This window comes from Thermoflexus hugenholtzii JAD2 (assembly GCF_900187885.1).
GTDB classification, from domain to species: Bacteria; Chloroflexota; Anaerolineae; order Thermoflexales; family Thermoflexaceae; genus Thermoflexus; species Thermoflexus hugenholtzii.
Genome location: NZ_FYEK01000027.1, coordinates 316,728 through 374,398 on the forward strand (window position 1 = coordinate 316,728; position 57,671 = coordinate 374,398).

A 57,671-nucleotide genomic window follows, 5' to 3' on the forward strand; every position below is an offset into this window, starting at 1 on the left:
GAGGTCGCATGGCCCGCATCCTCTGGGTGATGGGCTGGTTCCCCCTGCCGCCGGATAAGGGGGTGCGGATCCGGCTGTCGCAGCTGCTCGACACGCTGGCGGCGCATCACCGATTGACCCTGGTGGTGCTGGCTGATCCTGAGGCGGAGGTGGAGCGCTACCAGGGGGATCTGGCGGCCCGTTGTGAGGCCCTCTTCGTGTTCCGTCGCCCCGAGTTCCGGCCGACCCGATGGCGGGCGATCCGCGGCTTCTTCTCTCCCACCCCCCGCTGGCTGGTGGACGTGGAGCAGCCCGAGGTCCACGCCCGGGTGCGTCAGCTCTGTCAGGAGCGGACCTTCGATCTGATCCTGGCCTCCCAGCTGCCTTCGGCCATGTATGTCCGCGCGCTGGAAGGCGTCCCCAAGATCCTCGATGAGGTGGAGAGCGGGCTCTTCCTGGACCAAGTGCGCATGGCCTCGGATCTGATTCGGCGGGCACGGCGGGCGATGATGTGGTGGAAGTATGCGCGCTTCATGAGGGGCCTGCTGGCCGCTTTCGATGCCTGCACGGTGGTTTCCGAGGAGGAGGCGCAGATCCTCCAACGGATCGCCCCATGGGCGCGGGTGGCCGTGATCCCTAATGGGATCGATCTGGAGCGCTACGCGGGGGTGGAGGAGATCCCGGAGCCGGACACACTGATCTTCACCGGGGCGCCGACTTATTGGGCGAACCGGGACGCCCTGGTGTTCTTCGCGGAGGCGATGTGGCCGGAGATCCGCCGGCGGCGCCCGGGCGTGCGTTTCTTCATCACCGGCCGGACCCCGGAGGGGGTAGCCCTTCCCCGACCGCCTGGGTGGGTCTACACCGGCTACGTGGAGGATGTGCGGCCCTGGGTGGCCCGGGCCTGGGCACTGGTCGTGCCGTTGCGGTTCGGCGGGGGGACGCGGGTGAAGATCCTGGAGGCGATGGCCCTGGGGACGCCCGTGGTTTCCACCCGCAAAGGAGCCGAAGGGCTTGAGTTTCCGCATCCAGAAGCCCTCATCGTTGCGGACACGCCGAATGGATTCGTCCGGGAGGTCTTGGCCTTGCTGGAGGATCCGGAGCGGCGGGCGCGACAGAGTCGCCTGGTTCGGGAGGCCGTCCGTGCCTATGACTGGCGGTCCCTCGGGGATCGTTACCTGCAGCTAGTGGAGGACGTGATCGGTGAACGGGCTGGCCTTGTTGCGCGCCATTGAGAATCCGCTGCGGCACCTGCGGTCTATCCCCCCTGCGGGGTGGGCGGTGGGGCTGGGGCTGTTGCTCGCCCCGCTGATGGGGGCCTTGGCCCTTACGGCGCGGGGCCGATGGCTGGCCCTGGGGGGGCTGAGCCTTCTGGCCTTCCCCGCCTTGCTTTTCCTTAGCCACTATTCGGTGGAGTTGATCGTTTTCGCTTCGCTGTTCATCCCCTTCACCCTCTCCACCGGATCCCAGAGCCCGCTGGTGGCCAGCCTGCTTCTCACGGCTCTGTTCGGGGGGATCTGGCTGCTCCGCTTAGTCTTCGAACGGGAACGGGAGCGCTGGCCGAAGACCGCTGCCACTGTGCCTGTTCTCGGGTTCATGGTGGTCTCGTTGGTTTCGTTTTTCTGGGGTGAGATCTGGCGGGATCCCATGATCCCCTCGTGGTTTCTGTTCCGGGCCCGCCTGGGCGGGTTGGGGGTGATGTGGCTCTCCCCCCTGGCGTTCTGGCTGGCCGCCGCTCATCTGCGTCATCCCCGGCAGGTGGACCGGCTGGTCGGGATGTTCCTGATCGCCGGCGTCCTGGGGGCGGTTCAGATCGTGGCCGGACGGCCGCTTTTCCCGTTTCTCAACACCGGCGGCCTGTTCCCGCTCTGGCTGTTCAGTTTCGGGGCGGCCCTCCTTCTGTTCCGCCCGATGCCCTGGGGGCTCCGCATCGGCCTGGGCCTTCTCCTGGGGATCTGGGGATGGTATGTCCTGGTCCCGGGGATTTCCTGGATCAGCGGATGGCTCCCGCCCATCGCCGCCCTTCTGGTCGTAGCCTGGCTGCGTTCCCGCAAGCTCTTCGCGCTTCTTGCGGCGCTCCTGCTGATCCTGGGGCTGCTTTACTGGGCGCCGCTCCGCTTCTGGGTGTTCGATTACAACTACGAGACCAGTGGGACCACCCGGCTTCAGGCGTGGGCGCGCAACTGGCAGGTCACGCGGGAGCACTTGCTGTTCGGGACGGGGCCGGCCGGATACGCGGCATATTACATGACTTACTTCCCGGATCAAGCGATGGCCACTCATAACAACTATCTCGATGTGCTCTCCCAGACCGGCTTGATCGGCATGGCCTTCTTCCTTTGGTTCCTCGTCGCCCTGGGGCGGGAGATCTATCGCATCTGGCGCTGGGCCGGGGTCTCCGACGCGCAGGCCCGCGTCCTGGCGGCGGGGCTGATCGGCGGGTTCACCGGCCTGCTGCTGGCCATGGGTTTAGGGGACTGGTTCCTTCCCTTCCCCTACACTCAGACGATCGCCGGCTATCGCTACACCGTGTGGGGCTGGATCTTCGCCGGGGCGGCCGTGGCCATGGGCCACTACTACCGGAGCCTCCGGCTGCAACGGTTGCACGCCACCCGCATGCGGAGCTTTCGATCATGAGGCCGACGGTCTCCGTGATCCTGGCCACCTATAACACGCGGGATCTCCTGGCCCGTTGCCTGGAGGCCCTCCCGGCGGCGCTGGAGGGCGTGGACTACGAGATATGGGTAGTGGACAACGGCTCCCAGGATGGCACGGCGGAGTGGCTGCGAACCGCGCATCCGGAGGTCCGGCTGATCCGCAACCCGGACAACCGAGGGTTCGCGGCGGCAAACAACCAAGCCATGGCGCAGGCTCGGGGACGCTATTTCCTGCTGCTGAACACAGACACGATCCCCCTTCCGGGCTCCCTCACGGCCTTGGTGGATTACCTGGAGGGACACCCCGAGGTCGGGATGGCGGGAGGGAACCTCCTGAACCCGGACGGCAGCCCTCAGGGGTGCGCCGCGGATTTCCCCACCCTGTGGACGGAGTTGCTCCTGCTGACGGGCCCTCTGGGGCGCTGGCTCCTCGGTTCTTCGTTCCCCTTCCATCCTCCGGCGGAATCCCCGATGCCGGTGGACTGGGTTTCCGGGGCGTGCCTCCTGGTCCGCCGGGAGGTCGTGGAGGCTATCGGAGGCCTTGATGAGGGCTATTTCATGTATTCCGAAGAGGTGGACTGGTGCTGGCGGGCCCGACGGGCGGGATGGGAGGTTGTGGTCGTCCCTCCGGCTCGGGTGATCCATCTGGGCAGCGCTACAGCACGGCGAATGGACGGCTGGCGTCGGCGCTGGCTGTATGCCAGCAAGGCCCGCTTCCTCCGCCGAGCATATGGACCGATCCCGGCGGCCTGCTATGAGGCCGCAGTGTGGCTCACTACGCTTCTCAAATGGCTGGGGATGAGGCTGATGGGGCGTCCGGCGCAGGCCAAAGCCTACGGAGCGGTGATCTTCCCCGAAGGAGGGCTGCGCTGGGCCCGGACCTTCCTCACCCCCACCGGCGGGTTTCTCGCCCTCCTCCTCTTCCTCAGCGCGATCTACACGTTCCCCCGGTGGGCGGACTGGAACCAGAACTCCCGTCTGGATCTGGTGCTGGCCCTGGTGGAGCAGGGGACGTTCCGCATCGATGCGTTTGTGGAGAACACGGGGGATTACGCCCTCGTGGACGGGCACTATTACAGCGACAAGGCGCCGGGCCTGGCCTTCGCGGCCGTTCCCATCTATGCGCTCCTGCACCGAGTGCTGGTCCACCCCCTGGCCGAACCCCTCGCCCGGTATCTGGAGGGATCCCCGGCTTTCCGGGCCACGCTGAACCCGGCCGGCACCGGGGTTTCGCCCTGGAAGGTCCGTTTCGCCATCGCCCTGGTGATCCTGAGCGCGCTGGTGGTGGCGCTGCCCTCGGCGACGATCGCTCTCTGGCTTCATGGGCTGCTGCGCCAGCGGTGGGGGACGCATCCGGCCACATGGATCGTCCCCCTGGCTTACGGTCTGGGCACGCCGGCTTTCGCATACGCCAACCTCTTCGTAGCCCACCAGTTCGTCGCCGCGCTGCTGATGGCCGCCTTCGCCCTGGCCTGGGGGATCCGGAGGGGCCTGCTCGGGGATGGCGGGCGGATCCTCCTGGGCTTCCTGCTGGCCTACGCCGGGATCTCGGAGTATCCGGCCATCCTCATCGCTGCGGGGATCGCCGTGTATAGCATCGGGGGATGGGGTGGATCTCCTCGCCATCTGGCGCGACAAGCGCTGATGCTTACTTTGGGAGGGCTCCCGCCGGTCCTCCTTGCTGCCTGGCATAACGCCGTGGTGTTCGGATCCCCCTTCCAGCTCGGCTACGCTTACTCTGCTCTCTGGCAGGATGTCCATCGGCGGGGGTTTTTCAGCCTGCGCGGGCCTTCCTTGGGGGCGCTGTGGGGGATCACCTTCAGCCCGTATCGCGGACTGTTCTTCCGCTCTCCTTTCCTGCTCTTAGGCCTCCCCGGGATCTGGCGGATGATCCGGGATCCGGGGTGGCGGGCGGAGGGATGGCTGGCCGCGTGGGCGGTCCTCAGTTTCATCGCCTTTAACGCTTCCTCGGTGATGTGGGATGGGGGCTACGCGGTGGGGCCTCGTTATCTGCTCCCAATGGTGCCGTTCCTGGCCCTGGGGGTGGGCTGGATCGCGCCGTCCTGGATGCGGAGCCGCGTCGGTGGCGGGCTGTTCTTGTTCTCCGTGCTCTGGAGCATGGGGATGGTGATGCTGGAGAGCCTGGCCGGCCAGCAATTCCCCCAGTATCAGCGGTTCCCGCTGGTGGACTACGTCTGGCCCCGCTGGCGGGAGGGAGACTTGGCGCGGAACTGGGGGGTGCTGCTCGGCCTGCGGGGCCTTCCCAGCCTGATCCCGTTGTTCCTCCTCTGGGGGTTCGGCCTCTGGCGGCTGATCCGTCCCACCGGGCCCGTGCTTCGGAGGATGGCGCCGGGGATCCCGGGAGGCTCTCGATGAGCTTCACAGCGGCGATGGTTCAGAGAGTGTTTCAGCGGTGGCGCGCGGTGGCCCTCCGGGGGATCAGATGGCCAGAGGGGTGGCTGATCCTCTTGGCGGTGGCCAGCCGGTGGCCGCTGCGGGGCCGCTGGCTGTATCACTGGGACTCGGTCAATTTCGCCCTCGCTTTGGATCACTTTGACGTGGCCCGGGGGCAACCGCACATCCCCGGCTATCCCCTGTATGTGGGTTTGGGACGGATCAGCCGCTGGATCTTCGGGGACCCCCAGACGGCTCTGGTCGCCCTCAGCGTCGCGGGCACCGCCATGGCCGCGGTCCTGCTCTACCGGCTGGGGGAGGAGTGGATCGGGCCTGAGGCCGGGAAGTGGGCCGCCCTCTTCTGGCTGAGCAGCCCGCTGGTCTGGTTCTATGGGGAGATCGCGCTCCCCCACGCCCTGGACGCCGGATTCGTGCTGCTGGTGGTGTGGCTGGCGGGGCGGTGTGCCCGAGGGGAGCGGTGGCATCTCCCCCTCGCCGTGGCCCTGGCTGCCTCCTCAGGGCTTCGACCGCAGAACCTGCTTTTCCTCGGGCCGATCTTCCTCTGGGGGCTCCATGGCCAGCGATGGCGGGCGCGGGCGGAGGCGCTGATCGGCCTGGGCGGGTTGACCTTGCTGTGGTTGATCCCTCTGCTGGCCCTCAGCGGAGGGCCCGGGCGTTACCTGGAGATCACTCAGGCCTATAATGCGCATTTCTTGCCTTCCACCCTGGTCTTCGGGCCTGGAGGTCTTTCTGCGCTTCAGCGGAACCTGGGCAAGCTGGGGGCTTACACCGCCTATGGAGTCGCCGGCGCCGGGTTGCTCCTGATCGAGGGACTTCATGCCCTCCCTGTCCTTTTCCGAGGCCTTCCCGATCGATGGCGGACGGCGATGGGGTGGGGGCTCTGGGTGACGCCCGCCCTGATGTTTTACACGCTCATCCATATGGGGCAACAGGGGCTGGTGCTGGTGTTCCTCCCCGCGCTGCTCCTTCTGGCTGCGGCCCGCGCCGCGTGGGACAGGCGAAGGGGATGGGGGCTGGGCCTCGCTGGCCTGGCCCTGAACGTCGTCCTGTTCCTGGCCACCCCTGAGCGCCCCCTGGGCCCGGAGGGGATCCGATTGCTCAACCTCTCCACGCTGCGCCACCACGATGCGACCATGGCAGGCCGGTTCGCCCTCCTGCGCGCGGAGTTCCCACCGGACCGAACCCGGATCGTGGCCTCCCAGTGGCGGTTCTTCGACTTCTATGCGCCGGAATATCCGGTGCTCCCCTTCGGGCTGGAGGATCCGGCTGAGCGCCCCCGGGAGGAGCGCGTCTGGGTGCGGTTGGAATCCGAGGGGACAGGGTTCATCGTCCTCTTCGAGCCGGAGCTGACGCGCTGGGTCCTTCCGGGATCCCAGCCCTGGCGGTGGTGGACGTATGACGGTGTGAAGCTGCCGGGCTGGGCGTGGGCTCCGGGGGATCGCTGGGTCTACGGATCCGGGGGGTTCGGGCTGTTCCGGGGACCATGAGGAGATCTCATCGGATCGGATGGAGACGCAAATGATCGATGGAATTCGATGGTTGGGCAGGAAGCATCGATGGGGGCTGGAGCTGGGGCTGTGGGCGGTTGGGATCGGTCTGGTCTCCAGCCTCCCTTACGTCGTCGGCTACCTCGCCATCGGCCCGGAGCGTCGCTTTATGGGGTTCGCCTTTAACGTGAGCGATCACGTGCAGTATTTCGCGTGGTGGCGGGCCTTTCAGCAGGGTTTCCTGGCGCCCAACCTGCTGACCCCCGAGCCCACGCCGGCGACCTATTTCAATCTGCTCTGGTGGCTCCTGGCCCAGGTCTCCCGGATCGCCGGGCTGGGCTACGAGGCCACGTATCAGGTGTTGCGCGTCCTCTCCATCCTGATAACGGTGGCCGTCCTGGGCCTTCTCTATCGCCGGGTGGCCCCCTCGGTTTCACAGGCCCGGGCGATGCTGGCCATGGCCCTGCTGGGGAGCGGCTTCGCCTGGTTGCATCCGGTGGTGAAACGTCTGCAGGGATGGCTTCCATTCCCCTCCCTGATGGCCCCTTATGTTCCTTCCATCGCGGAGCCCAACACCTTCTTTTCGGCCATCGCCTATCCCCATTTCCTGATCGCCCTGGCCTCCATCACAGCCATTCTCTGGCTGGCCTATGAAGGGATAGAGTGCGGCCGCTGGCGGGCCAGCCTGGGAGCTGGCCTGCTCGCCCTCTCCCTCAGCCTGCATCACACCTATGACCTGCTCACCATTGGGGCGGTCCTCGGGGGATGGATCCTGTGGCGGATGATGACGCGCCGCTCCGTCCCATGGGCGGAGGGCGCTCACGCGGCGCTGGTGCTGGGGATGGCGGCTCCGGGGGCGCTCTACATGGCTTGGCTAACCCGCCAGGATCCCACGTGGCGGGAGGTGCTGGCCCAATTCGTCAACGCCGGGGTGTTCACGCCGCCCCCGCTGCAGCTCCTCCTGCTCCTGGGCCTTCCCTTCCTTCTGGCCCTCGTCGGCCTGGGGGATCCCCGGCGCTGGCGGGCCTGGACGCCTGTGGAGGCGTGGATGGGGGTGTGGTTCCTGGCCCATCCCCCCTTGGCGTATCTGCCCCTGAGCTTTCAGATCCATCTGCTGAACGGCTGGCAGGTTCCCATCGCCTACTGGGCCGTGCGCGGCGTGGAGCGCATCGTCCAGCGGCGGCCCGCACTGACTTTCTCCCGGGGGATGCGATGGGCGTTGATCCTCTCTCTTCCGGCGAACCTCTATCTGCTGGGATGGCGCATCCTGGACTTGAGCCGGGGGCAGCCTCCTTACAGCCTGCATCGGGATGAAGTGGCCGCGCTGGATTGGGTGGCCGCGCATGGCTGTGCGGACGGGGTGGTCATGGCCCCCGAGCCGGTGGGGGCTTTCGTCCCCATGTGGACTGGCTGCCGGGCCTTTCTCGCTCACTGGACCGGGACGCTGCGGTTTTTCGAGCGCCGGGAGCAGGTTCGCACTTTCTACAGCCCGGCGATGGGAGAGCCCGCGCGCCGGGCGCTGATCGAGCGCTATGGGATCACTCGGGTGATCGTAGGGGCGGATGGAGCTTCGCTGGAGGGGATCCCGTGGCTGATCCCCGTGTTCCAGCGCCCGCGTGCCGCAGTCTTTGTGGTTCAGATGGCCCGTGAAGGCGCAAGCCCGGGAGGAGCGCCATGAGCCGGCTCGCGCGTGTGCTCCTGGTGGTCATGGGCGGGATCGGGTTAAGTGCCCTGGCCTTCTATCGGTTAGCGCTCTATCCTCCGACCTGGTTCGACGAGGGCTCTCACCTGCATGTGCCCAAAGCGCTGGTCCGCTGGGGGGTATACGCCGATTACAGCAGCGAGGGCTTCCGGTTCTCGGGGCCGATCCTGGGGGTCGGGCCCACCGTGCTGTTGCCGATCGCAGGCGCCTTCCAAGTGTTTGGGGTGGATCTGTGGCCGGCGCGCTGGGTGATGGCCGGTTACCTGCTGCTCACGGCCAGCCTGTTCTTCGCCATGGCGCGCCGCTGGGTTCCGGGATCCGGAGCGGCCTTCGCAACCCTCTGGTTCGTGTTCACGCGGAGCCTGGACACCGTGGCCTACGGGCGTCAGGTGCTGGGGGAGGTCCCGGCGATGGCCTTCCTGGCCCTGGGGCTGATCGGCTGGGCGCGGATGGCCCGGGATCGGTGGGGTGGGATCCTCATGGCGGGAGTCGGGTTCGGGCTGGCCCTGATCACCAAGAACCAGTGGGGCATCTTCCTCATTCCCGGCCTGCTGGCGATGGCGATCTTGGGGAAGGCGTTCTACCGGGAGCGGGCCTGGGCGGGGAACCTGGCGATCGCGGGGGTGGCCCTGGGGTTCTGGGGGGTCTGGCAGGGGATCCTGTGGGGCCTCCTGAACCCGGATCCGGTGCGGAGCCTGACGGAGCTGCGGGCCATCGCCGGTGGGAGCGTGATGGTGTTCCCCTCGCCGCGCATGGGAGCGACCGCCCGCAGCCTGCTCACCGTCTTCGACGGAGCCTTCCTCCCCTTCCTCCTGTATGTGGCGGCGCGGAGCGCCCAGCGGACGCCGGAGGGGTATCGCTGGGGGATGATCGGGGTCTTGGCCGCCTTCAACATCGGATGGCTGGTGACCGCTTCGAACGGCTGGCTGCGCTACGCTTACCCGGGCCTGGCGCTCCTGAGCCTGGGAGCTGGTGGGATGCTGGAGGACCTCCGGAGGCAGGCAAAGAAGTCGTGGGGCCTTTCCGCGGCCCTGACCGCCTGGCTGGCGGTTCTGCTGCTCGGCTCCGCCGGGGTGGTGGCGGCGCGGATCGCCCGAGGCGGTGACGGCTCGGCCTTCGCGATGGCGCGCTATCTACGCGCCCATATCCCGGAGGCGGCGCGGATCGAGACGTGGGAGCCGGAGATGATGGTCCTCACGGATCATCGCTACCATCAGCCCCCTCAGCCCCTGCTGGATGTCGCCTCCCGCTTTATCTGGTTCGGTGGCCCGCCGCCCTCGGCCGTCTATCGCTGGGAGGCCAGCGATCCGGACTACGTGCTGGTGGGGGCGTTCGGGCGATGGGTGCAGCTGTATCGGGAGGTGGAGGAAAGCTGTCCGCCGATCGCCTCCTTCGGCCCTTATCGCCTGTATGCGCCCCGGGAGTGCACGATGCTTCGATCCGGAGATAGGAGCGTGCAGCCATGATGAGCTGGAAGCTTCGATCCGGGTGGATCGCCCTGCTTGCCGGGCTGTTCCTGGCTCTGGGGACCGGAAGGTTCGCTCCCGCCTTCGGGCAGGGCGAGGCCGTCCGGTGGGAGAAGCCGGTGCGGCTTTCGGATCCGAACCGGATGGCTTGGTTCCCTGATGTGATTGCAGATGATGCAGGGAATGTGGTGGTGATCTGGTCTGGAGGCATTCGCAGGGGGAAGTCCGCCTTCGATGCCTTGATGCTCGCTCGGTTTCATAAAGAAAACTGGTCTAACCCTGTGGATATTCAGGCTATGCCTGCATTCGAGGACGTGGGGGTTGCAGTTCGCAACTCCATCGCCTTGGATCGCTATGGGGACGTGGTGGTGACTTTTCGAATGCCTCTGAGTCTCTATTTCTCGAAGGCTCCTATGCAATCGGTGGACTCCGCTCAGTCCTGGACACCGCCCCGTCGGCTTAGCGGATCCAATGTGGCCTATTACAACGAGTTGGGGGTAGATCGGGAAGGCCGGATCCATGTGGTCTGGTCGGAGATCGTAACCAACCCTTCATGCGAGCAGTGTGCGGATATCTTTTATCGCTTCTCCGATGATGATGGAGAAACCTGGTCTCCGCCGGTCAACCTCTCCCGAACCCCTGGGGATGATTCCTTGAAGCCTCACCTCTGGATCGGCGAAGGGGGCTGGCTGTATGTGACCTGGCAGGAAAGTGAGGGCCTCTTCACAGGCGGTGGGAAGCCCGCTGGTGTCCGCTTGGCCCGCTCGCCGGATCGAGGTCGCACCTGGAAGGAACCGATGTGGATCACGGCCACTATAGGCACTCCTCAGCAAGCGGTGATTGGAGAGGATGGCCAGGGGACGCTCCTCCTGATCTGGCGGACGGCAGAGGGCCCCGGGGTCTATTTTCAACGCTCCCGCGATCATGGCGAGAGTTGGACCTCGCCGACCTTGCTTCCTGGCTTCCAGGCCCGGCCGTGGACTCAGATCCCGTATGATGACTACGACATGGCTATGGACAGCCTGGGCCGGTTGCATTTCGTGGGCGTGGGGGCGTTGGGGGCGGAGGGCCAGTTGGGGGTCTGGCATCTGATATGGGATGGAGCAACCTGGCAGGGGCCCTTCCTGGTCTCCACAGGCCGGAACCTCCCAGAGTGGACCCGGCTGGTGGTTTCGGAAGGGCGCCGACTGCATTTGGTATGGTTCGAGCGAGATCCAGAGCATCTCTACAAATCCGAAGAGGGTCGATATACAGTATGGTATAGCACCGCGCTGACCAATGCCCCACCGGTCCGGCGCACGCCGGTGCCCACTCCTACCCCGACGCGCTCGCTCCCGCTGCCTTCCGGAGCGCGGGTTCTTCCGACCCCTACCTCCTTTGTCCCGCGGACGATGGATCCGAACCTGCCGGCGGGCCAGCCCCGGCCGGATTCCGAGGCGCTACGTCTGATCGTTCTGATGGGTGGAGGAGTGATCGTATTGAGCACCATCGGCGGATGGGCGTTGCGGCAGCGCTCATAGCTTTATTCATTGAGGAGAGAGCCCGTGCGGATCCTGATGCTCACGCAAGTGTTGCCCTATCCGCTGGCCAGCGGACCGCAGATCAAGACGCATTACGTCCTGCGCTATCTGGCCCGACATCATCGCATCACCCTGGTCTCCTTTGTCCGCTCCGACGGAGAGGCTCGGTCCGCTGAGGCGTTGCGCCCCTATTGCGAGGCGATCCACACCGTCCTCCTCCCCCGCTCCGGATTTCGGGATGGGGTCGCCCTCCTACGGGCGATGATCACCGGCGAACCCTTCGTGATCGCCCGGGATCACCGGCCTGCTCTCTACCGCTTGCTGGAACAATTGAACATGGCCGGATCCTTCGACGCGGTCCACGCGGATCAGCTCAACATGGCGCCCTATGCGCTTCCGGTGCGGGCGCGGCGGGTGCTGGATGCCCACAACGCGGTCTGGCAGATCGCGGAGCGGCTGGCCCGGGCGATGCCGCCGGGACCCTTGCGGTTCCTCGCGGCCCAGGAGGCCCAGCGCCTGAGGCGGTATGAGGGGAGGATCTGTCGGGCCTTCGATCACGTGGTTGCGGTGAGCGAAAGCGACCGGGCGGCCCTGGAGGAGGCAGCGGGCGAGAAGCTGCCGATCCTTGTGGTCCCCATCGCCCTGGATCCTGAGGATTTCCCTCCCATCCCCCGGGAGCCCGGGGCGAAGGGTGTGTTGCACATCGGAGGGTTGCACTGGCCGCCGAACGCGGAGGGGATCCGGTGGTTCCTGCGGGAGGTGTGGGGGCAGGTGCGGGCAGCGGTGCCGGAGGCCCGGCTGTTTCTGGTGGGAGCCCGCCCTCCCGCGGATCTGCGGGCGTGGGCGATCCGGGATCCCTCGGTCATTGTGCCGGGCTTTGTGGCCGATCCCACCGCCTACTGGCGGCAGAGCGCGGTGGTGATCGTCCCGCTTCACGCGGGCAGCGGCATCCGGGTTAAGATCCTGGAGGCGTGGTCCCGGGGGATGCCGGTGGTGAGCACCACCATCGGCTGTGAGGGGCTGAAGGCTTACCATAGGGAGAACATCTGGATCGCGGACGATCCGGAGGGCTTCGCCCGGGCAGTGATTGCCATGCTCCGGGACCCTGGGGAGGCGCGCCGGATCGGGGAGGCCGGCCAGGAGACCATCCGGGCGTTTTATGACTATCGGGTAGCCTGTCGTCCCCTGGATACCATTTATCCGCGTTAAACGGGAGAGAATGGCAGAGATCCTCCGGATTAGGGACAGAGGCCACCCTCAATCCCGCTTGCGGGCCATCACGAGGCATCAGGGCGATCGACCCGTGCGAGCGATCAGGGGAAGATAGACCTGACTCTCCCGGGACAGTGTGGTGAACGTTCCTCTCTTTGCCTCGCTCGCACCGTTCGAGTTCACAGATTGAACCTCGTAGCAGTAGGTGGTCTGCGGGCTTAAGCCGGGGAGCCCCACTGCGTGTTCAACGACCCATTCGGTCTGAGTGACCGTTCTTTCCCAGTTATCACAATTCTGTCCATATCGAACCCGGCTGTCTGCGGGTTGTGAGGTCTGCCATCGAATGACGGCCACGGTGGCCAGCGGGATCGCCGTCGGGCCAGAAGTGATCGCCGGTGGGACAGCACCCTGGGGAGGGGAAACCTGGAGGACAAAGGATTGCTCAGCGGAGGCCCCTCGTGTGTCTGTTGCTTGAACAACAACCGGAAAGGCGCCGGTTGATGAAGGGATCCCATAAAGGAACCCGGTTTGCGTATCCAGGCTCAGCCAAGTGGGTCCTGAACGGATTCGATAGGTTACTGGATCTCCGTCTGGATCCATTGCGTTGATGTTGTAGGCGAAGGGCAAGCCGACGGAGGTGAAAACAGTGCGAGGTTGTGAGGTGATCACCGGAGGGGTGTTCTGGGATCCGCTGGAGACGAGGATCTCAAATTCCTGAACGCTGGATGCTCCTTGAGGATCGCGAGCTCGAAGGCGGACTGCAAATCGGCCTGCTTGCTGGGGGATCCACTGGAGGATTCCGTTGTCTGGATTCAGCTGCATGCCGGGAGGGCCTTGCTCCAGGCTATATGTCACCTGAACTAGGCTATTCGGCTGACCGGTCGGGTCAGGGTCATAGGCCTCTGCGTTGTAGAAATATGGCCTTCCAACTACTGCAGCGGTGATCGGAGAGGAGATGAAGTAGGGGGGATCATTGGTGGGATCCCCGAACGTGAGGGAGGGCAGGCTGGTGAACCCCCTCAGGTATTGAGGCTCATAATGGATCCGGAACTTCGTGCGTCCGTTAATTGTTTGTAAGGGGTAACGATTCCCCAGGGGATCGAAAAGAACCGCTGGGCCGTTGATCCCGTTGGCCACAGCCTCAATGTCTCGATTCCCTTCATTGCTCCAGATCACCAGGATGGTTTCCTCGCCGTTCTTGAAGAGGTGACCTTCCACAAAGGAGGGAGCTTCGCTGATTCGCCCGTAGTAAACAGCGCTCTGCAACTGATCTGCCAGGGCGCGAACAGCGAGGGCCCGTTCGGTGAGGATCCGTGCGGGGTTCCCATCGAGGAGTGATTGATCGTAGTTGTAGCTGAAGAAGAAAACCTTCTTCGCGCCGACGGCCAGATTTCCTACAAGGGTTTTGGCGGGGGACAGGAGGGGGACAACCTGTCCGCCCCGGAAGTAGCTGCTTTCCTCGGGGCGCCAGTGGATGCCGCCTCGCAGAGGAGAGAGAGCTTCTGTGTTCCAGACCGGTTTCATCACACCGTAGCTCTGCATAACCTGAAGGTAGGTATTGATGCTTCCGCAGCAACCATCGGGGGAGAGCCCTTCGCCGCTTCCTTCCTCCAGATAATGAACCGAAAGCACATCGAAGAGCGTGAAGCCCGGGTCCCGGCGTTCTTCCTCCAGCATCAGGCGGAGCACCTGAGAGTCTCCCTGATAGAGATCGGCGGCCAGGATGCGAGCAGAGGGGTCCACGCTCCGGATCACCTGAGCGACGCCGCGGAGGAAGGTCACATAAAGGTTGAAATCACAGGGCTGCCACCAGCCACAACCGTCGATCTCGTTGCCGACGATCCAGTTGTGAACCTGTTCTCGATAGGCCTGAGCAACCCGGCGCAGGTTTTGATAAAACGCGCTGTTGTAATCCCGCGCTCCTGGGGGGGCTCCTCCGATGAGCTTGAAGATGGGGGTGATGTCACTGGAGAGGGCTTCCGACACGAAGGATTGAACTGAAGGGGTCAGGGCTTCCAGGACGCTGCTATCTGTGTCGACGGGGATATCGAAGTGAACCCACTTGATCCCCAGGTGGGCGATCTGAGCGGCGAAGCCGGGGTAGGGATCGATGGCGATGATGAAGCCGAGGGGGGAAGGGCTATCCGGCCCCAGCCGGATGATGGGGTCCACCAGCCCGATGCGCAGATCTTGCAGCTCCCCCTGATCGGTGAAGAGGTCCAGGCGATAAAACCCGTAGCGGGTCAGACGATCTGTGGGAAGCACCAGCCATGCCCCTCCGGTAGGATCCACCTGGATCTGTCCATCGCTTTCAAAGATCTCTCCGTTGATGGTCCAATCTGCCGGGCCGTAGGCATCGGTCAAGCGATAGCGGACCCTGGTAGGGCGCTGATCGATATGAAGCCGGATCGGATCGCCGAGGATGAACAGCCCCCCGTTGGGGAGGGCAGAGCCGCTGAGGCTCAGGGCGCCTCTGACAGGGGATCGGTCTGAAACAACGGGCGGAGGGATCTCCGGCTGAAGGAGGGAAGGCGGATTGGGCGTAGGGGGTATAGTTCGAAGGAGGGCAGATAAAGCCGCCGAGGCAATGACCAACCCAGCGAAGGCAATTGCCGGAACAATGAGACGACGAAGCATCCCTGGCCTCCATACCATGGATTCTAACCTAAATCCAACGCCAACCATATTCTAACGATATCCCTGATCCCTGTCAACTAATCAACCAAGTAGTGCACGCATGTATCCTTCATAGAGTCTGGGCTGAGCCGGAGCGCTTGTGTGCCTTCTTCAGACGTTGGCGCCTTTCCCGGGCCAGAGCATGGGGAGCAGGCAGATGGCGATCCCATAGACCGGATATTGAAAGCGGAAGTCCGGGGCGGTGAGCAGAGGGAACCAGAGTAACGTGTGAATCACGGCAGGCCCGGTTAGCGTCCAGGCGATTTGTAGCCCGTAGCGCCTGGCCAGGATGCTTCCTGTAAACAAGATTAAATACAGAAAAAGAGCAGGCCGCCAGAACAGCCAGATCCACTCGTGCTTCAATGTCTCCCCCAGGAGACGCCACAGCGCTCCACGTAACCTGGGGAACAGAGCCCTTGATGACAGCCCCAATCGATTCGAAGGGGTTCCCCACTCAAACGCATAGACATAGGCATCTGGAGGTTCTGTGATCCGCCACAGGAAATCTGTGCTGCAAAGATAATGTCGGATCATCGCGCCGGGGTTCCGAGCGATCAACCTTGCCCACAGGGATAGAAACTCGCCAGCGTGGGCATCGAAGAAGGACCGATTCAGGACATTGTTGTTCACGACCGGATCCACGAACCGGCATGTGTAAGCGCGGCGCCATAGTTCCAGAGGTTGAATCTGATTTAGGAAATCTCGCTCGGTAGAGGTCAGCGGCGTGCCAGCATAGATCAGGGCGGCCACGTGGTGGATGGGGACCTGCAGGGCGAACCAGCGGGGGACAGCAGGGATGCGCAGCACATACATCTCGGAAGCCTGAACGGCAAGATAGCAGACCAGGATCGGAAGGATGGTTCGAAGAAAGAGGCGAATCCTCTGGCGTGGCCAGAGCATGGCGACCGTGCCTATCGTAAGAAAGATGACCGGCAACCCGTTATGACGATAGAGCGCGACGGCAAGACCGGAGCCCGCAATGCCTATCCAGGTGCTCCACGCAGGCTCGCGGCGGTCCAGAAAATCCCGGGCCAGATGGAGGAACCCTCCAGTTAAACCCAGCAGCCCAATGGCATATGGGACATCTTTCCAGAGTGTGACGCTCATCATCCCATGGCCCGGAGCCAGGGCGCTCAGCCCAACCATCCCCCATCGACCCAGCGATGGGATACCCCATCGCTCCAGCGCCCGCGCGATCACTCCGATCATCAGACCCAGCATAATCATTTGAGCGAGCACTACACTTGCCGGAGAGGGCCAGATCTGATAGATCAAGGCCATGGAAAGCGTGTGGACAGCAGGATGAACATTATTGAAATGTCCACTCAAGATCTGCTCCCACTGATAAAGTGCATCTACTGGAAGAATTCCGGGATAAAATGTCACGAAATAGACCGACCATATCAACCAACAAGGAAAAGCATAGGCAACAACCATCCATCTTGAAGAAGAGGGTTTTGATATATGAATGTGCTCAATTTTCTTAAATATTGAAATTATATTTACAAAAAATAACCCAAGGAAAAATGACGAAACCGTCACATAAGCCGCAGTGATAAAATCCTCAGCTGGATCGCCGATGAACCATCTTGTCCATGGCGCAGAGCGGAATCCGTGAAGGGAGCGGATGGCTTCTGGGGTGATCCCGGGTGGTGGGAGAACTCGATCGGAAATGTGAGCAGAGGGATCTTGAAATGGAGATGGAACAGGAAGAGCGATGGCGATTACGAGGCTTAGTGCCAGAGTGGTGCCCCATTCTGTAGCCTGTAAGGGCCTGGCGTGGAGGGCCCGATGCATCAAGAAGATTAGGATCCCAAGTCCCAGGCTGATCAGGAAAACCCTCGGGGGCTTCTCCCCAGGCAGATAGCGAGGACTGAGATATAGCAACAGCCATACACTGACTCCTGCGATCCAGCCATATTCGAATCGGAAACTCCTGTTCTGCGCTCGGAGAACTCTATTCAGCCCCATCGGAGATCCATCCCTTCCATCGTCCACTTTAATCCCATGACACAGTATAGGAATTTCGGGTTAGAATCAAGGGGTAAAATCGTAGGAGTTGTGAAAGCAGTCATCTCTGGAGCCCTGAGATGAATGGCTTGTATCGTCTCTTCGAGGCAACCCTGAGCCCGTGGGTGGCGCTAAGGGAGGGACCGGATTACGAGGCGCTGCTGACCTGTATCCGGTGCGCCCGCTGCCTCCCGGTCTGTCCGACCTATCAGGAGACGCTCCACGAGGCGCAGTCCCCCCGGGGGCGCCTGGCCCTGCTTCGGGCGGTGGAAGAGGGCCGGCTGCCCCTCGATGAGTCCGTGGAGGCTCATCTCTATCATTGCCTGGATTGCCGGGCGTGCAACACGGTCTGCCCGGCGGGGGTCCCCATCGGAGAGCTGATCGTCGCTGGCCGGGCGGCTACGGCGGCCCAGCGCCCGCGGCCATGGTGGTTGCGTCTGCTCCTGGAGCGCGCCCTGGGCTCACCCCGGGCGGCCGAGTGGGCGGCTGCGCCCCTGCGCGGGGCCTGGCGCCTGGGCCTGATCCCCCTCGCCCGCTGGCTGTTCCGGTTCTTCCCTCCGCTGCGGGAGCTGCTGGACTGGGTTCCGCGTCCCGCCCCTCCGGTCCGCCGGGCGTTGCGCGATCGCCCGGCCCCGGCGGAGGCTCGTTACCGGGTGGGCTTCTTTCTGGGCTGTGTGATGAACGCGGTGTATGGGGACGTGGTGCGGGCCAGCGTTCGTCTGCTGGAGCGTCTGGGGTGCGCAGTGGTGGTTCCGTGGGATCAGGCGTGTTGTGGCGCGCCTCAGGACGATCAGGGCCTGCGGGAGGCGGCCCGGCGCTTCGCCCGTCGCAACATCGCCGCCTTCGAGGCCCTGGGGCCGCTGGATGCGATCGTGGCGGACTGCGCGGCGTGCAGCGGTTTCTTGAAAGAATACCCCCATCTGCTGGCGGAGGATCCGGAGTGGGCGGACCGCGCGCGGGCCTTCGCCGCCCGGGTCCGGGACCTCACCGAGTGGCTGGAGGCGATCTGGCCAGAGGAGCTCCAGCCGATCGCTTCCGGTCTCCGCTTGACGTATCATGAGCCATGTCATCTGAGCCACGTCCAGGGGGTGCGGCGGCAACCCCGGGCGTTGCTCCTGCGGCTGCGAGGGGCGACGTTCCGGGAGCTGCCGGACGCGGCGCGCTGTTGCGGCAGCGCGGGCATCTACAACCTGACCCATCCGGCCATGTCCCGCCGGCTGCTGGAGCGGAAGATGGCGGACATCGCCGCCACGGGAGCCTCCGTGGTGGTCACCGCCAACCCGGGATGCCTGCTCCAGCTGGAGTGGGGCGTCCGCCGGTCGGGGCTCGCCGTGCAGGTCCGGCATCTCTCCGAGCTCCTGGACGCGGCGCTCTCGTCTTCCGAGGGGAGGGAAGGATCAGGATGGGGCGCTGGGTGATCCCGCCGGAGGTCCATGGGAACGGCCGCTTTGTCATCTCCCGCCGTGAGTTCGTCCCAGCTTACTTGAAGACCTACGAAGAGGGCCGGCTGAAAGAGAAGGTGGAGGAGGCCCTCTCCCACCTGGGGCCCTCCTGTCGGGTCTGTCCGCGCCTGTGCAAGGGGGTGAACCGCCTGGAGAACGCCTTCGGGGTCTGCCGGGTGGGGCGCTACGCCCGCGTGGCCAGCGCCTTCCCCCACTTCGGCGAGGAGGACGTCCTGCGCGGCTGGCGGGGGTCCGGGACCATCTTCTTCTCCTGGTGCAATTTGCGTTGCGTTTTTTGCCAAAACTATGAGATCAGCCAGCTGGGGGAGGGGGAGGAGCTGACGCCGAAGGAGCTGGCCCGGCTGATGATCCGCCTGCAGGAGATGGGCTGTCACAACATCAACTTCGTCACCCCGGAGCACGTGGTCCCGCAGATCGTGGAGGCGCTCCCCTATGCCATCGAGATGGGCCTGCGGGTTCCCCTGGTGTATAACACCAGCGCCTACGACAGCCTGGAGAGCCTGCGGGTGATGGAGGGCCTGGTGGATATCTACATGCCGGATTTCAAGCTCTGGACCCCCGAGCGGAGCCGGAAGTATCTACTGGCGGCGAACTATCCGGAGGTGGCCCGCCAGGCCATCGCCGAGATGCACCGCCAGGTGGGCGAGCTCCGGGTGGACGAGGACGGCCTGGCGCTGCGCGGCGTGCTGGTGCGCCATCTGGTGATGCCCAGCCTCCTGGACGAAACCCGGGAGATCATGCGCTGGCTGGCCGGCCTCTCCCGGGACACCTATGTCAACCTGATGGATCAATATTACCCGGCCTGGAAGGCGAAGACGGACCCCCGCTACGCGGAGATCAACCGGCGGGTGTTCCGCCGGGAGATGGAGGAGGCCTTCCGGATCGCCCGGGAGGCCGGGCTGTGGCGTTTCGACGTCCGCTGGCGGATGGTGATCCCCGGCCTGGAGTGGATCGCCGTCGAATAACCTGAGGCGAACCGGCGACGCGCCCGAAGCAAGGCGCATTCTGATCTGGAACGCAGATCTCAACGGAGCGGCGCGATGACAGCGGAGATGATCCCAGACGGCGAAAGGGTGGTGGGCGTCCGGTTCCATCCGGTCGGCAAGATCTATCACTTCGACCCGGGGCCTTACGACCTGCAGGTGGGCGATTGGGTGATCGTGGAGACCCCCCGTGGCAAGCAGTTGGGCCGCGTGGTCTCCCTGGGGATGCCCCGCAGCGGACGGATTGAAGGCCCCCTGCGGCCGGTGGAGCGGCCGGCCACCAACCGGGACCTGGCCATCCGCAAATACTGGGAACGCAAGGAGATCGAGGCGCTGGTGGTCGCCCGTGACCACGCCCGCCAGCTGGGCCTTGCCATCAAGATCGTGAAGGTCGAGATCTCCTTCGACGGCAAGCACATCTCCTTCCTCTATCACACAGAGGAGAAGGTGGATCTGGAGCCCCTTCGGGAGCGGCTGGCGGCCATCTACCGGGGCCGCCAGGTGGAGCTCCGGCTGATCGGGCCCCGGGACGTGGCGAAGATCATCGGCGGGATGGGGGCGTGCGGCCTCGAGACCCGCTGCTGCGCCCTGTTCCTCACCGAGTTCAGCCCCATCTCCATCAAGATGGCCAAGGAGCAGGGCCTCTCCCTGAATCCGGAGGATATCACCGGGATGTGCGGGCGGCTCCGGTGTTGCCTGATCTACGAATACGAGCAATACGTCCGGGCGAAGCAGGAGCTGCCCAAGAAGGGCAAGGCGGTGATGACCCCTTATGGGGAAGGGGTAGTGGTGGAGGTGCTCCCCCTCAAAGAGGCGGCCCTGGTCCGCGTGGGCGATCAGATCCATGAGGTGCCCAAGGAGCAGCTCCAGCCCCTGGAGGAGCTGAAGGCCCTCCAGCAGAAGGCGGAGCAGCCATGCAACAACGGGGAGAACTGCACCTGCGGCCGACGCGGCGGAGGGAACGGGGAGAACCCCGGATAGCGAGCGCCCGGGGTTGAGATTCCGCCTGATGGGGGCTGGGTGGAGGAGGGAAGGCCCGCCGCCCAGCCCGAAGATCCTCTCGATGAGGTCCAGGAACCGGTGACGGCGACCGCAGACGTGGTGATCTGCGGGGCGGGGATTGCGGGGATCTCCGCCGCTTATCATCTGAGCCTTCGGAAGCCTTCCCTCCGGATCCTCTTGGTGGATTCAGGCCCCCCGTTGGGCCTCACCAGCGACAAGTCCACCGAGGCCTACCGCAACTGGTGGCCGGGGCCCGACGGGGCCATGGTCCGCCTGATGAACCGGAGCATCGATCTCCTGGAGGAGCTGGCCCGGGCGACGGGGAACGCCTTCCGCCTGAACCGGCGGGGCTACCTTTACGTTACAGCTGACCCTGAGCGGGCGGAAACCCTGCTTCAGGCGGCGGAGCAGACCGCCCGGGAAGGGGCGGGGCCGGTCCGTCGCCACACGGGCTCCCCGGGGGATCCACCGTATCTCCCCTCGCCCCCTGAGGGGTTTGAGGGTCTTCCGGATGGCGTGGACGCGTTTCTGGACCCTGGCCTCATCCGCCGTCGTTTCCCGTATCTCACCGACCAAGCGGTGGCTGTGTTCCACGTCCGCCGGTGCGGCTGGCTGAGCGCCCACCGCCTGGGGATGTTGCTTTTGGAGCAGGCCCGGGCGCGGGGGGTCGCCTTCCGATCCGCCCGGCTGGTCGGCGTGGAGGTCCGGGGCGGACGGGTGCAGGCGGTCCGCCTGAGCGTCCCGGGGGGTGAGGAGACGGTGGCCACGGGATGCCTGGTCAACGCGGCCGGCCCCTTCCTCCGGGAGGTGGCCCGGATGCTGGACGTGGAGCTCCCGGTGTTCTGCGAGCTGCATTGTAAGGTGATGTTCCCGGATGTGGAGGGGGTGATCCCCCGGGATGCGCCGTTGATCATCGGGGCGGATCCTCTTCAGTTGCCGTGGTCGGAGGAGGAGCGGGATCTGCTTCAGGAGATGGGGCGTTCGGAGCTGCTCGGGGTGCTGCCCGGGGGCGCGCATCTGCGGCCGGAGGGCGGCCCGGAGAGCCCCTATGTCCTGATGCTCTGGCCTTATGCGACCCGGCCGGTCGATCCGGTCTTCCCGATCCCGGAGGATCCGCTGTTCCCTGAGGTGGTGCTACGCGGGCTGACGACGCTGATCCCCGGGCTGCGGATCTATATCTCGCGCATGCCCCGCCCGGCCGTGGACGGCGGATACTACGTGCGGACCCCGGAGAACCGCCCGTTGATCGGCCCGCTACCGGTGGCGGGGGCGTATGTCATCGGGGCTCTCTCCGGCTTCGGCATCATGGCCGCGATGGGGGCGGGGGAGCTGCTGGCCGCCCACATCCTGGGGGAAGGGCTTCCGGACTATGCGCCCGCCTTCACCCTCGATCGCTACGAGCGACCGGATTACCGAGCCCGCCTGCACGCGTGGGGGGAGACATGGCAACTTTAGCACTCCTTGCAAGAGGACAACCCAGCAGGAGCCCCGGGAGGGCGCTCCACTTGGCGATCCCCCTCTTGGTTCTCCTGTTCCTTTCCGCGTGTCATGTTCAGGCCTCCTTCCGGGTGGGCTCGCCGTCCGAACAACCCGTGCGCTTCCCCTTCCATCCGCTCCCGGACCTTCGCAAGCTCCCTCCAGGGGCAAGTGCAACCCGGGTGCTTTCGCTCCCCGTGCCGACCGCGTTGGCCTTCGCGCCGGACGGCCGGGTGTTCATCGCTGAGAAGGGTGGATTCGAAGGAGATCAAGAGGCGCACGTGTGGACCTTTAACGGGGCTTCCCTGCAGCGCTGGCTGACCCTGACGGTGAGCACCGAAGGGGAGCGTGGCTTGGTAGGGCTGGCCCTGGACCCCTATTTCGAGCGAGATAGCTTCGTGTATCTGGTTTACACGTCCGCCCGGCCCCAGCCGGAGTGGCGTCTGGTGCGGTATCGGGACGAATCGGGTCGCGGCGTGGAGCCGACAGTGTTGATGCGCGCGGCCTTTGATCCCTCGTGTTCCTTCCACTTCTCGGGCCACATCGCGTTCGGGCCGGATGGGCGTCTTTACGTGGCGATCGGGGACCTCTGTCTGGGGAACCCCGCTCAGTATCTCGAGCATCCGGCCGGCAAGATGCATCGCCTGAACCCGGACGGGACAATCCCCCCGGACAACCCGTTCTACGACGGCAGTGGGCCGAACCTGGACAGTGTGTTCGCCCTCGGGTTCCGGAACACTTTTGCCTTCACCTTCGACCCACTCTCAGGACAGATCCTGGGAGCGGAGAACGGGCCCCAGTGCAACGATGAGCTGAACCGGATCCGGCCGGGTGGGAATTACGGTTGGCCCTGGGATTTCAACCACCAGACGTGCGAATATGCGGACCTGCCTCAGTTTGAGAAACCTCTTTATGTCTGGAAGACGCCGATCGCCCCGGCGGGGATCGCGGTCTACTCCGGCCCCATGTTTCCGGAATGGAACGGGGCGGTGCTCATATGTGCGTGGAACACCGGCCAGCTGCACCTGTTGACGCTGGATGACAGCCGCCAGCGCGTGACCGGCGTCTTCGCCTACTCCATCCCCGGCGCCTCCTGTCGGATCGGCCCCTGGGTGGCGCCCGATGGGGCGGTGTGGTTTGCGGATGCCGATGGCCTCTATCGCCTCTACCGTCCTTGGCGGAATCTATCGTTCCTTCTCCCGCTCCCCCGTTAGGCGGGGACCGGGTATCTCACGGCCTTCCGCGGAAGGCGCTGAGGCACAGGAGCGCGAAGGACAGCCCCGAGAGGGCCAGGCCCAGGCGCACGGAAAGCGGCTCGTAGCGAAGGATCACGACGTGGGCGCCCGCGGGCACAGGGACCGCCCGCAGGGTCGTATAGGCTCGCAGCACCGGGGCGGGCTGCCCATCCACCCATGCCTGCCAGCCGGGATACCAGACATCTCCAATGACCAGGAACCCGGGCTTCTCCGTCCAGACTTCCAGCTGCAGCGCCTCGGGAGCCCAGGCTTGCACCGTCAGGCGCGGCGGCGTCGAAGGAGGGGACATCCCCGGCAGCGGCCATAGGCGGTCCAGGATCACCGTCCGGAGGGGGTCGAAGGCGGCGTCCCGCAGGGCGCGTAACGCGGTTTCATCGTCGAAGACCACCGCCTCATACATCAGGTGAAAGCGGGAGAAGGGGACCTCCAGGCAGCGGAGCTCAACGGCTTTTTCCCCGAGCATGAGGGATCGGACGGGGCGGGAGGGGAAGGGAAGGGGTGGCTCATCGGCGCGCTGGAGATAGCATCCCACGCCCATCAGCGCCCAGACCCGCTCCCCCGGCACTTGCTGGCGGAACCGCAGGAAGGGGCGCAGGGCCAGCGTGACGGAGCCATGGAGATCCTCCACGCCGACCTGAGCAGTCCAGTTCCCGGTGGCGTGTCCGCGGGTGTCGACCCGGTAGGGAGGCCCGCTCGCCGGGAGCATATCCGGCGTGATCGGGGGAGCGGCGACCGCCTCCGGATCCTGCCACACCCGATGGCCGGCCTCCGCGGTCCGCCAGGCGACGGAGCCCACATCCAGGGCCAGCAGGGCGACAAGGGCCCAGCGGGTGCGGGGCCAGCCGCGCAGGAGGAGGAGCGCGCCCGTGGCCATCGCCCACGGCCACCCAGCTTGGGAGAGCAGCCGATGGAGGCGAGGCCACTGCGAGATGTCCTGGGCCTGGATGAGCAGAAGGGCCCCCAGGAGCAGCAACCCAGTGCCCCCTATGATCCATCTTAGTGCGCGCCGGAGGGATTCAGTGGGCGGACGGGGCCAGCCTTCCACCGCCAGGGCGACGAGACACCAGGCGGGGATCAGGGCTGCCCGCTCTTGGTTGCGGAAGAGTTCCAGGACCGGCAGGAGACGGACGAGGGCCGGATACAGGGCAGCTTCTCCTCCCAGCGCCCACAGCCCGCCGACGCCCGCCAGCCCTCCCCACAGGATGCGGGGGAGTTGTCCTTCAGGTGTCCCTGCGGCGAGGTTTGCGAGGGCCAGAAGGAGCGTGGGGATCCCGACGTAGAGCGGGGACCACAGGGTAAGCTGGGGCCAGAACGTTCCAGCGAGCTCCCAGAGCTCGAACCCGCCTGCCCGCTGGGGAAAGGTCCACTCCGTCCGCTCCGTCCAGGGGATGAGCTCCAGCGTGGCGAGGAGCGGCGCCGCCGTGAGCCCGGTGCCCAGCAGGATCACCCGAGCCAGCTCCCGCGCTCCCCGGGCGCGCCCGGCCTGCCGGGCTCCCAGCTGGGCCCCCGCGAAGGCGAGCGCGATCAGATAGACGTAGAGCGTGGTCTGCGTGTGCCCTCCGAGGAACGTCATCGCCCATGCGAGGATCGCCAGGGCGCGCCAGCGGCCGGGATGGGGCGCTCCCTCCAGAAGCCCGGCCAGCCCCCACAGGAGCCAAGGCAGCCAGGCCAGGCTGGCAACGATCGGGGGATCCTGGAGGGGGTAGCCGGTGAGATACCCGCTCAGCCCCCAGGCGAAGGCACCGAAGGCCGCGGCGGCGCGATCGCGGGCGGTGCGGCGGAAGAACCCGTAGGCCCCCCATGCGGTCAGGATCAGATGCGCGATCGTCTCCGCAGCGTAAGCCCGGGCGCTCAGCGGATGTCCCTGGCTGAGGAAGGCAACCGCCCAGCGGACCGGATAGAAGGCCTGAGCTTGGATGTCCGCGGCGAAGGGATGACCGCCCAGGGTGTAGGGATCCCAGAGGGGGAGCTGCCCGGCCTGGAGACGCCGGTGGGCATAGGCCGCAAACGGATAGTGGTGCTCAGTGAAGTCTCCCGGGCGGAAAGCGGCCTGGGCCCGGGGGTCCCCGGACCAGAAGGGCCAGTAGAGCAGAGCGATCCATCCCGCCAGGGCCAGGAGGACCCCGCTGTCCGCCAGCCCGAGGGGGCGCCGCATGGGTCAACGCCCCTGAAGCAGGACCTCCACCGCGCGCTGCAGCTGGGGATCGGCCCCGCCGGCCTCCGCCCCGGGCTCCACCTTCACCTCCACATCGGGGTTCAACCCTTCCCCGTGGATCGCCCGGTTCTTCGGGGTGAACCAGCGGGCGATGGTCACCCGGAGCTCCGAGCCGTCCGATAGGGTGTGGGAGAGCTGGACCGATCCCTTCCCGAAGGTGCGCTCGCCGACCAGGAGGGCGCGCCCGCGGTCCTGCAGGGCGCCGGCGACGATCTCCGAGGCGCTGGCGCTGCCGGCGTTCACCAGCACGACCATGGGGATCTTCTCGCCCGGATCGCCGCTCTTCGAGCGGAAAACCCGCTCCTCACCGTCCTTCATCCGTTCGTAGGCCACGATCCCTTCATCCAGGAAGAGATCCGCCACCTGGATCGCCTGGTCCAGGAACCCGCCGGGGTTATCGCGCAGGTCGAGGATCAGGCCGTGGGGGTTCTGAGCCAGCAGGGAGCGGAGCTGATCTCGGAGCTGTCGGGTCGCCTGGGCGCTGAAGTCGAAGAGGCGGAGGTAGGCGATGCCCTCGGGCAGCATGCGGGCTTCCACCACCGGGATGGTGATGCGAGCCCGGGTGACGGTCACCCGGATGGGATCGCGCTGGCCGGGCCGTTCGATGGTGAGGGTCACCGAAGTGCCCGCTGGGCCCCGGATCAGGGCCACGGCCTCGTAGATGCTGTAGCCGACAATGGATTGCCCGTCGACTTCGATCACCAGATCCCCCGCGCGGAGGCCTGCCTTCTGGGCCGGGGAGCCCTCGAAGACGCGCACGATCTCCAGTTTGTTGTCCCGGTTCATGCGCACCATGGCCCCGATCCCCTCGAACTGCCCGGAGGCGTCCTCCTCCAGGATGCGGGCGATCTTTGGCTCGATGAAAGACGTGTAGGGATCCCCCAGGGTCTGCAGGGCCCCCCGGATGGCGCCGTAGGCGACGGTCTGCGGGGAGGGGATCTCCCCGTAGTATTCCTCCTGGACCAGTTTCCAAGCCTCCCAGAACACGTCGAAGGCTTCCTGGAGGTCCCGTGGAGGAGCGGCCGGCGCAGCAGTCGTTGGGGTTGTGGGGAGGGCGTGGGGGGCGCGGGCGGTCATCCCCCAGGCGACGCCGAACCCGGTCAGGAACGCCGCGCCGACGAGGCCGGTCGCCAGCACGGCGAAGAGGAGGAGGTTTCCCAGCCGTTTGCCCAGATCGCTCACGTTCAGCCTCCTGAGCGCAACCCGATGGATCCCTTGAGGATTTTAGGGCTGCATCCGGTGGGGCTCCAAAACCGCCGGGGCCCCGCCGGAACAAAAAACGCCGCAGCCTTGGCGCTGCGGCGGGATGGGCGAGGAGGGACTCGAACCCCCGACCTCACGGATGTGAGCCGTGCGCTCTGACCACCTGAGCTACTCGCCCGTCACCACCACATTATAGCAACATCCGCCCGAACCGGCAAGCCCCGCCCTTCCCGCTCTCCGGTCGGGACGGGGGTTAGATCTATAGGGGAAGGACCCTTGCCCGTGAAAGCATCCCGCTGCCTGATCGCGGATATACTGAGATGAGATCTATTCCGGCGATCTGGGAAGCGATCGGTTACGGGGGTATCAAAGGAACGCCGCAGAAGGCATTGGTCGTGGCGGGAGCTGTTCCTGTTCCATGACGCGGAGTCGCGGCGAAAGCCGCTCCTACGGAAACCGGTTTTTGTGGGAGGGGATTGAGACCCGAATCTCTGTTCTCAAGATGGCCAGGGTTGCAGCTACAAAGTAGATACCGAGATGAATTTCGGCCTACGTAAGGGGGTCAGCTCGGGGCCTCATGTCTTCGATCCCGCAAGGGGCGCAGCGGAAGCTGCTCCTACCGTTTTGGGAGGGGGTCCGGGATGGAGATGCTTCGATGGGAGGCGGAGGTGGTGGTGGTGGGCACGGGACCGGGCGGGGCGACGGTGGCCCGGGAGCTGGCCCGGGCGGGCCGGCGGGTGCTGCTGTTCGAGCGCGGCGGCCCGGAGCGGGGCCGCCCGCTGTATGGCACGCATCTGGGTGCCCTCCGCTACACCGAGCGGGGCGGCCTCTTCTTCACCCCCGAGGGGATCCAGGTGGTGGCCCCCCATATGGTGGGCGGGGCCACCGGCATGTTCGCCGGTTGCGCGGCGCCGCCGCCCGATTGGCTGCGGACGAAATACGGGATCGATCTCCGTCTGGAGGTCGCGGAGACCATCGAGGAGCTGAGGATCGCCCCGTTGCCCCCGGAGCACCGCGGCGCGGCCTCCACCCGCTTGGCCGAGGCGGCCCGCGCCCTCGGCTACGCCATCTATCCCCAGCCCAAATTCATCCGCCCCGAGCGCGCCCCGCGCTTTCAATGCGGCGCCCACTGCCTCCTCGGATGCCGTTGCGGGGCGAAGTGGAGCGCCGCCGAGTTCGTGGAGGAGGCCGTCCGGGCGGGCGCGCTCCTTTTCCCCTACGCGTTCGTGGAGCGCGTCCTCCTCGAGGGAGGACGGGCGGTGGGGGTGGCGGGTCGCATCCGGGGGCAGCCCTTCATCGCGCGGGCGGACCGGGTGGTGCTGGCCGCCGGGGGCCTGGGCACCCCCCGCATCCTGCAGGCCTCCGGTTTCCGTGGGATCGGAGAGGGGCTGGCGATGGATCTCACCGTGATCGTGTACGGCCGATCCCGGGCGGATGGGAACGCCTCGGACCCCCCGATGACCTGGTCCTGGGAGGATCCGGGGCTGGAGGTCATGTTCAGCACGCTCATGGATCCCTGGCTGCTGTATCCGCTGGTGGCGGGGATGAGCGGCCTGCGCCATGTGGCGACCTGGCCGCGCTGGCGGCAGATGCTCGGGGTGATGATCAAACTCCGCGATACGCTCTCCGGCCGCCTCCACCCGGATGGATCCCTCTCGAAGCCGCTGACCCCGACGGATCGAGACCGGTTGCAGGAGGCTGTGGGCATCGCCCGGCGTATCCTGAGCGAGGCCGGGGCGGATCCCGCTTCGATCTTTGTCTCCCCGATGCGGGGGACCCATCCCAGCGCCACCGTGCGCATCGGAGAGCTGGTGGACACGGATCTGCAGACGGAGGTGCGGGGGCTGTACGTCTGCGACGCCAGCGTGTTCCCCGAGGCGCTGGGGCGGCCGACGGTGCTGACCCTCATCGCCCTGGGCAAGCGCTTGGCCCGGTCCATGGTTGAAGCGTAGAAGCGATGTTCCTCAAAGCGGAGCGGCGCGATGGATGCGGAGGAGCTGGCGCGTCGTCTGGAGGCGATCCCGCGGGTCCCGCTGCTCGCCGCGCCCACCCCGCTGGAGCCTCTGCCTCGCCTGAGCGCGGCGCTGGGCCGGCCGGTTTACCTCAAACGGGAGGACGCCATCGGGCCGGCGCTGGGGGGCAACAAGGCCCGTCCCCTGGAGTATCTGCTGGCCGACGCCCTCCGCCGGGGCCATCGCCGCGTGGTCACCTACGGCGGCCTGCAGTCCAACCATGCGCGGATCACGGCCGCCGCCGCCCGGCGCCTGGGGCTGGAGCCCCATCTCTTCTACTTCACCCCTCGTCCTCCTCGTCTGAGCGGCAACCTCCTGTTAAACGAGCTGCTCGGAGCCTTTATGCACTTCTTCCCCTTCGGCGGCGGAGGAGGCCCCCGTTCCCTGGCGTGGACGGACTTCCTGGTTCGGGTCTTGGCCCGGCTGTGGGTGGGCCGCCATTACTTCATCCCTGTAGGTGGGCGCTCGGTCCTGGGCGGGCTGGGCTACGTGCGGGCCGCCCTGGAGCTCCACCATCAGGCCCAGGCGCACGGGCTGGGGCCGGCCTGGGTGGTGACGGCGGTGGGGACCGGGGGGACGCTGGCCGGGTTGTGGGCGGGATGGACCCTGCTTCGCTCCCCGCTGCGCCCCCTGGGCATCGACATCGGGGGATTGTGGAAGGACCTCCCGGCCGCCATCGCCCGCCTCGCCGGGCAGATCTGCGCCCGCCTGGGCGAGCCCCACCGGTTCCCGACGACTGAGGTGCCTCTGATCGAGCGGACCTATGCGGGATCGGGTTACGGGGCGCCCTCCCCGGAGGGGAACCGGGTGCTGCGGGAGCTGGCGCGTCTGGAGGGGATCCTGCTGGATCCGGTTTACACGGCGAAGGCCTTCGCTGGGATGCTGGATTTGCTCCAGAAGGGGAAGCTGGGATCCGATGAGCCGATCATCTTCCTGCACACCGGGGGCATCCCCGCGCTGTTCGCCTTTGAGGCCGGCGACCTGGCGGCGTGAGCTTCAATCCGCAGGGGGCAGCAGGGGCATCCGCCAGCGCGGGACAGGGGCGCGGGGGCTTTCGCGGGCGATCAGCATCACGCTGGCGATCATCAGCAGCGCGCCGAGCCACTGAACCAGCGTCAGGCGTTCCCCCAGGAACCCAACGGCCAGCCCCACGGTGACCAGGATCTCCAGCACCGTGAGCAGGGCGGTCTGGACCCCTCCCAAGCGCTTGACGCCGAGGAACATCGTCAGCCGCGAGAGCATCAGCACCCCCGCCATGGCGGCGATGGGGCCCAGGGCGGCCGTCGGGACGGAGGCGCGGGCGTTGCCCATCGCCCAGCCGGCGACCGGGGTGAAGGCGGCCGTGGCCGTCAGGGCGTAGAGGGTGAGGGTCTGGGCGGGCATCTCGTAGAGCACCCGCTGGCTGAGCACTACATGGAGGGCGTAGAGCCCGCTGGAGAGCAGCACCAGGATCACCCCCAGGGGATCCGGCATCCCCTGGAAGCGGCCCAGCAGCAGCCCCACCCCCAGCCCGGCCATCAGGATCCGCACACGAGTCCATCCCGGAACAGGCTCCCCGTTCAGGTGGGTGATCACCGCGACCAGGACGGGATACATGGAGTAGATCAGATGGGCGACCGCGGCGTCCAGCCGGTAAAGGCCCATATAGTAGAAGATCGAGCCCAGGGCGTTGGTGAAGCCCACGGCGAGGCATCCGAGCAGGCCCACCGGATAGATGTAAAGATAGCGGCGCCAGCGAGGATGGATCAGGTAAAGGGCCCATAGGGCCAGGGCGGCGATCCCGCTGCGCAGGATGACCACGGTGGCCGGGTCCGCGCCGTCCCGATAGGCCAGCTTGGCCAGGATCGGCGCCCCGCCCAGCATGATCGCCGAGGCCAGCGCCGCCAGGATCCCTTCCCACGCCATCGTCGCTCTGTCCTCTGAGGAGATCAGACCGCCAGACCGTGCCGCCGCCGGATCGCCTGAACCTGCGCCCACAGCAGCCCCCGCCACGCGATCCCCGTCCGCCATCCCCCCGGGCATGGAGTCCCATCCAGCTCCTCGTGGCCCTTCACCGCTTCGATCCCCAGCCCGAGGTGCTCCAGGAGGAAGGCGATCAGCTCCGCCGTGGCGGTGAGCTGACCCTCCCTCGGGGGTTGCCTCCGGAAGTCCCCGATCAGCCCGATGCTCACGGAGCGCGTCGGATCGGCTCCTGCATGGGAAACCGCCGCCGTCAGGGGATGGATCCGGTAAAGGGTTCCATCTCCGGCCACCAGGAAATGATACGTCGGCCCGGGCAGCCCGAGCCGTTCCGTCTGGAAGGCGACGATCTGCTCCGCCGGGACCGCCGGATCGGTCCCGGTGTGATGGAGGATCAGCTCTCGGATCCGCCAGAGCGGGCGGGGCGGGAAGGGAGCGCGAGAGGGGAGGTCGCGCCAGCCGGGCTCCGGCAGCCCGGGGATCGGCCACCCGGCCTCCTTCAGGATCCGCTGCGCCGCCTCCCGAACGGCCGCGCCGGAAAAGGGGACAGCGCCGGCGGAGGGGAAGAGCTCATCGATCGTCCGGATCTGGGCCGGTCCCAGCCGGAAGCGGATCATCAGCCACGCACACAACCGGGCGACCCGGTCCAGTGGTGTAGGGGCGAGCGGCTGGCCCTCCCGCCATCCGGCGATGGCGAGGCCCACGCTGATGCGTCCGCAGCCACCGGCGTGATCCGTCATCGCCTCCAGCGGGAGGGTCCAGAAAACCCGTCCGTCCGCCGTGAGGTAAAAGTGAAAAGGGAAGCCCAGGCGTCCCTTGTGTTCGATCAGGAACTCCGCCAGGGCCTGTGGGGGCAGATCCCCGGGGATCTCCAGAGGATGCAGGATCAGATACCGGACCCCCTCCAGGGGGCGTCGGGGCCAGGGGGAAGGCTTCCGGCGGGGCAGCAAGGGTTCGATCCACTCCAGGGAGAGGTTCAGGCGCTGGAGGTCCGCATCGGCCCAGGGGCAGGGGGCTGTCGGGACGCGGCCGGGATCCCCTTCCAGGGCGACGTCGAGGGCGTGCACCCAGCCGGCGCCTCCCTCCCATCGGACTCTCCACCATCGGCGGTCGGAGGTCGTCAGCTCGGCGACGCCCCGGCTCCCCGCCGGAAGCTCGGCGAGGGCGGGGGCGGTGGGGGAGGGCGCGAGGCGGAGCGCCGTGGCCCGGCGCAAGGTCAGCCGGACCGGGCCGTCGCGCCGCACCGGGATCTCCTGGGGATCACCCCGGAACGTGAGGGCTTCCCGGGGCACCCAGCCCTTCCGCCCCCGATCCGGCAGGAGCAGGGCCACCCAGCGGCCGTCCGCCGTCCGCTCAACGGCGAAAGCGGCCTGCCCGGTGGGGAGCGCCCGCCCGATGGGTTCGCCTTCCGGCCGATCGCGAAGCGGCATCTCCATCCGGAGGGTGACGCGCGGGTATCGCTGGAGCCCCACATCCCATCGAAGGCGGGCCGTGAGCGCGCGGTCCAGATCGCGCAGCAATCCCGTCTTGCCCTCCATGAACCAGGGATCCACGCGTTGCCAGCGGTAGAGGGCCATGCAGCGGATCGGCGGATGGGCCGGATCCGCGTTCCAGCGGTGGATCTCCGTGTAGGCTTCGGAGATCCAGCCGGTGTCGGCGTCGGGCCAGGGGATGGGCCGGCCGCCCTGATCCCCCATCGAGGCCTCGGTGATGAAGAGGGGGAGATGGCGCAGGTGAGGCGGGATCGCCTCGATGAAGTCCTGATAGGCGCGGAAGCCCCATCGCCGAGCCTCATAGGGCGGGGGGCAGCGGAGGTCCATGGCGAGGGCCTGAGGGTCCGCGCTCTGGCCGGCGACGTGAAGGGCGATCCCGTCCAGGTCCTCCCCCAGGGCCGCGATCAGGTCGTGGAAATAGACGATCCAGTCCCCGGTGGGGTTGCCGGGGTAACGGAGGACGGCGGTGAAGGGGGCCACAGCGGCCGGGATCACCCAATCCTCCTCGTGCCCGGGCTGGTTGCGGATCCACTCCCGGCAGAGCCGGAAGCAGCGGGCGTAGCGCTCCGGCGTGATCCATTCCGCGGCCTCGCAGACGGCGCCGCGGGGGTCGAGGCGAGCGCCGGGCTGTTGCTGGGGGTGGTTGGGCTCGTTCCCGATGATCCAGATATGCGCCCCCGGCGAGGCGGCGACGAAGCGGGCGCAGCGCCGGGCGAAGGCTTCGTAGCGGTCGGAGGAGGGGAGGGTGCCGTTGGGATAGCGGCCGTGGTTGAGGACCACGATCACCCCGAAGCCGGCGTCCGCCCATTCCCGATAGATCGAGCCGCGGCCGCTGGGATCCTCGGGGTCGGCCCCGATGGTCTCCTCGAAGATCACCCAGCCGGTCACGCCCGCGGCGCGGAACCGCTCCCGCCACGGGCCCGGGTCGTGGATGCCGTAAAGATAGACCGGCAGGCTCCGCCCCGCCATCGCAGCCTCCATCCTGGATTTACATCCGCCCGAGCCTTTCGGCAAGCGGCAAAGTGAGAGTGGCCTCCGCTTTACCCGATGCCGGGCGGATCCGGATCTTCCCGAAGGAAGCCGGCCTGCACGTGGAAGCGCCGGACCCGCTCCCGGAAATCGGGCGCGAAGAGCATGGGATCGGTGGTGGTGAGGATGGCCTGTTCCGCATCCTCCAGGGCCCGGAGCAGGTAGCGGCGGCGTTCCTCGTCGAGCTCCGCCATGACCTCATCCAGCAGCAGGAGCGGGCTTTCCCGGAACACGGAGGCCAGCCAGCGGGCCGCGGCGAGCTTGAAGGCCAGGATGGCGGTCCGCTGCTGTCCCCGGGAGCCGTAAAGGCCGATGTCCACGCCATCCACGATGAAGCGCAGGTCATCCCGGTGGGGGCCGACCCGGGTGCTCCCCCGCCGGATATCCGCGGCCCGTTCCCGGAGCAGCGCCTTCCGGAAGATCTCGGCGAGCTCGGCTTCGGCCCATCCCTGACCCCACAGGAGGGTGTCCAGGGCCATCTGCCCCTCGACCTGGGCGGGGTCCAGGCCGGGGATGTAGCGCAGCATGAGGGGCTCCCCGCCGCTGAGAGTCCGATGGATCTCCTCGGCGTAGCCGGCGATGGCGTGCAGGGCGCGGGCCCGCTGGCCCATCAGCGGCGCTCCGTAGCGGGCCACCGATTCGTCCCACAGGTCCAGCTGGCCGGGATCCCCGCCCTCTTCCTGAAGGCGGCGGAGCAGGGCGTTGCGCTGGGCGAGGGCCCGCTGATAGGCGGCCAGGGTCCGGGCGAAGGCGGGGGAGGTCTGGGCGATGAGCAGATCCATCAGCCGCCGTCGTTCGGCGGGGGGTCCGCCCACCACCTCCACATCCTGGGGGGCGAACACCACCACGGCGGCCTGTCCGAAGAGGTCCAGGGCCCGATGGGGGACGCCGTTGATCCGCACCTGTTTGCGGAGGGAGGCGGTCTCCGGGGAGGGGGTTCCCCCTTCGGCGACCAGGGCGATCTCCAGGCGCACGGGGCCGTCCTGGCGCACGAACTCGGCGATCACCCGGGCGAAGGGCATGGGATCCCGCCAGGCAGCCCAGTGAATGAGTTCCCGGTCGCTTCCGGTGCGAAAGGAGTGGCCGGTGGCGGCGTAAGCGATGGCCTCGAGGAGGTTGGTCTTCCCCTGGGCGTTCCCCCCGTAGACCATGATCACCCGCGGCTCGAGACGCCACTCGAGCCGCGCGTAGTTTCGGAACTGGGTCAGGCTGAGAGAGCGGAGCCACATCCCTGGGCTCGTGTTCGGGATCTCAATCTCTCGACGCTTAGGGATATAATCATAGCCGATCCTCGATGAACGGTCCGGGCGCTCCGGAAGTTCGGGAGGTGAAGATGGCGCATGCGGGGAAGGATCCGGCCCTCGAGGCGGGAGCCTCCCGGCCGGCGGCGCGTGGCGTGCCGGCCCTCCGATGGCGGGAACGGGCGTGGGAGCTCCGGCGTCGGATCGAGGCCGGGCTGCCGGTCCTGTTGATCGCTCCCTCGGCCCTGGCGTTGGGGGTCTTCGTTTACGGGTTCATCGGCTGGACGGTCTACGTGTCGATGACCCGCTGGAACGATGTGCTGCCGGATTACACCTTCGTGGGCCTCCGCAATTACGTTGGCCTATTCCAGACCCCTCGCTTCCAGGCGGACATCCGCAACACGGTGGTCTTCACCGTCTTCTTCCTGCTGGGGGCGGTCCTGCTGGGCTTCTTCGCGGCGCTCCTTCTGGATCAGCGGGTGAAAGGGGAGGCGTTCTTCCGCAGCGTCTTCCTGTTCCCGATGGCCATCTCCTTCATCGTGACCGGGATCGCCTGGCAGTGGCTGTTCAACCCGCAGACGGGGATCAACCTCCTGCTCCGGCACTTGGGTTACCCCGGGCCGCTCCCCCGCTGGTTCACGGATCCGACGATCATGTTCGGCGTGAAGGTGGGGGCCATCCAGGCCGGGATCCCGGTGGCCCTGATCCCGGTGGTCATCGCGGCCACCTGGCAGCTCTCCGGGTTCACCATGGCGATGTATCTGGCCGGCCTGCGGGGGATCCCGGAGGAGCTGCGGGAGGCGGCCCGGGTGGATGGAGCGAGCGAGTGGCAGGTCTATCGCCATGTGGTGCTGCCGCTGTTGCGGCCGGTGACCCTGAGCGCCCTGATCGTGCTGGGGCACATCTCCCTGAAGATCTTCGACCTCACGGTGGCCATGACCGGCAGCGGCCCGGGCTTCGCCACGGACATGCCCGCGTATTTCATGTTCGAGACCACCTTCCGGGGGAACCATTTCGCTCAGGGGGCGGCCATCGCCACGCTGATGCTGATCATGGTGGCGGCCCTGATCATCCCGTATCTGCGCTACAGCCTGAGCCGGGAGGCCGAGCTATGAAGGCGGGCCGCGTCCTGATCTACCTGGCCTTGATCGGTCTCACCGTTTTCTATCTGCTGCCGGTCTACGTCCTGTTCCTCACCGGCCTGAAGAGCTTCGCCGAGGCCGACCTCACCCGGATGTGGAACTGGCCGACGCAGCCCTCCCTGGCGGCCTTCGCCAAGGCCTGGGAGAAGCTCTCGCCGAACTTCATGAACAGCGTCTACCTGGTGATCCCCGCCACGCTGATCTCCTCCCTGATCGGCTCCGTCAACGGCTACATCCTCTCCAAATGGCGCTTCCGGGGGTCGGAGATCCTGTTCCCGGCCATCCTCTTCGGGATGTTCATCCCGTATCAGAGCATCCTGATCCCCCTGGTGCGTTTCCTGCAATCCATCGGCCTTTACGGCAGCATCCCCGGCCTCATCCTGGTACACGTGGTGTATGGCATCCCCATCACCTCCCTGATCTTCCGCAACTACTACGCCTCGATCCCTGGGGAGTTGGTGGAGGCGGCGAAGATCGACGGGGCTTCCCTGTTCGGGATCTACCGCTGGGTGATGCTGCCCCTCTCCCAGCCCGGGTTCGCGGTGGTGGCCATCTGGCAGTTCACGCAGATCTGGAACGACTTCCTGTTCGCGGTGACGGTGACGAACAAGCCGGCCCAGCAGCCCATCACGGTGGCCTTGCAGAACCTGGCGGGCAGCCAGATCGTCGAGTGGAACGTCCAGATGGCGGGGGCGTTGCTGGCGGCGCTGCCCACGCTGCTGGTTTACGTTTTCCTGGGCCGCTTCTTCCTGCGGGGGCTTTTGGCTGGGGCGCTGAAGGGATGAACCGGACGGAGGCTCTTTACAAAAAACCCCGGCGGGAGGGCCGGGGTTGCGATGGTGCCCGGGGCGGGATTTGAACCCGCACGGCCTTAGGGGCCAGCGCCCCCTCAAGACGCCGCGTCTGCCTGTTCCGCCACCCGGGCAAGACCACTGTAATTATAATAGGGTGACGGGCGGTTCGACAAGGCCCTGGGATTCCCCTCGGAAGGCTTTCCGGGCGCTTCCCCAGAGGATCCGGGTGGGAGGCGGCCGGTGGTGCGGATCCCCCTAATCGGACGATGCGGACAGGAGGAACGGGATGGCCCTGCACCCTCGACGGGCGAGCCCTGAAGAGCGGAAGGCGCTCCTCCTGATGGAGCGAACGGGCTACATCCCGCTTGAGCTCACCCCCTATTTCGCCTGGCGGATCAGCGAGGAGCGGCGGGAGGAGTATGACCGTCGGGCCATCCGGGTCGATTCCGCTCTGGCCGATTTGTTGAAAAAGCTGCCGGCCCCTTGGCTCGGCGCCATCGCCCGGAATCTGGGCGTGAAGAAGCAGGGGAAGAAGCAGGATTGGATCCCCCGCATCGTTTCCCGTCTGAGGGATCCGAAGCGGCTTCGGGAGATCGTGCGGGGGTTGCCGGTGGACGCCCGCCTGGCTCTGGCCGGGGTCCTGAAGCGGGGCGGCTGGGCGCCCCTTTTGGATCTGGAGCGGGAGTTCGGCGCGATGGCCGGAGACGGGTGGTTCTGGGAAGACGAGCCGCCCTCATCGATCCTGGGGCAACTGCGGGCGCACGGACTGCTCTTCATCGGTCAGGCCCGGGTGGGCCGGCGGCGCCGTCAGGTGGCGGTCATCCCGAAGGACCTCCGGGAGCCCCTGGCGCAGTTGCTTCAGGATCCCGAGGCGCTCCCGCCGGAGGCCCGATCGCGGACGGCGACGACGCGTGCCCTTGAGCGGCTGGCGGCCTTTTATGCCACCCTCGAGCGTCCGCTCCTCCCCCTGGAGGATCTGAACGACTTCCTGCGACAGGTCCACCCCCGGGAGGTCCTGGAGGTGGAGGAGGACGTGGAGGATTTCCTCCTGGGAATGGAGGACCTTGAGATGAAGTCCGCGGATGATGTGGCGGGCCATCATCTGAGCCTCTGGATGAGGCGCTTGAGGTATCTCTACGTCGGTGAGGTGCCCCTGGCCCGCAAGCGCCGGATGCTGAGGACCACGGCGCGGCTTTATCAGTGCCTGGCGGAGCGGGGGCGGGTGATGCGGATCACCGCGGAGCGGATCTCTGAGGCGGTGGCGGAGATCACCGCTCCGACGCGGGATCTCGGGAAGATCCCGTTGCCGCCGCCCCTCGGAGGAGAGTTGTTGCTGCGGCTGCAGGATCCGGAGGGCAACGAATACGAGCTCGTCATGAACGATTACTGGCTGGTAGCTGCTTGCGCCGTGCTGTTCACGGGGGATTGGGACGCAATGGAGGAGGAGGCGGCCTGGGTTCGGGATGGGGCGCGCAAGCGGGAGCGCATCCGGTGGCTGCGCCGGCTGCCGGAATGGGTCTGGCTGGAGCTGCTCACGATATTCGATCCGGAGGAGATCGATCTCATCCGGGAGTGGTTTTACGAGCACGAGATGTCCGAGCTGAGCGCGTGGTGAGGGGGAGCGGCCGCCCGGTGCCCGGGGGAGAGGGGTCCTTCAATCTCCGAGCACCTCCTCCACCCGCACCGCAAAGCCCTCCAGGAGGCCGGACGAGGCCGTCTCCCCCGGCTCCCACTTCCCCCGCAGGACGTAGGCGCCTCGCTGCAGCACATAAACCTCCACCGTCCGCGCCTCGGGATCCACGATCCAGTATTCCGGCACCCCGGCCCGGGCATACTCCTGAAACTTCTCCATTCGATCCACACGGCTCGTGGAAGGGGAAGTGACCTCGATGATCAGATCCGGCACGCCGCAGACCTGTTCGCCGATGCGGTCAGTGTGTGCCTTGAGGAAGAAAAAGATGTCGGGTTCGCGGATTTTCCCGGACCACAGGCGCACCGGCAGCGGGGCGATGCGCACCTCGCCGAGATCGCGCGCCCTTGCGAACTCCCTCAGGCGGACAGCGAGCTCCAGCACCGCGATCTGATGACGGTTCGTGGGATGCGGCGGCACGATCAGCTTCCCCTCCGAGAGCTCCACATAGCGGTGGGTGTCCGGCAGGGCGAAGTAATCCTCCTCCGTCCACTGCCCCGGGGGAGGGAACAGCTCGGCCACAGACGCCTGACGTCGCCTTCGAAGGCCTCCCGATGCCATCGTCTGGCCTCCTCCACACGCCCGGCCCCGATCCGTCGCGGGGAAGAACCCCGCCGGCCGGTTCGGCCTTCCGCAAGGCCCATTATACTGTGAGCGTGGAATCCTCACCCGCATATATGGAGGTCTCCCATGCGCACCTATGCCATCCCACTGGTCCCGGGGCCGACGACGGTCCCAGCGGAGATCCGAGCGGCCTATCAGGAGGATTACGGCTCGGCGGACCTGGAGCCGGAGTATTACGAGCTGTATGCGGAGACGCAGGAGCAGCTGCGGGCCATCCTGGGGACCCGCAACGCGGTGGTGATCATGACCGGGGAGGCCATGGTGGTCCTCTGGGGGGCGCTCCGGAGCACCCTGCGCCCGGGGGATCGGGTGGTGGCGGTGGCCACGGGGGTCTTCGGCCACGGCATCGCCGACATGGCCCGCCGCATCGGCGCTGAGGTGGAGGTGGTGGGGTTCGATTACGACGAGGCAGCGGATCCACAGCGGGTGGAGGAGGCCATCCGACGGGTCCGCCCGAAGATGGTGACCATGGTGCATTGTGAGACCCCCTCTGGGATCCTCAACCCGGTGGCCGAGGTGGGGGCGCTGGTGGATCGCTACGAGGTGCCCCTTTTCTACGTCGACGCGGTCTCCAGCGCCGCGGGGGTCCCCCTGCGGGTGGACGAGTGGCGCATCGATCTGTGTCTGGTGGGCACGCAGAAGTGCCTCTCAGCGCTGCCGGACCTCGGGATCGTGACGGTGAGCGAGCGGGCCTGGGAGATCGTGCGGGAGGTGGACTATGCGGGCTACGATGCCCTGGGCCCCTTCCGCACCGCCCTGGAGGACCGCTGGTTCCCTTACACGCCGTCCTGGCATGCGCTGGCGGCCCTGAATGTAGCGTGTCGGCGGGTGCTGGGGGAGGGGCTGGAGAATGTCTTCCGGCGCCACGAGGAGGTGGCGGCCTACTGCCGGGAGCGGCTGAAAGCGATGGGGCTTCGCCTCTTCCCCCGACGGGAGGAATGGTCTTCGCCCACTGTCACCGCGGTCTACGTCCCGGAGGATCTGCCCTGGCCGGAGCTGGATCGCCGCCTGCGGGCGCGGGGGATGGTCGTGGGCGGGAGCCTGGGGCCGCTGGCGGGGAAGGTGTTCCGCATCGGCCACATGGGCGCCCAGGCGGATCCGGAGCTCGTGCGGCGGGGGATGGACGCGCTGGAGGAGGTCCTGGCCGAGGCCCGGCGGTGAGCGCGGGGCCTCATGGGTCGAGCGAATTCGGCTCGGGGAGGCCTTCGGCCGACGGTCGGCTTTGTGCGTCGAATGAATTCGACCTTGGAAGGCCTTCGGCCGATGGTCGGCCTGCGCCGACCGAGGAGGCGTTTTATGCGTCGGCGGAGGCCGACGCCTGGCGCAAAGCGCCTCAGAAGGCTGATTTCAATCAGCGGGAGAGCCTTCGGCCGATGGTCGGCCTGCGCCGACCGGAAAGGGGATCTTTGCGTCGGCGGAGGCCGACGCTGGGCGCGCAGCGCCTTTGGAGATCGAATTCATTCGACGACACGTAAGCCGTGGGCCCGAAGCCATGCCAGCGCCCGTTCCCGTAGGCGCTCCCGGTTCGAGGGCGTCAGCTCCCAGCATTCGACGCCCGGGCGGCGTTTAAAGGCGTCGGCCCAGGGATGGGGGTGGAGGGTGATGGTGGCGATCAGGGGGCGGGGGCTGGCAGCCGCCTCCTCCAGGGCCTGGCGGAAGGCGACGCTGAACAGCTCCATTTTCCCGATCTCATCCACCAGCACCACCTGCTTCCCCATCAGGGCCTCCCGGATCGCGGCCACGCCCAGGCGGTCCAACGCCTCCAGGTCCACCCCGTAGCGCCCCACCCGGTGCGGGGTGCGCCCCGCCCAGTCCACGTGGGCGAAGACCGCCACGCGGCCGTCGAGGGTGACCAGGCGGAAGCCGAGGCGGCCCTGCGGGCCGCGGATCTCCTCCGTGTAGAACCCCCCGGCCTGTTCCCCTAAGGCGCGGGCGAGCGCTTGGATCAGCGTGGTCTTGCCCACGCCGGGCCGTCCGGTGATCAGCAGGATGGAGCCCATGGGCCTTCTCCTCCCTCGAGGTCCCCCGGAGATCCCGTTCCGCGGCCGCCTCATCCCTCCCCGGTTCGGGGCTGTTGAGGGGACCCCTTCGGATTTTACGCGGGGCGTCGGGGGTCGACCGCATGGGGTGGGAATGGGAAGCGGCCATCCCCCCTTGGTGGGAAGGCAGGCCCTCGAGGGCCCTCGGGTCCCATTCAAGGTGGTCCGCCCGCATAGTCTACCCCGTGCCGCGCGGGCCCCGGATCCGCCCGCCCCGCAGCCGGGCCGCTCCGAACGCCGGGCGGATGTCGTCCGGCGCCCGGCGGTGCGGGGAGAGAGGGGGCGGCGGGCTGCCCGGCTCAGGCGGCGCTCGAGGACGGCGGGTTGGCCCGCGTCGTTCCGTTGTCGCGCGCGCTTCCGGACGCCGTTCCGAACCGGCGGTGCAGGCGGCGCACGCCCAGCCCCACGGCCATGAAGGCCACGCCGGTGATCAGCAGCGCCGCCGGCAGCCCGATTTGGCCGGCGAAATACTCGAAGTTGAGATCCACGAGATACACCAGCAGGAAGAAGGCGCCGCTGTAGAGCAGAACTCGCGATGGCCGGATCAGGCTCCAGCCGATGAGGGTTAGGCTTTGGAGGAGCAACAACGTCTCCCAGAAGGGCTGGGGGCCCTCTAAGCCCATCAGAAAGGCGGGAAGAAGCCAGGACCAGGCTCCGAAGAGGTTGAAGAGCCAGACCAGATCCCCTGCCTGGCGCTGGCGAGCCACCTCGGCGGCCGTCAGGTGGATGACGCCGGCTGTGGCCCATGGGAGATATAAGGGCAGCCGTTGCGCTTGTCCCATCTGGGGATCGAAGACCAGTGTAGAGATGCTGAAGGCTGTCGCCGTGATCAACGTGGCTACAGGCAGCCCCTGGGCGAGTCCGGGCAGGACGAGGAGCGCCAGCACGGCCGGAGGCAGCGCGCCCAGGCTGGCCGCGAGGGCGATCCAGCGCGGATCCTTAGGCTCGGGGGGCTCAGGGCGAGGCGCAAAACGGCTGAGCTCTGGGCGAACGGGAGGAGTTTCGGAGATGGGCCATTCGTTAAGGGTCACCGCGATGGTGAGGGCGGTCATCCATGCGGCCGCCATCCAGCATGCCCGGGCGCCGCGGGTCCGTATCGGGCTGTCCGGGCGGCGCAGCAAGGCGCCTGCGATCCACAGGGTCATGGTGGGGGCGGCCACGATGAGCATCCGGCCCCATGGGGGCAGCGCCTTCCACAGCCCGGCGATGTCCAGATTGGCTACTGTGAGGCAGAGGCTGGTCAGGATGAAGAAGGCGCCGAGGTAGATCAGGAGGTTGCGAAGGGATATGCGTCGCCGTTCGGCCTGCGCTTCGAAGGCGGCGATCGCCTCTGCCTGCTCCGCTGTGATCAGGCCGGCCGCCTGCCACTCCTTGAGACGCCTTTCCAGGTCAGCCATTGCCCGCTCTCCTTTCGGAACAAGGACTAAGGGGTCGGAGGTCGAATTTCCAGCTCTCAATCCGGTTTTCCAATCCCCTGAAAACAGGCCTGGGCGCTGCAAGCCACACGGGGGAATAGCCCGGTCAAAAGGGCGGGCAAAATCAGTCGCAATCTCCTGAAAACGGGTCTCGTCACTGCAAGCGGGATCGCTTTGGCCTCCCCTCCTTTCAGGCGTAGAGGTATCGGTTGCAATCCCCTGAAAACGGGTCTCGTCACTGCAAGATGAGGAGAAAATCTCCGTCCAGCACGCGGTGGAGAGGTCGCAATCCCCTGAAAACGGGTCTCGTCACTGCAAGGATTTAAGTCCGGAGGTGAGAAGAATGGCCCCTCGAAGTCTGGAGTCGCAATCCCCTGAAAACGGGTCTCGTCACTGCAAGGGGGGCATGGACCAGAACTCCCTGGCCCTCCTTCTGGAGGACAAGTCGCAATCCCCTGAAAACGGGTCTCGTCACTGCAAGGTGGGGATGACCTTCACCATCCCCACCCTTCCGACCTACAGGTCGCAATCCCCTGAAAACGGGTCTCGTCACTGCAAGCACTTGTAGTTGGCGAGCGCGGGAGGGGGCGGAAGCTGGGCGTCCTGTCGCAATCCCCTGAAAACGGGTCTCGTCACTGCAAGACTTTCACTGAGGGCCAGCGGAAAGTCGGTCTCTGTTCCGGTCGCAATCCCCTGAAAACGGGTCTCGTCACTGCAAGTCAAAAATGTTGCGCAATATGCCGAACAGGCCAAAGCCATCGTGTCGCAATCCCCTGAAAACGGGTCTCGTCACTGCAAGCCCGCGTCATTCATGAGACCCGCAACTACCACTATCACAGCCACGTCGCAATCCCCTGAAAACGGGTCTCGTCACTGCAAGGCGCTCTCGAAGCCCTAGGGATCAAAATCCCAGAAGAAGAGTCGCAATCCCCTGAAAACGGGTCTCGTCACTGCAAGCGGGTGGTGAGCCACCCGACGGAGCTTTGGAGGGCCAGCGAGGCCGTCGCAATCCCCTGAAAACGGGTCTCGTCACTGCAAGTTGGGTGAACGCTTGGGATACCCAGTGGTCACTGTAATCGCGGCGTCGCAATCCCCTGAAAACGGGTCTCGTCACTGCAAGTTGGTCCATATTGAATGGGAACTCGAGCCCGAAGATTGGTCGCAATCCCCTGAAAACGGGTCTCGTCACTGCAAGGCGTTTTTATCGAACTTCCGTATCGTTCCTATGAGGGAAGCCGGGTCGCAATCCCCTGAAAACGGGTCTCGTCACTGCAAGCCCTCGTGCATACCCCTCCCACGGCGCAGCGTTGGTCCAGTCGCAATCCCCTGAAAACGGGTCTCGTCACTGCAAGGCCATGGCGGCCGGGCTTATCATCGCCCCCTCCCTGCTCGTGGGCGTCGCAATCCCCTGAAAACGGGTCTCGTCACTGCAAGCTCGATCGCTCGAGCATGATCGCGCGCGATCGCAAAATCAGGTCGCAATCCCCTGAAAACGGGTCTCGTCACTGCAAGAGTTTGTGAGCAGCACGCGGTTGATCTTCTGGAGGACCCGGTCGCAATCCCCTGAAAACGGGTCTCGTCACTGCAAGGAGATCCGAAGGGGGTTTTTGGATATGATGATCCGAACCCGAGTCGCAATCCCCTGAAAACGGGTCTCGTCACTGCAAGGAGGAAAGCGACATGGGCGAGACGATCATCATCAAGATCTCCCGTCGCAATCCCCTGAAAACGGGTCTCGTCACTGCAAGCAGCACAGGAGGTGCAATATGTTCGGACAAGCGAAAGAGCAGATCGTCGCAATCCCCTGAAAACGGGTCTCGTCACTGCAAGGTTGGCGACAAGCCACCGCCCCCTGGAGACGGCGAAGACCTGTCGCAATCCCCTGAAAACGGGTCTCGTCACTGCAAGCAAAGCCAGCCGCAAGCCGGTATCTCACCCTTCGGAACTGGTTCGTCGCAATCCCCTGAAAACGGGTCTCGTCACTGCAAGTTGATACGAATCGCCAATTCGGTCTTCCCACTACGGGGACCTGGTGGTCGCAATCCCCTGAAAACGGGTCTCGTCACTGCAAGGTTTACACAGTGCTGAATGCCGTCATCACCGCCGCTCTGTCCGTCGCAATCCCCTGAAAACGGGTCTCGTCACTGCAAGGCTTACACAATGGGGGCGCATGATTACACCTATCAGCGCGTCGCAATCCCCTGAAAACGGGTCTCGTCACTGCAAGGTAAACATGGTCCCCCCGAGCCGGAGCCCGGAAGGATCGCGGGTCGCAATCCCCTGAAAACGGGTCTCGTCACTGCAAGGCTGTTCGCAGCGGCGGAGGGCGAGGGCTGGATCGACAAGGTCGCAATCCCCTGAAAACGGGTCTCGTCACTGCAAGGGCGGCGGAGGGTTTTTCTTTTCTTCCCCACTCTACCGTCTCCTCACCTCTTCCTTCCCCCCCACCTCCACCTGACTTCGGTTCCTATGATAGCGTCCTCTTGCGGATCTGTCAAGCTTCTTTTCCTAGCGTTCTAACCGGCCGCGAATCCCCCCGGGTTTTCGCCCTGATCCGGGATTCGCGGAAAAGGGGCTCTCCCTCGCCTCCCGGACCCACCACATCTGGGTGTGCGCGGCCCGATGAACGCCAGATCTGGCGGCCCCTTTCGGTTTGTTTTAGCAAATTTCCGCGAATCCCCCCGGGTTTTGCGAGGTCGAAGGGATTCGCGGAAGCTTTAGATAATCCACACGTCCGGGTCCTCTCGGAGGGAGGACACGCCGAGGCCCCGGATGCGTCGCTGGCACGCGGCGCACAGCGTATAAATCCGCACCGCGTCTTCACGGGCCTCCACCACCCGGCGGATCCGCTCCTCCAGCCGGTCCACCAGGCGCTCCTCCAGTTCCCCCTCAAACACGCTCTTCTGCACCCGGTCCAGCATCCCCCACAGGACCCGCGATAGGCGCAGCCGCCGCCGATCATCCGGAATGTCATACGCGACCACCAGATAAGGCATCTCCGTCTCCTCCATAAGCCTGCGATGCAGCGGCGAGCGAGCCACCCGCCAGGATCGGACCCCTCACGCTTCCATCCGGAACGGCATATACGGCGACCCGCTCCAGACCGCCCGCACCATCCGCCGGACCTGCTCGTCGAGCCGTTCCCGCCAGGACGGCGCCCCCTCGCCGGGCGAGCGACGCATGAACGCCTCATAGGCCGTCAGATATCGCCGCAGGGCCTCCGGCCGCAGCAGCACCGCTCCATCTTCCTCCCGCTCCTCGAAGTCCTCCGCCCGGAAGGCCCGCCGGTTCACCAGGCTCAGCACCAGCCGGTCCACCACCGCATGTCGGAACTCCTCCACCAGATCCAGGGCCAGGGCCGGGCGCCCCTGCCGCACCTCGTGATAGAACCCGATGTAAGGATCCAGCCCGCAGGCGGCGATCTTGCCGATCATCTCCCCGGTCAGCAGCGCATATCCCAGAGACAGCATGGCGTTCACCGGGTCCCGAGGCGGGCGCCGACGACGGCCCTCGAAACGGAGCTCCCCCCGGACCATCTCCCGGAAGGCCTCGAAGTAGGCCGCGGTGCCGCTCCCCTCGATCCCCCGCAGCGCCTCCAGGTCCGGCGCCGCCCGAGCCTGAGCGATCCGCCGCTCCAGGGCCTGCAGCGGCCGCTCCCAGCCCCGCTCCGGATAGGTGCGGGCGTAGCGCATCAGCAGGCGGCGCGCGTTCTCCAGCTTGGCCGCCACGATTTGCGCGGCGATCTCCCGCCGAAACCCCTCGTTCGTATAGCGCTCAAATTGCCGCAGCCGGAGCAGGGCGTTCCGCGAAAGGATCGGCGTCAGGCGCCCTTTCAACCGCCCCTCCACGGTGAAGAAGCACACTTCGATCCCCTGGGCCAACAACAACCCGATGGCCGGGGTAGTGAGCGACACGCCCCCGAAGACCCACACCCCCTCCACTTTGAAGGCCGGGACGCTGAGGAGAACCTCCTCCCCCTTGCGCACCACCAGGCGGTCCCCCTCGCGCCCCAGGACCGCACCCTGTTCGGTGAGATAAAGCATCGGCATGGCCGGGCCCAAGGAGATCCGATATGGGCGCGCCCCTCCTACTCCTGAGACAGCCGCCCCTGGATGAAGTCCGCGATGGCGGAATACGGATCGTCCCGCGTGTCGATCCGGAGCATCCCCAGGATGCGCGCCAGCCCCTCCACCGGATCGCGGACCTTCCCCTCCCGCCATGGCGCGTAAGCGGCCTGCAGGTCCTCCTCGGAGACGCCTATGAAGTCGTGGCCGATGATGGTGCGATGCCGCCGCTCCACCAGGGGATCCAGCTGGTTCACCCAACGCAGGAGCTCCTGATACCGCCCTCGCTCCCTCTCAGGCACCAGGGGGTGGCCGTCCGCATCCGTCCCGCCCTTCTCGATGGCGAAGGCGAGCAGGGCCTTGTAGGTCGGCCGGGAGATCTGTTGCCAGTCCAGCGGCCGCCCCTCTACCTCCTGCTGCTCCAGGAAGCGCAACAGCGCCGGGTTCCCTCGGATCCCCTCCTCCCAGCGCCGGCGGGTCTCCTCCCGGGCCTTCGGGGCGAGGTCGGTGGGGAGGCCGAGAAGCATCTCCACCAGGTAACGGAGGAGGGCCTCCTGGAACCGGTAGACGCGGCCCAGGAAGTCGGCGTAGCGGCGGCTCCGATAGGCCGCCCGGGCGTTCCAGAACAGCTCCCGCAGCAGCGCCTCCCAGCGACGCTGAGGATCCCCCGGCCCGAGCAGGGGGTCCAGATCGTGCTGGAGCCGTTCCCGGATGAAGGCGCGGGTCGCCGGGTCGCCCTCCGTCATCGCCCGATCCAGCGCCTCCCGGGCCCCCTCGAAGTCGAACTCCATCCGCCGGGCGGCGTAGGCGGCCAGGGCGATCAGGCCCGGCGGGGCCCCGAGGTCTCGCAGGAGCGGCTCGGCGCGGGCGAAATCCCCCTCCCGCAGCCGGTCCCGGACGGCCTCCTCCCGGAAGGCCTGGAGGAGCTGGCGGCCGACCCGCAGCTCGTGGGGTTCTCCGCCGTAGGGGAGATAGAGGGCCCGCAGCCGCTCGCCGTAGCGGCGGATCCCCTGCAGCAGCAGCCCCATGTTGCAGGCCGGGGTGCCGCCCGCCAGGATGACGTAGGCGTGTTGAAATCCTTCCGGGAGCGGGGGCAGGAGGCGCCCGAAGGCCTCGATGGCTTCGTCATACAGGGCGGGGTTGATGCCCTCGATCCGCCGCGCCTCCATCCGGAAGTCCTCCCGGAACCCGGCCTCCCGCAGGCGCTCCGGGAGATGGCGGGCGATGAGCTCGGCGAAATACAGGGTGTCTGAGGAGCGGTGCCGGGGATCGGGCTGGTCGGTGCCGAAGAGGATCACCCGCCAGGGGGGATCGAGGGGATGGCGGGAGAGGAGATAGCGCAGGCACGGCTCCAGGATGGGGAAGCGCAGCCGCGCCGCCTGCCCGGGATCTTCCGCCAGCTCCTGAAGGAGGCGCTCGCCTCCCTCCCGGGCCGGCCGGATCTCCTGATTCTCCCACATCACGTCCCGCGCGCCGATGTTGCACAGGATCAGCAACGCCATAGGCCTCCTCCCTCCGGGAACGCGGCGATGCCGGACGCATCCCGGCCTCATTCTGGGATCAGGCGGATCCATCCCAGGGGCAGGGTGGGCTTTCCGTCCTCGAAGAGCACCCGGCGGGTTTTGGGGAAGGGATCCCCCTTGCCCAGGTGGAAGAGGCGCCGCAGCTGCCGCACCGCCTCCGCGCCCATGGCCTCGGCCGCCGCCTTGCTCCGCCAGCCGCCCCCCCAGCCCAGGTTCAGGTAGACCGCCTGGGGCTCCGCCTCCATCTGGGCCAGCAGGCGACGATAGAAGGCGGTCCATTCCGCCAGGCCCAGGCGCTCCCCGAAGCGGAGCTCCCCCTCGGCGACGTGTCGGGCGAAGGTGTTGCAGGCGCGCGCCCACTCCCGGACCCGCGCCCGCCGCTCCTGCGGCCCCAGGACGTCCCGCTCCAGCAGGAAGGCGTCCTCTTCCACCTCCACCCGCAAGTTGACCCGGTGATGGGGCCGGAGGATCTCCGCGGCGATCTCGAAGGCCTGTTCCGGGTCCGGGACGTGCTCCCCCGGTGCCTTCAGCCAGCTCAGGGTCCCGTTCGGCTCGTGCACCGCCACCCGGATCCGCCCGACGTCCAGGGCGTCGGAGGGGGCGGGCCCGCTGTCGAAGATCCGCAGGCCCCGCAGCGCGTCTTCGTGGGGGTCCTTCCCCATCAGCGCCTGCATCAGGGGGTCGTCGGCGAACTCCCTGACCCGGGCCCTGCGTTGCCGGGCCTCCTCGGCCCTTCGCGCCACCGCCTCCAGCCAGGCCTGGCGCTGGGCGGGGGAGGCCGCCCGCAAGGCGGCGAAGGCCAGGGCGGTGCGGATCGCCCCCTTGAGGGAGGAGCCGGGCAGATACGGCCGCCCGAGGGGGTCGGCGATGTGCTCGCGGATCTCCCGGGGGGGCGGGCCGGACCACGGGCGGACGTAGCGGGCGAGGGGGCGGCGGTCGGCCTCCCCCCAGAACCGCAGCGCCGCTGCCCCCTCCTGGATGTAGCGATCCAGGGCCCGGGGGTCGCGGGCCAGGGCCGCCGCCAGGCGCTCGGGATCGAACCGCCACAGGCGTCCGTCGAGGACGGCGAAATCCGCCGAGCCCAGCCGCTGGCCGCTGCCGATATGCACCGGCGAGAGGAGCTCCACGCGATAGATCCGACGCTCCAGGATCCCCATCGTCTACGCTCCTGTCTCAGCAAGGGCCTCCTTCGAGGCGCCGATCGGGAAGGCGAAGCCGTAGCGGTAGATCGGGTGCGGAAGGGGCTCCGGCGTCTCTCGAGGCGTGACGTCAGCCATCGCCCCCCACAGGCCCCGGGGGTCCCCGGTGAGGAGGGAGCCCTCGGCCAGCATCCGGACGGCCCGTCGGCGGTAGGGCATGGCCAGCCGCCCGCCGATCCAGCCGCTGCGGGTCAGCCACCCGTATCGGGCGGCCTCGCCGAGGAGGGTCTCGAGCTGGTCCCGGGGCGGGTAGACGGGGGCGAGGGTGATGAAGGCGGGGGCCGCCGGGTCGCCGAGGGGGTCGGCGGGCTCGAAGCGGGGCACAAACAGCCCGTGGCCGGCGGTGCGGTCGCCCCCGACGCCGTGGTCGCCCAGCAGCCGGACCGCCGCCCGGAAGCGCTCCGCCTGAGCGGGATCCCGATAGCGGACCCGGAAGAACAGCCCGGCTCCGGCCTCCCGGAAAACCAGGCGCCCGAAATGCCACAGGCTGGAGGCCTGGGTGGGCAGATCCAGGGTCACCCGGGGGATGCGGTGGCGGGCCCAGAAGCGCTCTCCCGTCAGATCCCGCCGCCCGAAGGCCTCCCGCAGCGCCTCCGCCTCCTCCCCGGTCATCCAGACCGTCCCCTCGTGGATCTGGACGCCCTCCTCCAGGAGCTGGCCGCGCAGCATCCGGCGCAGCACCCCTTCGGAGACGAAGGCGATGTCCTTCAGGGGGAAGGGGAGGGCCTCAGCCCGAACCGGCAGGTAGGGCCGCGGGTAGAAGCGGACCGGGCCGGCGAAGGGGAAGGCGGAGGAGATCAGGACCGGCGGCTCCGGGCGGAACCACTCCTCGGCGAGGGCGGGTTCTCCGAACAGCATCGCCCAAGCCACCCCCAGGGCCGCGTAGAGGGTGTCGGCGTGGAGGAGGGGCGAGGTCTCCTCCAGCCCGATCCCCCGCTCCCCGAGGTGGAAGGCGCCGCGGGGCTCCAGGTAGACGATCTCCTCCGTCATCCCTGCTTCCCCTCGAAGGCCGGGATCCGGGCGGCCAGCTCATCGAAGCGGGCGATCATCTCCTCCACCGTGCGCCCCTCGGCCAGCGGGACGGCGGGATGCTTCTGGGGATCCAGGTAATGGGCCACCGGCTTCCACATCACCCGGAGGTCCCGGAAGGCCACGCGGCCGTAGCCCCGGCTGCCGCTGCCGCCCAGGTAGTCGTCCTCCAACAGGCGCATCCCCAGCAGCACCGTGCGGAAGGCCTCGCGGTCGTCGGCGTCGTAGACCGAGAAGAGCAGCTCGACCTCGAAGCGGGCGCCGGCAGGGACGCGCTCCATCTGCCGGGGGTTGGCGGCGGCGGTGAGCACATCGATGGCGGCCTCCGATTTCACCTCGGTGTAGGGGAGATCGGTGTTCACCTCGCTCCAGCGCTTGCGGGCGGGCTGGCCGTTCTCATCGAGGATCTCCAGCTCCTCCAGCAGGCGGGCGTCGCGGACGATGAGGCGGACGGGCTCCAGGGCCCGCTGGCCGGCGACGCCGAAGGCCCGGCAGAGGGGACACGGCCGGCCCCCGCTTCGGTATTCCGCCTCGGTCTCGCACCAGTGGATGCGGATCAGAGGGTTCTTGGAGAGCACTTTCAGGGGCTTGCCCAAGGCCCGGGTCAGGAGAGAGCGCATCTTGCCCTTGAGGGAGGAGCCGGGGACGTAGGGCCGGCCGGTCACCGGGTCGCGGATCACCACGTTCTCCACCCCGCCGATCTCCATCCCGGCGCCCACCCCGCCGATCCGCAGGCCGGTCAGGGCCTGCAGGGTGCCGGCGATTACGATCTTCCCCTGGAGTTGAACGATGTTCCCGCTCATCGCTTATTCTTCTCCTCATAAGCTTTGTGGTAGGTGTGGTAGGCCAGGATGGCCTCGAAGAAGTCGACCATGCGCTGGAACCGATCCTCCAGCATCTTGCGATCGGAGGGATTGCCGCTGAAGACCGCTTCGACAGCCGCGCTCAGCACGTCCTGGAGGCGCTTGCCGCCCTTGCCGGCCCGGGCGCCCATGTAGGCCAGCTTGGGCTTGAGCATGCGGAGGCGGTTGGCGTCGAAGCGCATCTGCAGACGCCTCACCTCGCCGAAGACGTTGCGGATCTGGGAGGGGGACAGCTCCTGCTTCACCAGCTCCTGCCCGATGCGCTCCGCCTCCTCCACGAGGGTCTGGTAGTCCCCTTCGAGGATGATGCGGCGGATGCGTTCTTTTTCGTTCGCCGGCGCCGCGGGGGCCGGGCTGCCCCGGGCGCCTGGAGGAGAGGGACTCCGGTTGCTCATCGCTGCACCTCCTGTCTGAGGGTTAATCGGGGGATCCTCCTCGGGTCATCCATTCCACCCATCGGGCCAGGGGGCTCAGCCAGCGCAGGCGGCGCCCCCCCTCGGCGAGCAGCTCCTCCTGGAGCCGCTGCAAGGTCGGCTGGGCCTTCTCCGGCTGGCGGGCCAGGGCGTACACCAGGCGCCAGCGGGCCCGGTGGAACCCCACCATCCGCCGCAGCTCCTCGGGGCGCAGGCGGTCGAAGCCCAACAGCCGGACCTCCTCTTCCAGCAGGCCGGCGATGCTCATCATGCGGTGGAGGAAGCCCCGGGCCAGCCGCGGCTCCTCGCGATCCTCCGCTCGGATCAGCGAGCCCAGCTCCCGGGCCCATTTCCGAACCCACTCCGCGTCCTCCCAGGCCATCGGAACCCCGAAGAACCCGAAGGCGTCCTTGTCGCGGCCGTCCGCCCGCCGCAGGCCCTTGGCCGCCTCCAGGTGGTCGCCGGCCTCCGCCGCCGCCTGATACAGAGGAAACTTCTCGGGATGCATGGAGATGCCGCCGCTCAGGGTCACGCTGGGGTTGCCGGCTGCGAACCGCCGGAAGTCCTCCCGCGCCCGGAAGGCCAGCTCCAGCACCCGATCCCACGACCCCACCGCCAGGAGATCGTCGCCGCCGGAGTAGATGAGATAGAGATGCCGGGCTTCGGGATCGACCTGCCGGCAGAGGACCGGCAGGTAGCCCTCGAAGAAGAGGGCGATGAGGTGGCTCAGGGTGGCGACCCGGGAGAGGGAGTAGCGCGCCCCCAGCCCGTAGCGGAACAGCCGACCCAGGTGGTCCACGTCCATCCGCAGGCAGGCCCAGGCCGGCGTCCCCTCCGCGGACTTCGCCATCTCCCCGAGCTCCACGATGGTGCCATCCCGATCCATCGGCGTGAAGGCGGGCAGGTAGCGGAAGTCGTGGACCGGGATGCCCTCGACGGGGGAGAGGTCCCCGTCGTGGAGGCGGATCACCCGATCCCCCGGCCGGAAGGAGTCCCGCAAGCCTCGCCGGTCGCAAAAGCGGAATTCCACCCCCAGGGCGCCAAGGACCGTCCGCCAGGTGAAGCGTCCGCGGAGGGCCCCCTGGGCCGGGCGGAGGATGAGGAAATCGTGGCGGCGGGCGATGTCGTTGCCCAGCTCCTCGAAGCTGCGGCACAGCGTGCATTTGGCCACGTCCTCGTCGGGGCGGGTCTCCACCGGGCGCGCGAGGGGGCCGCCGGTTTCTTCCTCGGCGTGGCAGACCTCGCAGCGGGGCCGGAGGCCGCCGCCGCCGAAGGGGCCGAACAGGAGCTCATAATGGCGCGCCATCGCCCGGCGGAACCGTCGGGCCTTCCGCGTCCCCAGGCGGGCGGAGAGCTCCGCCCAGCGTTCGGGGAGGCGGCCTTCCTTCAGGTGGAAGTCCCTGGCGGTCAGCCTCACGGCGTCCAGGGCGATGGCCAGATCCCCGCCGTGGGCTTGGATCAGGACCTCGTCGAGGCGGTCGACCAGCTCCGGGAGACGGTCTTGGGCGGAGAGGGGAGCGAGCAGGTAGAAGTGGCCGCCCGAGCAGTAAACCACCTGCGTGGGGGGAAGGTCCAGCTCCCGCAGTAGGAACTCCACGGCGGCGTCGGCCAGGAGGGCGAGGTAGGCCGAGCGGCCGCGCAGGCTCTTGGCTGCCCCCTCCGAGCTGATGGCATACAGGAAGCGCTGGATGCCGGAGAGGTCGCCGCCGAGGAGCAGGGCGACCGGCTCCTCCGGGAACCCCCCCGTCCGGGTTCTCTCTTCCAGGCGCCGGAGGGTTTCCTCCGGGAGCTCGCCGACGCACACCGTGAGGGCGGCGGTCATCCGCAGGTGATCGTAGAGGCTGACGTCGGGCTCGTCGCGGTAGGCGGCGGCGGGAACGCACCAGGTGAACCGGCGCAGCAGCGCCATCAGGGCGGTCAGGGCCTCCTCGGGCGTCTCCCAGATGACGGGGTCCAGGGCCTCCAGTGCCGCCTCGAAGCCCTTCCAGAGGCCGGGGTAGTCCGGGGCGATGGAGGCGGTGGGCTGCGGGAAGATCACCTCCCATGCCTTTGCGTCATCCGTCCCGCTCGGGAGCGGGACCGTCCCGAAGCCCCAGCTCGATGCGTCCGGCATAGGCGCTCGCTCGGGGAGCCGCAAGGCCGGCAGGAGCGCCTGCAACGGCTCCCGGGCGGGATCCCCGGGCTCTTCCTCCTCCCGGGGGACCCGTTCCCCCGAGGCCAGGCGGTCGGCGGCGACCAGCGCCCGGGCGTCCCGATCGTAGGGGGAGCCGTGGTGATCCCGGATCGCTGCGACCAGGCGCTTTTGGTCTTCGGGGGGGAGAAACTTCAGGCGGGGGGCCAGCCGCTGGGCGGCCCAATCGGCCCCTTGCTCCTCGTGGGGCCGTCGTTCCTGGCCCCAGCGGGCGCGCTGACGGAACTTCCCGATGTCGTGGAGGAGTCCGATCAGAGCCTGAAACGCGCGATCGGTGTTCATTGCGGATCCGCCTCCATACGGCCGAATCCCATGCTGGTCAGCTTTCCCACGTGGAGGAGCTCGCCCAGGGTCAGCAGCAGGGCGAAGGGCTGGAAGCCTTCCGGGCTCTCGTAGACGATCGTCCCCACCGCCCCGCCGATGCGCATCGCCGTTTTCTGCCGGGTCGAATAGCGCCGCAGGTCCAGCCACCGCGTCCGATCCTCCACGCGGCGGATCGCCCGCGCGGCCTCGGCCAGATCGCCGGAGAGCTCCACCCCATCCAGCAATCCGTAGCCCGCCTGCAGGGCTCGCAGGCGTTGAAGCAGCCCCCGGATCAGATGATGGAACTCGATGGGATAGACCAGGTCATCCTGGAGCTCCAGGCGGATCGGTGCGGTGAAGCGAACGGCGATCCGACGGGCGGGCAGCTCCCGGGGAGCCACCCGCATGGGAGGGGTGGGGGGATGTCTCAGGAAGCCTGCGTTCTCTTCGTAGAGGACGATGGGTCTGTCCGCGTTCAGGATCTCCGCTCGGGCGAGGCGGAAGCGCTGGTGAGGACCTCCCAGGCCGGCGCGGGCCATCTCCATAATCGCGTGCACATAGTAGGGCATATGCTCCCGGGCGCGCCCCAGCAGGGTCATGCCGAACACCAGGGGCTCGCCCGGGGCGAAGGAGCGGGGCGGCGGCTCGCGGCCCTCCCAGGTCGCCGGGAGCTCCAGGGGGATCTCCAGGGTGAACGGGGTGGGGAGGCGGGCGTAGCGGTGGGCCTCCGGATGATCGGGGGGCGCGTAGGGCTCGAAGAGCAGCGGATACGCGCACGTGAAGCGGAAAGGGCAGGGGGCGCAGGCGGGCATGCGGGTGGCGCAGACCAGGCGGCGCAGCGTGTGGCCCAGCGCCCCTCTCAGCGTCGGGCCGGGGAAGGCCGGAAGGGTCGCAGGGGTTTCCGCGATCAGCGTGAACCGGTATGAGGTGATGGGCAACTCCGGAGCGTGTGCCATCGCGCTCGGGCCCCTGTTCGATGCGGAGCAGGAGCGGGCTGCGAGAGCCCCGGGCATCGGCTGCGGATTCGGTCGCCTCGCGAAAGAGCGGGCCTTGCTCCCTCAATTCGTGTGTTCATGACTCTCATTTGTGGATAGCCCCTTCCGTGAACGCCATCCACGGCCTTGCGGGGAAATTTTACCATAGTCGGGTCTGCGTTCGGGGATGATTCCATCCGGCGTGGAAGCCGGGATGCGCCCCGGCTTAGGAGGCTCCCCGCTGGGCGATCTCCCAAATCCAGCGGGCGGCGTCCAGGGCGGCGTCGGGGTAGCCCATGGCGGCGGCCCGCTGCGCGAAGGACGCCAGGACCTCCGGGCGGCTCAGCCACTCCCGGATGGCCTCCTTCACCTGCTCGGGCTCCGGGGCGTATACGCCGGCCCCGCCCTGGACCACATAATCGACGTTTCCTTCCTCCTGGCCGGGCAGATAGTGGGTGAGGATCATCGGGCGGCCCACCGCCAGGGCCTCGGCGATGGTGTTCGGTCCTGCCTTGGTGACGATGACATCCGCCGCCGCCATCATCTCCGGGATGGTGCGCACGAAGCCGTAGATGTAAGCGGGCACCGGCCAGTCGACGGCCTCCAGGCGGCGCCGCAGCCGCTCGTTCCGGCCGGCCACCACGGCCAGCTGGAGCGGCAGGCCGGCTTCGGCCACCGCCCGCGCGTTCTCGAAGACCTTCCCCATCCCTTCTCCGCCTCCCATCACCAGCACGGTGGGGAGATCCGGCCGCCAGCCCAGTTGCGCCCGCCAGAAGGCCGGGGGCTGCCGGCGCACCTCCCGGAAGCGGAGCCGGATGGGGAAGCCGGTGACCACCACCCGCTCCGGCGGCACCCCGCAGGCGATGGCCCGATGGCGCGCCCCCTCGTGCGGGGCGATGACCAGGTCCGCGTTTGCGCACCAGAGGGCATGGATGGAGCCGATGTCGCAGATGACGATGACGAAGGGGACCCGGCGCGGGGCCTTCATCCAGTAGCGCAGGGTGACGTCGTTGAAGAGCGGATGGACGGAGACGATGACGTCCGCCGGGTTCTCGGCGAAGAGCCGGGCGATGCGCTGGCGCACCCACGGCCAGAAGAGATAGACCAGCTGCCGGGCTCGGCGGGGATGGTTGGCGAAGTGCCAGGCCCGAGCGTAGAAGGGCACGAGGGCCGGCTTGACCATATAGGGGTAGAGGGCAGGGGAGCGGTTCAGGGGGAAGGGCGCATACTGGATGAAGGCGTCCACGATGCGGGGCTCAACGGCCGCCCCGTAAAGGGCCCGCAGGCCCTCGGCCAGGGCCTCCGAAACGCTGCGATGGCCGCCCCCGGTGTCGGACATCAAAAGGAGCACCCGGGTGACCGAACGGACCGCCGGCCGGGCCTCCGGACGGAGCTCCTGCTCATTGGCCTGCGTCTCCATCGCGGGCTCCCTCGAAGACAGGCTTCTTCGATCAGCAAGGGGTGTGTCTCGATTTTGTCGGGCCTGGCCGCCTTGTAGGACAACTGCGAGCAGTTGTCCTACGATTTGGGGGCACACCCGGACGGGTCGGCAAAGGCCACCCTCGACAACCTTCGCCGCTATCATTATACTGGGCGGCCAAAGATCGGAACCTGTGGGTCCGGATCGAAGGGGGCGGGATGCAGGTGATGGTGGTGGATATGCAAAAGGAGCCGATCCCCGGCCCCTACCTGGTGCGGATGGGAGGCTGGACGCTGGAGCGCTACCTCGCCGAGGCTCCTGAATCCGCTCGCTGGGAATACGTCCGCGGCGAGGTGGTGATGCACTCCCCCGCCACCGCTGAACATCAAGATCTGGTCCGCTTTCTCCTTCGGCTTCTCGATGGCTATTGCGAGACGCGGGGTTGGGGGAAGGTCCTGATGGGGCCGGCGGCGGTGCAGGTGCTGCCCGAAGTGGTGCGGGAGCCCGACCTCTTCGTGTTGCCTCCCGAGGCGGCCGAACAGGCTTCAGGCGGGCCCATCCGGGCCCGTCCCGCCCTGATCATCGAAGTCGTGAGCCCCGCCACCCGCAGCATGGACCTGGGCGAGAAGGCCCAGGAATATGAGCAGGGCGGCGTGGACGAATACTGGGTGGTGGACGCCGAACGCCGGGAGGTCATCGCGCATCGACGCGGAGGGTCAAGCTGGGAGGTGGAGCGGGTTTCCCAGGGGCGTCTTGCCAGCGCGGCGGTCCCCGGCTTCTGGCTGGAGGTCGAGTGGTTGTGGGCCCGTCCGCTCCCCCCTGCGGAAGCCTGCCTCCGGCGCATCCGGGGGGAGGAGGAACTCTAAGAAGGGCCTCCTCCCCCCTTGTTTTTATGCCCGTGGACCGGTTTCACCCGCCTGGGCCGCCCGGAGGGCCCGCCAGACCCGCTCGGGGGTGGCCGGGATCTGGGTGATCCACACCCCCACCGCGTCGTAGATGGCGTTGACGACCGCCGGGGCCACGCCGTCCATGGGGATCTCGGCCACGGCCTTGATGCCGAAGGGATGGGTGGGCTCGACCGTCTCGATGAAGATCACCCCCAGTTCCGGGACCTCGTGGGCCTGGAAGATCTTATAAGGCCCGAAGCGCGGGTTGACCACGCGGCCCCGCTCGTCGAAGACCATCTCCTCCGAGACCGCATAGCCCAGGGCCTGGATCATCCCCCCCTCCACCTGGCCGGAGGCCGTCAGCGGGTTGACGATGCGCCCGGCATCCACGGCCATCACCAGGCGATCCACCCGCACCTCGCCGGTCTCGATGTCCACCGTCACCTCCGCGAACTGGGCGGCGAAGGGCGGCGGGGAGACCGGGGAGACATACGAGGCCACCGCCATGATCTGGCGCTGGTCCCGATGGTGCAGGGAGGAGAGGGCCACCTCCTCCAGGGTCACGCTCCGGCCATCCGGCGCCCAGACCCGTCGGTCGGCCAGGCGCAGGTCGGCGGGGGAAACCGGCGCCCCGCGCTCGCTCAG

The 57,671-nt window shown here is 67.2% G+C and carries 42 protein-coding genes, 2 tRNA genes and 1 CRISPR repeat array (2 of these 45 cut by a window edge); of the genes, 21 read left to right on the forward strand and 23 right to left on the reverse strand.

All coding sequences use genetic code 11. From position 1 onward, the window contains the following. The 9 genes in view from CFB18_RS07630 to CFB18_RS07670 are tightly spaced (at most 24 nt apart) and all read left to right on the forward strand, a layout consistent with a single transcriptional unit that may run on beyond the window. Window positions 1-30, forward strand: the final stretch of a protein-coding gene (locus tag CFB18_RS07630; RefSeq protein ID WP_159461633.1) for a glycosyltransferase family 2 protein. Its footprint begins 942 nt before the window's first position; 30 of the gene's 972 nt are visible here — the last part of the coding sequence; the start codon falls outside the window, past its left edge; the stop codon is at window positions 28-30. Continuing rightward, window positions 9-1,214 (forward strand): glycosyltransferase, encoded by a 1,206-nt coding sequence (locus CFB18_RS07635; RefSeq protein ID WP_088571204.1) that lies wholly within the window; start codon window positions 9-11, stop codon window positions 1,212-1,214. Before CFB18_RS07630 ends, CFB18_RS07635 begins: the two co-directional genes overlap by 22 nt. Next, complete coding sequence (locus tag CFB18_RS07640) at window positions 1,183-2,616, forward strand: O-antigen ligase family protein (RefSeq protein ID WP_088571205.1); 1,434 nt, start codon at window positions 1,183-1,185, stop codon at window positions 2,614-2,616. Before CFB18_RS07635 ends, CFB18_RS07640 begins: the two co-directional genes overlap by 32 nt. After that, on the forward strand, window positions 2,613-5,012 hold the full coding sequence (locus tag CFB18_RS07645) for a glycosyltransferase family 2 protein (RefSeq protein ID WP_088571206.1): 2,400 nt from the start codon (window positions 2,613-2,615) through the stop codon (window positions 5,010-5,012). Before CFB18_RS07640 ends, CFB18_RS07645 begins: the two co-directional genes overlap by 4 nt. After that, entirely contained in the window at window positions 5,009-6,538 is a 1,530-nt protein-coding gene (locus CFB18_RS07650) for an ArnT family glycosyltransferase (RefSeq protein ID WP_088571207.1), read from the forward strand. Before CFB18_RS07645 ends, CFB18_RS07650 begins: the two co-directional genes overlap by 4 nt. Before the next feature lie 19 nt (window positions 6,539-6,557). Then, window positions 6,558-8,216 carry a hypothetical protein gene (locus tag CFB18_RS07655; protein WP_143597550.1) on the forward strand — a complete coding sequence of 553 codons (1,659 nt, stop codon included), beginning with the start codon at window positions 6,558-6,560 and terminating at the stop codon, window positions 8,214-8,216. Further along, the gene (locus tag CFB18_RS07660) at window positions 8,213-9,706 is read left to right on the forward strand and encodes an ArnT family glycosyltransferase (protein WP_088571209.1); all 1,494 of its coding nucleotides are present in this window, start codon (window positions 8,213-8,215) and stop codon (window positions 9,704-9,706) included. Before CFB18_RS07655 ends, CFB18_RS07660 begins: the two co-directional genes overlap by 4 nt. Further along, window positions 9,706-11,226: a sialidase family protein gene (locus tag CFB18_RS07665; RefSeq protein WP_159461634.1), complete on the forward strand. Its 1,521-nt coding sequence runs from the start codon at window positions 9,706-9,708 to the stop codon at window positions 11,224-11,226. The genes CFB18_RS07660 and CFB18_RS07665 overlap by 1 nt, the downstream gene beginning before the upstream one ends. Window positions 11,227-11,250: 24 nt before the next feature. Continuing rightward, window positions 11,251-12,435: a glycosyltransferase family 4 protein gene (locus tag CFB18_RS07670; protein ID WP_088571211.1), complete on the forward strand. Its 1,185-nt coding sequence runs from the start codon at window positions 11,251-11,253 to the stop codon at window positions 12,433-12,435. 78 nt (window positions 12,436-12,513) lie between these two features. On the opposite strand, the gene CFB18_RS07675 is transcribed toward CFB18_RS07670, so the two are convergent. Both CFB18_RS07675 and CFB18_RS07680 read right to left on the reverse strand, forming a co-directional pair. Next, on the reverse strand, window positions 12,514-15,075 hold the full coding sequence (locus CFB18_RS07675; protein WP_159461635.1) for a putative Ig domain-containing protein: 2,562 nt from the start codon (window positions 15,073-15,075) through the stop codon (window positions 12,514-12,516). Window positions 15,076-15,225: 150 nt separating this feature from the next. Then, the gene (locus tag CFB18_RS07680; RefSeq protein WP_143597552.1) at window positions 15,226-16,911 is read right to left on the reverse strand and encodes a DUF6020 family protein; all 1,686 of its coding nucleotides are present in this window, start codon (window positions 16,909-16,911) and stop codon (window positions 15,226-15,228) included. Between the two features lie 293 nt (window positions 16,912-17,204). On the opposite strand from CFB18_RS07680, the gene CFB18_RS07685 reads away from it, so the two are divergent. The 5 genes from CFB18_RS07685 (at window position 17,205) to CFB18_RS07705 (ending at window position 23,262) form a co-directional block, all read left to right on the forward strand. After that, window positions 17,205-18,542: a (Fe-S)-binding protein gene (locus CFB18_RS07685; RefSeq protein ID WP_088571214.1), complete on the forward strand. Its 1,338-nt coding sequence runs from the start codon at window positions 17,205-17,207 to the stop codon at window positions 18,540-18,542. Continuing rightward, the gene (locus tag CFB18_RS07690; protein WP_088571215.1) at window positions 18,527-19,552 is read left to right on the forward strand and encodes a radical SAM protein; all 1,026 of its coding nucleotides are present in this window, start codon (window positions 18,527-18,529) and stop codon (window positions 19,550-19,552) included. The genes CFB18_RS07685 and CFB18_RS07690 overlap by 16 nt, the downstream gene beginning before the upstream one ends. A 75-nt stretch (window positions 19,553-19,627) precedes the next feature. Continuing rightward, the gene (locus CFB18_RS07695; RefSeq protein ID WP_088571216.1) at window positions 19,628-20,551 is read left to right on the forward strand and encodes a PSP1 domain-containing protein; all 924 of its coding nucleotides are present in this window, start codon (window positions 19,628-19,630) and stop codon (window positions 20,549-20,551) included. Between the two features lie 39 nt (window positions 20,552-20,590). Beyond that, the gene (locus CFB18_RS07700; protein ID WP_200808126.1) at window positions 20,591-22,027 is read left to right on the forward strand and encodes an NAD(P)/FAD-dependent oxidoreductase; all 1,437 of its coding nucleotides are present in this window, start codon (window positions 20,591-20,593) and stop codon (window positions 22,025-22,027) included. Window positions 22,028-22,245: 218 nt separating this feature from the next. Then, the gene (locus CFB18_RS07705) at window positions 22,246-23,262 is read left to right on the forward strand and encodes a PQQ-dependent sugar dehydrogenase (protein WP_159461636.1); all 1,017 of its coding nucleotides are present in this window, start codon (window positions 22,246-22,248) and stop codon (window positions 23,260-23,262) included. 16 nt (window positions 23,263-23,278) lie between these two features. Here the strand turns inward: CFB18_RS07705 and CFB18_RS07710 are convergent, their stop codons facing one another. The 3 genes from CFB18_RS07710 to CFB18_RS07720 all read right to left on the reverse strand — a co-directional run bounded on the left by CFB18_RS07710 (window position 23,279) and on the right by CFB18_RS07720 (window position 26,900). Beyond that, complete coding sequence (locus CFB18_RS07710; RefSeq protein ID WP_088571218.1) at window positions 23,279-25,459, reverse strand: glycosyltransferase family protein; 2,181 nt, start codon at window positions 25,457-25,459, stop codon at window positions 23,279-23,281. Between the two features lie 3 nt (window positions 25,460-25,462). Further along, the gene (locus tag CFB18_RS07715) at window positions 25,463-26,701 is read right to left on the reverse strand and encodes a S41 family peptidase (RefSeq protein ID WP_088571219.1); all 1,239 of its coding nucleotides are present in this window, start codon (window positions 26,699-26,701) and stop codon (window positions 25,463-25,465) included. A 125-nt stretch (window positions 26,702-26,826) separates the two neighbouring features. After that, a tRNA-Val gene (locus CFB18_RS07720) sits at window positions 26,827-26,900 on the reverse strand. Window positions 26,901-27,363: 463 nt separating this feature from the next. Between CFB18_RS07720 and CFB18_RS07725 the strand changes: the two genes are divergently transcribed. Next, entirely contained in the window at window positions 27,364-28,674 is a 1,311-nt protein-coding gene (locus CFB18_RS07725; RefSeq protein WP_088571220.1) for an FAD-dependent oxidoreductase, read from the forward strand. A gap of 30 nt (window positions 28,675-28,704) precedes the next feature. Further along, window positions 28,705-29,727, forward strand: coding sequence for a 1-aminocyclopropane-1-carboxylate deaminase/D-cysteine desulfhydrase (locus CFB18_RS07730; protein WP_088571221.1), 1,023 nt, complete (start codon window positions 28,705-28,707; stop codon window positions 29,725-29,727). Window positions 29,728-29,730: 3 nt separating this feature from the next. Here CFB18_RS07730 and CFB18_RS07735 read toward each other — a convergent pair whose 3' ends face one another. The 3 genes from CFB18_RS07735 to recF form a co-directional block, all read right to left on the reverse strand. Beyond that, entirely contained in the window at window positions 29,731-30,639 is a 909-nt protein-coding gene (locus tag CFB18_RS07735) for a DMT family transporter (protein ID WP_159461637.1), read from the reverse strand. 23 nt (window positions 30,640-30,662) lie between these two features. Further along, the gene (locus CFB18_RS07740; protein WP_159461638.1) at window positions 30,663-33,155 is read right to left on the reverse strand and encodes a peptidoglycan recognition protein family protein; all 2,493 of its coding nucleotides are present in this window, start codon (window positions 33,153-33,155) and stop codon (window positions 30,663-30,665) included. Window positions 33,156-33,226: 71 nt separating this feature from the next. Beyond that, window positions 33,227-34,444 carry a DNA replication/repair protein RecF gene (gene recF / locus CFB18_RS07745; RefSeq protein ID WP_088571224.1) on the reverse strand — a complete coding sequence of 406 codons (1,218 nt, stop codon included), beginning with the start codon at window positions 34,442-34,444 and terminating at the stop codon, window positions 33,227-33,229. A 104-nt stretch (window positions 34,445-34,548) separates the two neighbouring features. Between recF and CFB18_RS07750 the strand changes: the two genes are divergently transcribed. Next, window positions 34,549-35,571 (forward strand): carbohydrate ABC transporter permease, encoded by a 1,023-nt coding sequence (locus tag CFB18_RS07750; protein WP_088571225.1) that lies wholly within the window; start codon window positions 34,549-34,551, stop codon window positions 35,569-35,571. Further along, window positions 35,568-36,383, forward strand: a complete 816-nt coding sequence (locus CFB18_RS07755; RefSeq protein WP_088571226.1) for a carbohydrate ABC transporter permease — start codon at window positions 35,568-35,570, stop codon at window positions 36,381-36,383. Before CFB18_RS07750 ends, CFB18_RS07755 begins: the two co-directional genes overlap by 4 nt. A 52-nt stretch (window positions 36,384-36,435) precedes the next feature. Here the strand turns inward: CFB18_RS07755 and CFB18_RS07760 are convergent. Further along, window positions 36,436-36,523: transfer RNA gene (locus tag CFB18_RS07760), tRNA-Leu, on the reverse strand. Between the two features lie 155 nt (window positions 36,524-36,678). Here CFB18_RS07760 and CFB18_RS07765 point away from each other — a divergent pair. Next, window positions 36,679-38,007, forward strand: coding sequence for a hypothetical protein (locus CFB18_RS07765; protein WP_088571227.1), 1,329 nt, complete (start codon window positions 36,679-36,681; stop codon window positions 38,005-38,007). Between the two features lie 39 nt (window positions 38,008-38,046). On the opposite strand, the gene CFB18_RS07770 is transcribed toward CFB18_RS07765, so the two are convergent. Next, a complete protein-coding gene (locus CFB18_RS07770; RefSeq protein ID WP_088571228.1) occupies window positions 38,047-38,643 on the reverse strand; it encodes a Uma2 family endonuclease in 597 nt (198 codons plus the stop codon). Window positions 38,644-38,772: 129 nt separating this feature from the next. Between CFB18_RS07770 and CFB18_RS07775 the strand changes: the two genes are divergently transcribed. Then, window positions 38,773-39,867 (forward strand): pyridoxal-phosphate-dependent aminotransferase family protein, encoded by a 1,095-nt coding sequence (locus tag CFB18_RS07775; RefSeq protein ID WP_088571229.1) that lies wholly within the window; start codon window positions 38,773-38,775, stop codon window positions 39,865-39,867. Window positions 39,868-40,163: 296 nt separating this feature from the next. Here CFB18_RS07775 and CFB18_RS15285 read toward each other — a convergent pair whose 3' ends face one another. The 12 genes from CFB18_RS15285 to CFB18_RS07830 form a co-directional block, all read right to left on the reverse strand. Continuing rightward, window positions 40,164-40,706, reverse strand: a complete 543-nt coding sequence (locus CFB18_RS15285; protein WP_159461639.1) for an NTPase — start codon at window positions 40,704-40,706, stop codon at window positions 40,164-40,166. 338 nt (window positions 40,707-41,044) lie between these two features. Beyond that, the gene (locus CFB18_RS07785; protein ID WP_088571230.1) at window positions 41,045-42,142 is read right to left on the reverse strand and encodes a DUF2157 domain-containing protein; all 1,098 of its coding nucleotides are present in this window, start codon (window positions 42,140-42,142) and stop codon (window positions 41,045-41,047) included. 145 nt (window positions 42,143-42,287) lie between these two features. Further along, a CRISPR array of direct repeats spans window positions 42,288-44,543; the repeat unit is 37 nt; unit sequence GTCGCAATCCCCTGAAAACGGGTCTCGTCACTGCAAG. Between the two features lie 334 nt (window positions 44,544-44,877). After that, window positions 44,878-45,156 (reverse strand): CRISPR-associated endonuclease Cas2, encoded by a 279-nt coding sequence (cas2, locus tag CFB18_RS07790; RefSeq protein WP_159461640.1) that lies wholly within the window; start codon window positions 45,154-45,156, stop codon window positions 44,878-44,880. Window positions 45,157-45,219: 63 nt separating this feature from the next. Beyond that, window positions 45,220-46,209 carry a CRISPR-associated endonuclease Cas1 gene (gene cas1, locus CFB18_RS07795; RefSeq protein WP_159461641.1) on the reverse strand — a complete coding sequence of 330 codons (990 nt, stop codon included), beginning with the start codon at window positions 46,207-46,209 and terminating at the stop codon, window positions 45,220-45,222. 38 nt (window positions 46,210-46,247) lie between these two features. Continuing rightward, a complete protein-coding gene (locus tag CFB18_RS15290; RefSeq protein ID WP_159461642.1) occupies window positions 46,248-47,726 on the reverse strand; it encodes a hypothetical protein in 1,479 nt (492 codons plus the stop codon). A 47-nt stretch (window positions 47,727-47,773) separates the two neighbouring features. After that, window positions 47,774-48,904, reverse strand: a complete 1,131-nt coding sequence (gene csm5, locus CFB18_RS07800; RefSeq protein WP_088571233.1) for a type III-A CRISPR-associated RAMP protein Csm5 — start codon at window positions 48,902-48,904, stop codon at window positions 47,774-47,776. A 3-nt stretch (window positions 48,905-48,907) separates the two neighbouring features. After that, entirely contained in the window at window positions 48,908-49,936 is a 1,029-nt protein-coding gene (gene csm4 / locus CFB18_RS07805; protein WP_088571234.1) for a type III-A CRISPR-associated RAMP protein Csm4, read from the reverse strand. Further along, entirely contained in the window at window positions 49,933-50,778 is an 846-nt protein-coding gene (gene csm3, locus CFB18_RS07810; protein ID WP_088571235.1) for a type III-A CRISPR-associated RAMP protein Csm3, read from the reverse strand. The genes csm4 and csm3 overlap by 4 nt, the downstream gene beginning before the upstream one ends. After that, window positions 50,775-51,233, reverse strand: a complete 459-nt coding sequence (csm2, locus tag CFB18_RS07815; protein ID WP_088571236.1) for a type III-A CRISPR-associated protein Csm2 — start codon at window positions 51,231-51,233, stop codon at window positions 50,775-50,777. Before csm2 ends, csm3 begins: the two co-directional genes overlap by 4 nt. A 22-nt stretch (window positions 51,234-51,255) precedes the next feature. After that, on the reverse strand, window positions 51,256-53,724 hold the full coding sequence (gene cas10, locus CFB18_RS07820) for a type III-A CRISPR-associated protein Cas10/Csm1 (RefSeq protein WP_088571237.1): 2,469 nt from the start codon (window positions 53,722-53,724) through the stop codon (window positions 51,256-51,258). Continuing rightward, window positions 53,721-54,701, reverse strand: coding sequence for a CRISPR system precrRNA processing endoribonuclease RAMP protein Cas6 (gene cas6 / locus CFB18_RS07825; protein WP_088571238.1), 981 nt, complete (start codon window positions 54,699-54,701; stop codon window positions 53,721-53,723). The genes cas10 and cas6 overlap by 4 nt, the downstream gene beginning before the upstream one ends. A gap of 244 nt (window positions 54,702-54,945) precedes the next feature. Next, complete coding sequence (locus CFB18_RS07830; protein WP_159461643.1) at window positions 54,946-56,139, reverse strand: MGDG synthase family glycosyltransferase; 1,194 nt, start codon at window positions 56,137-56,139, stop codon at window positions 54,946-54,948. 218 nt (window positions 56,140-56,357) lie between these two features. Here CFB18_RS07830 and CFB18_RS07835 point away from each other — a divergent pair, with 218 nt between their 5' ends. Beyond that, a complete protein-coding gene (locus CFB18_RS07835; protein WP_088571240.1) occupies window positions 56,358-57,005 on the forward strand; it encodes a Uma2 family endonuclease in 648 nt (215 codons plus the stop codon). A gap of 24 nt (window positions 57,006-57,029) precedes the next feature. On the opposite strand, the gene CFB18_RS07840 is transcribed toward CFB18_RS07835, so the two are convergent. Beyond that, window positions 57,030-57,671, reverse strand: partial view of a molybdopterin-dependent oxidoreductase gene (locus CFB18_RS07840; RefSeq protein WP_088571241.1) — the 3' portion only. The gene runs 2,403 nt beyond the window's last position; the window shows 642 of its 3,045 coding nt (coding positions 2,404-3,045); the start codon falls outside the window, past its right edge — the gene reads right to left on this strand; the stop codon is at window positions 57,030-57,032.

Excerpts from the sequence above, each read along its gene's own strand:
- CFB18_RS07755 (WP_088571226.1), top strand. The coding sequence starts at position 35,568 with ATGAAGGCGGGCCGCGTCCTGATCTACCTGGCCTTGATCGGTCTCACC.
- recF (WP_088571224.1), bottom strand. The coding sequence starts at position 34,444 with ATGTGGCTCCGCTCTCTCAGCCTGACCCAGTTCCGAAACTACGCGCGG.
- cas6 (WP_088571238.1), bottom strand. The coding sequence starts at position 54,701 with ATGGCACACGCTCCGGAGTTGCCCATCACCTCATACCGGTTCACGCTG.
- CFB18_RS07740 (WP_159461638.1), bottom strand. The coding sequence starts at position 33,155 with ATGGCGGGGCGGAGCCTGCCGGTCTATCTTTACGGCATCCACGACCCG.
- CFB18_RS07635 (WP_088571204.1), top strand. The coding sequence starts at position 9 with ATGGCCCGCATCCTCTGGGTGATGGGCTGGTTCCCCCTGCCGCCGGAT.
- CFB18_RS07660 (WP_088571209.1), top strand. The coding sequence starts at position 8,213 with ATGAGCCGGCTCGCGCGTGTGCTCCTGGTGGTCATGGGCGGGATCGGG.
- CFB18_RS15285 (WP_159461639.1), bottom strand. The coding sequence starts at position 40,706 with ATGGGCTCCATCCTGCTGATCACCGGACGGCCCGGCGTGGGCAAGACC.
- CFB18_RS07725 (WP_088571220.1), top strand. The coding sequence starts at position 27,364 with ATGGAGATGCTTCGATGGGAGGCGGAGGTGGTGGTGGTGGGCACGGGA.
- CFB18_RS07710 (WP_088571218.1), bottom strand. The coding sequence starts at position 25,459 with ATGCGGCGCCCCCTCGGGCTGGCGGACAGCGGGGTCCTCCTGGCCCTG.
- cas1 (WP_159461641.1), bottom strand. The coding sequence starts at position 46,209 with ATGCCGATGCTTTATCTCACCGAACAGGGTGCGGTCCTGGGGCGCGAG.
- CFB18_RS07650 (WP_088571207.1), top strand. The coding sequence starts at position 5,009 with ATGAGCTTCACAGCGGCGATGGTTCAGAGAGTGTTTCAGCGGTGGCGC.
- CFB18_RS07770 (WP_088571228.1), bottom strand. The coding sequence starts at position 38,643 with ATGGCATCGGGAGGCCTTCGAAGGCGACGTCAGGCGTCTGTGGCCGAG.
- CFB18_RS07695 (WP_088571216.1), top strand. The coding sequence starts at position 19,628 with ATGACAGCGGAGATGATCCCAGACGGCGAAAGGGTGGTGGGCGTCCGG.
- CFB18_RS07680 (WP_143597552.1), bottom strand. The coding sequence starts at position 16,911 with ATGCATCGGGCCCTCCACGCCAGGCCCTTACAGGCTACAGAATGGGGC.
- CFB18_RS07730 (WP_088571221.1), top strand. The coding sequence starts at position 28,705 with ATGGATGCGGAGGAGCTGGCGCGTCGTCTGGAGGCGATCCCGCGGGTC.
- CFB18_RS07775 (WP_088571229.1), top strand. The coding sequence starts at position 38,773 with ATGCGCACCTATGCCATCCCACTGGTCCCGGGGCCGACGACGGTCCCA.
- CFB18_RS07655 (WP_143597550.1), top strand. The coding sequence starts at position 6,558 with ATGGAGACGCAAATGATCGATGGAATTCGATGGTTGGGCAGGAAGCAT.
- cas10 (WP_088571237.1), bottom strand. The coding sequence starts at position 53,724 with ATGAACACCGATCGCGCGTTTCAGGCTCTGATCGGACTCCTCCACGAC.
- csm2 (WP_088571236.1), bottom strand. The coding sequence starts at position 51,233 with ATGAGCAACCGGAGTCCCTCTCCTCCAGGCGCCCGGGGCAGCCCGGCC.
- CFB18_RS07765 (WP_088571227.1), top strand. The coding sequence starts at position 36,679 with ATGGCCCTGCACCCTCGACGGGCGAGCCCTGAAGAGCGGAAGGCGCTC.
- CFB18_RS07735 (WP_159461637.1), bottom strand. The coding sequence starts at position 30,639 with ATGGCGTGGGAAGGGATCCTGGCGGCGCTGGCCTCGGCGATCATGCTG.
- csm3 (WP_088571235.1), bottom strand. The coding sequence starts at position 50,778 with ATGAGCGGGAACATCGTTCAACTCCAGGGGAAGATCGTAATCGCCGGC.
- CFB18_RS07690 (WP_088571215.1), top strand. The coding sequence starts at position 18,527 with ATGGGGCGCTGGGTGATCCCGCCGGAGGTCCATGGGAACGGCCGCTTT.
- csm4 (WP_088571234.1), bottom strand. The coding sequence starts at position 49,936 with ATGACGGAGGAGATCGTCTACCTGGAGCCCCGCGGCGCCTTCCACCTC.
- CFB18_RS07645 (WP_088571206.1), top strand. The coding sequence starts at position 2,613 with ATGAGGCCGACGGTCTCCGTGATCCTGGCCACCTATAACACGCGGGAT.
- cas2 (WP_159461640.1), bottom strand. The coding sequence starts at position 45,156 with ATGCCTTATCTGGTGGTCGCGTATGACATTCCGGATGATCGGCGGCGG.
- CFB18_RS07675 (WP_159461635.1), bottom strand. The coding sequence starts at position 15,075 with ATGCTTCGTCGTCTCATTGTTCCGGCAATTGCCTTCGCTGGGTTGGTC.
- CFB18_RS07835 (WP_088571240.1), top strand. The coding sequence starts at position 56,358 with ATGCAGGTGATGGTGGTGGATATGCAAAAGGAGCCGATCCCCGGCCCC.
- CFB18_RS15290 (WP_159461642.1), bottom strand. The coding sequence starts at position 47,726 with ATGGCGTTGCTGATCCTGTGCAACATCGGCGCGCGGGACGTGATGTGG.
- CFB18_RS07685 (WP_088571214.1), top strand. The coding sequence starts at position 17,205 with ATGAATGGCTTGTATCGTCTCTTCGAGGCAACCCTGAGCCCGTGGGTG.
- csm5 (WP_088571233.1), bottom strand. The coding sequence starts at position 48,904 with ATGGGGATCCTGGAGCGTCGGATCTATCGCGTGGAGCTCCTCTCGCCG.
- CFB18_RS07750 (WP_088571225.1), top strand. The coding sequence starts at position 34,549 with ATGGCGCATGCGGGGAAGGATCCGGCCCTCGAGGCGGGAGCCTCCCGG.
- CFB18_RS07830 (WP_159461643.1), bottom strand. The coding sequence starts at position 56,139 with ATGGAGACGCAGGCCAATGAGCAGGAGCTCCGTCCGGAGGCCCGGCCG.
- CFB18_RS07665 (WP_159461634.1), top strand. The coding sequence starts at position 9,706 with ATGAGCTGGAAGCTTCGATCCGGGTGGATCGCCCTGCTTGCCGGGCTG.
- CFB18_RS07785 (WP_088571230.1), bottom strand. The coding sequence starts at position 42,142 with ATGGCTGACCTGGAAAGGCGTCTCAAGGAGTGGCAGGCGGCCGGCCTG.